Here is a 53,392-nt window from a genome sequence, read left to right on the forward strand (position 1 = left end):
GCCGTGGCTACCCCACGCGCGGCGAGCGGGGCACCCCCACGGCCGGGGGGGCGGGTGGGCGCCGGGCACTCAACCGATACCCACCACGGGGTGGGGGCGCGGCACCCGCCGCCCCCACCTCTTCGTAGAACTACAGGTGTAAGCAGAAGTCAGGTGCGCAGCAGGCGGGCGATCGCCTTCGTGGCCTCTTCGACCTTCTCGTCGATCTCTTCCCCGCCCTTGAGCGCGGCGTCGGCGACGCAGTGCCGCAGGTGCTCCTCCAGGAGCTGGAGCGCGAAGGACTGCAGCCCCTTCGTGGAGGCCGACACCTGCGTGAGTATGTCGATGCAGTAGACGTCCTCATCCACCATCCGCTGCAGGCCGCGGATCTGTCCCTCGATCCGGCGCAGCCGCTTGAGGTGCTCTTCCTTCTGGTGGTGGTACCCGTGAATGCCGCGGTCGTGGTCGGTCACGATCTCGGCCTTGTCCGGCACAGCCGGCTGTTCCGTCTGCGTCGCGTCAGTCGTCATCGTGTCCGTCCTCCCGTGAAATGCTATACCCCCTGCGGGTATATGATACCGGATTTTCCAAGGATCGTGCCGGTTCGTCCCGCCTCGGCCGGGCCCAGTGCTGATCACTGTGCCTGATGGGCGACACTGGGGAGACGCCGGTTAGCCGTGGCCGGATGATGCGCCTAGCATCAGCCTGACCGAATCCAAAGCACCCCGAGGACCCCACGTGCGCTTTCGTCTGACCCCCAGGGAGACGAGCTTCTACGACATGTTCGCCGCGTCCGCGGACAACATCGTCACGGGCTCGAAGCTCCTGATGGAACTGCTCGGGGCGGATTCCTCCGCCCGGGCCGAGATCGCGGAGCGGATGCGGGCAGCCGAACACGCCGGTGACGACGCCACCCACGCGATCTTCCACCAGCTCAACTCCTCGTTCATCACGCCGTTCGACCGCGAGGACATCTACAACCTCGCGTCGTCCCTGGACGACATCATGGACTTCATGGAGGAGGCCGTCGACCTGGTCGTCCTGTACCAGGTCGAGGAGCTTCCCAAGGGCGTGGAGCAGCAGATCGAGGTGCTGTCGCGCGCGGCCGAGCTGACCGCGGAGGCCATGCCCAACCTGCGCACGATGGACAACCTCACCGAGTACTGGATCGAGGTCAACCGCCTCGAGAACCAGGCCGACCAGATCCACCGCAAGCTGCTCGCCCAGCTCTTCAACGGCAAGTACGACGCCATGGAAGTCCTGAAGCTGAAGCAGATCGTCGATGTGCTGGAAGAGGCGGCCGACGCCTTCGAGCACGTGGCCAACACGGTGGAGACCATCGCCGTGAAGGAGTCCTGACCGGCTCATGGACACCTTCTCTTTGATCGTGACGATCGGCGTCGCGCTTGGATTCACGTATACGAACGGTTTCCACGACTCCGCCAACGCCATCGCCACTTCCGTCTCCACGCGTGCGCTGACGCCCCGTGCGGCGCTCGCGATGGCCGCGGTGATGAACCTGGCCGGTGCCTTCCTCGGCAGCGGCGTCGCCAAGACGGTGAGCGAGGGGATCATCGCGACCCCCGTCGGCGACAAGGGCATGGGCATTCTGTTCTCCGCCCTCGCCGGCGCGATCGTGTGGAACCTCATCACCTGGTACTTCGGGCTTCCCTCGTCCTCCTCGCACGCCCTGTTCGGTGGAATGGTGGGTGCCGCCCTCGCGGGCGGGACCACCGTCTACTGGTCCGGGGTGTGGGAGAAGATCGTCATCCCGATGTTCACGTCCCCGGTGATCGGCCTCGTCGTCGGTTACCTCGTGATGACGCTCATCATGTGGCTGTTCCGGCGGTCCAACCCGCACAAGGCCAAGCGCGGTTTCCGTATCGCGCAGACCGTCTCCGCCGCCGGTATGGCGCTCGGGCACGGCCTCCAGGACGCGCAGAAGACCATGGGCATCGTGGTCATGGCGCTCGTCATCGGCGGCCACGAGTCCTTCGAGGACCCGATTCCGGTGTGGGTCAAGATCGTGTGTGCGGTGATGCTGTCGCTCGGTACGTACGCCGGTGGGTGGCGGATCATGCGGACGCTCGGGCGCAAGATCATTGAGCTGGATCCGCCGCAGGGGTTCGCTGCCGAGACGACCGGTGCGTCGATCATGTTCGGGTCGGCGTTCCTGTTCCATGCGCCGATCTCCACGACGCATGTCATTACGTCGGCGATCATGGGTGTGGGCGCCACGAAGCGGGTCAATGCGGTGCGCTGGGGTGTTGCCAAGAACATCATCTTGGGGTGGTTCATCACGATGCCTGCGGCGGCGATTGTTGCTGCGGCGTCGTATGGGTGTGTGTATTTGGCGTTCGGTTAGGCGGTGTCGGGGGTGGGTGTTCTCGCCCCCGCCGCCCCTTCCCGTCCCGTCCCTGGGGGCTGCGCCCCCTAGCCCCCCGAAAAGATTGCGCAGTTCCCCGCGCCCCTAATAACAAAAGACACGTGAAAAGGCCCGCCCCTCTCGGGGCGGGCCTTTTCCTTGTCCCCGTGGTGGCACCGCCATGCAGCACCGCGGGGAGTCGGGGGTGGCTCAGCCGAAGCGGCCTGAGATGTAGTCCTCCGTCGCCTGGACGGACGGGTTGGAGAAGATGCGCTCGGTCTCGTCGATCTCGACCAGCTTGCCGGGCTGGCCGACCGCCGCGAGGTTGAAGAACGCGGTGCGGTCCGAGACGCGGGCCGCCTGCTGCATGTTGTGCGTCACGATGACGATCGTGAACTGCTCCTTGAGCTCGCCGATCAGGTCCTCGATCGCGAGCGTCGAGATCGGGTCGAGGGCCGAGCAGGGCTCGTCCATGAGGAGGACGTCGGGCTCGACCGCGATGGCGCGGGCGATGCACAGGCGCTGCTGCTGACCGCCGGAGAGGCCCGAGCCGGGCTTGTTCAGGCGGTCCTTGACCTCGTTCCAGAGGTTGGCGCCCTTGAGGGACTTCTCGACGACGTCGCTGAGCTCGGACTTCTTGTACTTGCCGTTGAGCTTCAGGCCCGCCGCCACGTTGTCGAAGATCGACATCGTGGGGAAGGGGTTGGGGCGCTGGAACACCATGCCGACCGTGCGGCGCACGGCCACCGGGTCGACGTGGGAGCCGTACAGGTCCTCGTCGTCCAGGAGCACCTTGCCCTCGACGCGGCCGCCGGGGGTGACCTCGTGCATCCGGTTGAGGGTGCGCAGGAAGGTCGACTTGCCGCAGCCGGACGGGCCGATGAAGGCCGTCACCGAACGGGGCTCGACGGTCATCGAGATGTCTTCGATCGCCTTGTGGGCGCTGTAGTAGGCGGTAAGTCCGCTTACGTCGATTCGCTTGGCCATAACTGCTTCCACTACTTCCGGTACGTCGCTGAGTTGGGGGTGCCGCGTCAGCGGCCGGCGCTCGGGGCCTTCCAGCGGGCTACGCCGCGGGCCGCGAGGTTGAGGATCATGATGAAGGCGATGAGGACGAGGGCCGCGGCCCAGGCGCGGTCGTACGCCGCCTGGCTGCCGCCGCTGCTCGCGTACTGCTGGTAGATGTACAGCGGCAGCGAGGCCTGCGGGCCTTCGAACGGGTTGCCGTTGATCAGCGGGTTGCCGAAGACCAGCAGCAGCACCGGGGCGGTCTCGCCGGCGATGCGGGCGACGGCCAGCATGACGCCGGTCGTGATGCCGCCGATCGACGTCGGCAGGACGACCTTGAGGATCGTGCGCCACTTCGGGACGCCGAGGGCGAGCGAGGCCTCGCGCAGCTCGTTCGGGACGAGCTTGAGCATCTCCTCGGTGGAGCGGACCACGACCGGGATCATCAGGATGGTCAGGGCCATCGCACCGGCGAAGCCGGAGAAGCCGAAGCCGAGGATCAGGATCCAGAAGGACAGGATGAACAGGCCCGCCACGATGGACGGGATGCCGGTCATCACGTCGACGAAGAACGTGACGGCCTTCGCGAGCTTTCCGCGCCCGTACTCGACCAGGTAGATCGCCGTGAGGATGCCGATGGGCACCGAGATCGCGGTGGCGATGCCGACCTGTTCCAGCGTGCCGAGGATGGCGTGGTAGATGCCGCCACCCTCCTGGTACGAGGTGACGAAGCCCATCGAGTGGGTCAGGAAGTACGGGTCGAGGACCTTGATGCCACGCGCGATCGTCTCGTAGACGAGGGACGCGAGAGGAACCACGGCGAGGATGAAGGCGACCCAGACGACGCTGGTCGCGAGGCGGTCCTTGGCCTGGCGGCCGCCCTCGACCTTGGCGGCGAGCGCGTACGAGACGAGGACGAACAGGAGGGCCGCGATCAGGCCCCACTGGATGCGGCTGGTGAGTCCGGCGCCGAGGCCGATGGCGCAGCCCGCGGCGACGGAGCCCAGGGCGACGGCCCAGGGGGCCCAGCGGGGCAGGCGCGCGGCGCTCAGCGTGCTCGGCGCCTTCTTGGGGGCCTGGGCGGGAACGGTTGCGTTGCTCATGCGTTGGCCCCCGAGTACTCCTTGCGGCGGGCGATGATCAGGCGGGCCGCGCCGTTCACCAGGAGGGTGATGACGAAGAGGACGAGGCCGGAGGCGATGAGGGCGTCGCGGCCCTGGTCGTTGGCCTCGGAGAACTTCGCGGCGATGTTCTGCGCGAAGGTGCCGCCGCCCGGGTCGAGCAGGCTGGTGTGGATCAGGAAGTCGGGGGAGAGGACCGTGGCGACGGCCATCGTCTCGCCGAGCGCGCGGCCGAGGCCCAGCATCGAGGCGGAGATGACGCCGGAGCGGCCGAAGGGGATCACCGACATCCGGATGACCTCCCAGCGGGTCGCGCCGAGGGCGAGGGCCGCCTCCTGGTGCATCAGGGGGGCCTGCCGGAAGACCTCGCGGGAGACGTTGGTGATGATCGGCAGGATCATGATCGCCAGCAGGATGCCCACGGTGAGCAGGGTGCGCGGGGCGCCGCCCTGGTAGTCGAGGACGCCGGTCCAGCCGAAGTAGTCGTCGAGCCAGTGGAACAGGCCGGTCATGTGCGGCACGAGGAAGAGCGCGCCCCACAGGCCGTAGACGATGGACGGCACGGCGGCCAGCAGGTCGATGACGTAGGCGATGATCCCGCTCAGCTTCTTCGGCGCGTAGTGCGTCAGGAAGAGCGCGATGCCGACGGCGATCGGGACCGCGATCACCATGGCGATGATCGAGGTGACGACCGTGCCGAAGGCGAGGACGGCGATGCCGAAGACGGGCGGGCTCGCGGTCGCGTTCCACTCGAAGGTCGTGAGGAAGTTGCCCTCGTTCTTCGAGAGGACCAGCGAGGCGCGGTAGGTCAGGAAGACCGCGATCGCGGCCATGATCACCAGGAGCAGGATGCCCGAGCCGCGCGAGAGGCCGAGGAAGATCCGGTCTCCGGGGCGGGTGGCGCCGCGGGCGGCGCGCTTCTGCTGGGCGGCCGAGGGGCGATCGGTGGGCGCCGGTGGTGGCGGTGGTGCTTGAGTGGTTATGTCCATGGGGTTCTCCGGTCTGCGAAGTCCCGTCCCTGGTAAGGGCGTTGAGAGCTACGGGGCTTCTGGCGGCGGTGCACCGGACGGTGCGGGCCGGCGGCCTCTCAGGACCGCCGGCCCGCACGCTGGGTCAGCTGATGCCCGCGACGGTCTCGCGGACCTTCTTGTTGATCTCGGTGGGGATCGGGGCGTAGCCCAGGTCGGCGAGGGCGGCCTGGCCCTCGTCGGAGGCCGTGTAGCCCAGGAAGGACTTGGTGGCGGCCAGGCTCTCCGCCTTGTTGCCCTTGTCGCAGACGATCTCGTACGTGACCAGGGTGATCGGGTAGGCGCCCGCGGCCTTGGTCGCGTAGTTCAGCTCCAGGGCGAGGTCCTTGCCGGTGCCCACGACCTTGGCGTCGGCGATCGCCTTCGTGGCGTTCTCCGTGGTGGCCTTGACGGGCTCGCCGGCGCCGGTGTCGATGTCGACGGTCTTCACGCCGTCCTTGGCGTAGGACAGCTCGACGTACGTGATGGCGCCGTCGGTCTGCTTCACCTGCTGGGCGAGGCCGGAGGAGCCCTGCGCGGACTGGCCGCCCTTGGCCTGCCAGGCCTTGCCGCCCTCGTACTTCCAGTCGCCGGGGGCGGCGGCCTTCAGGTACTTGGTGAAGTTGTCCGTGGTGCCGGACTCGTCGGAGCGGTGGAACGCCTGGATCTTGGTGGACGGCAGCTTGGCGTCCGGGTTCAGCTTCTTGATCGCCGGGTCGTTCCACTTGGTGATCTTCGAGTCGAAGATCTGCGCCAGCGTCTTGGCGTCCAGCGTCAGGTTGTCGACGCCCTGGACGTTGAACGCGACGGCGATCGGGCCGCCGACCATCGGCAGGTCGATGCCCTGGCCGCCCTTGCAGACCTTCTTCGAGGCGGCGACCTCTTCGGGCTTGAGCGCCGAGTCGGAACCGGCGAAGGCGACCTGGCCCTGGTTGAAGGCGGTGACGCCGGCGCCGGAACCGTCGGGCTTGTAGTTGAGCTGCACGTCGGAGCAGGCCTGCGCGTAGGCCTGGCGCCAGGCGTCTATGGCGTTGGCCTGGGCGGACGAGCCGATGCCGAGGAGCTGGCCCTTGGCGTCGTCGCACTTGATGTTGCCCGCCTTGGCGGCGGGGCTGGTGCCGCCGGAGCCGCCGCTCGTGTCGTCGGAGCCGCACGCCGTCAGCGCCAGGGCGCCGGAGACGGCGAGTGCACCGAGGGAGAGGGCACGGAGCCGGTTCTTGCGCTGAAGCTTCACCTTCGGATGTTCCTTCCAGGAGCCGCCGGCCTTCTCTGTCTCTGTGGCGGCGTGCGATCTGCGGAGGGTTCGTTCTCGGTCTCAGTTCTCAGTCGAGCGGTGGGCGGTTCCCGGGTGCCGGGGGCTCACCGCGTCGTAAGGCTGAAATTAGGCAGATCAGGTGAAGCGGCCGATGGGCGTGAGTGAACGCGGGGTGAACCTAAGCGGGCGGTGTGGTTAGGTCACGGTACGACTACGGAACGTGATCATCCGGTGGTGTGGAGGGCGTCCAGGGCGTCGAGCAGGGCGTCGACGAGGATGCGGTCCCTGGGCTGGGTGAGGCGGGCGCGGGCCTCGGAGGGTGTGAGCCAGGTGATGCGGTCGACTTCGCGGTTCGGCGTGAATGCGCCGGTTGTCGCCTCCGCGGCCCAGTAGCCGACCTGCTTGGGGCGGCCGTTCGCGAGGTAGCGGAGGGTGGGGAGCGCGGCGCCGGGTGCGCAGTCGTGGCCGGTCTCCTCGCGCACCTCGCGCAGGGCGCCGGCGAGCGCGTCCTCGCCGCGTTTCAGCTTTCCCTTCGGGTGCGACCAGTCGTCGTACTTGGGCCGGTGGACCAGGCAGATCTCAACTCCCTGGCCGCTGTGGTGCGTTGGCGTGCGGCGCCACAGGACGCAGCCTGCCGCGAGGATCGTCTGGGAGTCGTCCTGATGCACGGTCATGGGGTGCCCACCGTCTGTCGTTGCCATGCCTGTCCGAACGCGAGTCTGGCGGCCGCGACCTCGTGGCGCTGGTCGGCGTGGAGCACGCCGAGGGCATACGCGGTCGTGGGGGCGATGCGGGGGGTGCGGGCGGCGTGGGCCGCGGCGGCGGCGGCCTCCGCGGCGTCCCGGTGTGCGTTCAGGGCGTCGGCCGCTTCGAGGAGGCGGGCGTCGACGGGGGTGCTGGAGACGACCTCGCGCGCGTAGCGGTGCAGGCGCAGCAGGAGGCGTACGTGGTGCCAGGCGGCGTCGGCGTCCGGGCTGTAGGGGTGGCTGGTGTGGTGGAGGGTGGTGGCCGCTTCGGCGAGGCGGGAGCCGGCTTCCGCGGCGAGTTTCTCCAGGCCGGTGTCGGCGGTGGTGAGGGGGACGTCGCTGGCGAGTACGGCGACGTTGTCCGCGACCGCGTGGAAGCGGGCGGAGCCGAGGGCCTGGAGGGCGGTGCTGTGGGCCCTCGTGCGGGCGAGGGTGAGCTGGCGGTCCAGGAGGGCGGATGCCTTGGCGGCGCCGAGGGTGAGGGTTTCCCTTGCGGGGGGCGGGGTTTCGGTGTGCGGCGCCGGGGCGGGGGGCGTCGAATCGGCGCGCGGCGCCGGGGGCCGCCTTGCCCACCCTGCCGCCCCAGGCGGCAGATTGCCCAAGGCGGTGGGCGATTGGGCAGCGGGGAGGTCTGGGGGTGACGTCAGGGAGTGCAGGGCTGAGGCCAACCGGTCCAGGCGGGACGCATACGCGTGTTCGCGGGCCAATGTGCCGGACAGCCACGCCAGTTCGGGCCGCAGCGCGTCCGACCAGTCCGTGTCGAGGAGCGGGCGGAAGGTGTGCAGCGTCCCGCTGATGCGCCGCGCGGCACGCCGCAGCGCGCGGGCCGCGTCCGCCGTGTCGCCCGCCGCGCCGCTCTCGCGATGCTGCCGCAGCGAACGCAGGAACTCGGTGGCCTGGGAGCGGAGATAGCACCCCAGGACATCGACATCGTTCCCGCTCAGCCGCTCGCTGGACTCAAGGTGTCGCTGTGCCACGCCGGCGCCTCCGGGCGTCTATGAGCATCTCCTGTACGTTGCGCAGGGGGCGGCCGTCCGCGTCGGCGGAGTGCCGGGTCCAGTCGCCGTCCGGGCCCAGGTGCCAGGAGGCGGTGCCGTCGGACATCCCCGTTTCGAGCAGTCGGCTGAGCGCCGCGCGATGGGCCGGGTCCTCCACGCGGACCAGGGCCTCGATCCGGCGGTCGAGGTTGCGGTGCATCATGTCCGCGCTGCCGATCCAGACCTCCGGTTCGCCGCCGTTGCCGAAGGCGAAGACGCGGGAGTGCTCCAGGAAGCGGCCGAGGACCGAGCGGACCCGGATGTTCTCGGACAGGCCCGCGACGCCGGGGCGGACGGCGCAGATGCCGCGCACCCAGATGTCGACGGGCACGCCGGCCTGCGAGGCCCGGTAGAGCGCGTCGATGACGGCCTCGTCGACCATCGAGTTGACCTTGATGCGGACGTGCGCGGGGCGGCCCGCACGGTGGTGCTGGACCTCCTTCTCGATCCGCGTGATCAGGCCCGTACGAAGGGACTTGGGGGCGACGAGGAGGCGGCGGTAGGTCTCGCGGCGCGAGTAGCCGGACAGCCGGTTGAAGAGGTCGGAGAGGTCGGCCCCGACTTCCTGATTGGCCGTCAACAGGCCGAGGTCCTCGTACAGTCGGGCCGTCTTGGGGTGGTAGTTGCCCGTGCCGACGTGGCTGTACCTGACGAGCTGGTCGCCCTCCTGGCGTACGACGAGCGACAGCTTGCAGTGCGTCTTCAGGCCGACGAGACCGTAGACGACATGGCAGCCGGACTCCTCCAGCTTGCGGGCCCACTTGATGTTGGCCTGCTCGTCGAAGCGGGCCTTGATCTCGACCAGGACGAGCACCTGCTTGCCGGCCTCCGCGGCCTCTATCAGCGCGTCCACGATCGGCGAGTCGCCCGAGGTCCGGTACAGCGTCTGCTTGATGGCGAGCACGTCCGGGTCCGCGGCGGCCTGCTCCAGGAAGGCCTGTACGGAGGTGGAGAACGAGTCGTACGGGTGGTGGAGCAGCACGTCGTGGCTGCGCAGCGCGGCGAAGACGTCGGGGGCCGAGGCCGATTCCACCTCGGCGAGGTCGCGGTGGGTGCCCGCCACGAACTTGGGGTACTTCAGCTCGGGGCGGTCGATGCCCGAGAGGGAGAAGAGGCCGGTGAGGTCCAGCGGACCCGGCAGCGGGTAGACCTCGGCCTCGCTGATCTTCAGCTCCTTCACGAGGAGGCTGAGTATGTCCGAGTCGATGGTCTCCTCGACCTCGAGGCGCACCGGCGGCCCGAAGCGGCGCCGCATCAGCTCCTTCTCCAGGGCCTGGAGAAGGTTCTCGGTGTCGTCCTCCTCCACTTCGAGGTCCTCGTTCCGCGTCAGGCGGAACATGTGGTGCTCCTCGACCTTCATGCCGGGGAACAGCTCGCCCAGGTGCCGGGGCGCGGCGATGACGTCCTCGATGGGGACGTAGCGCTGGGGCGAGGCCTCCAGGAAGCGGGAGAGCAGCGGAGGAACCTTTACCCGGGCGAAGTGGCGGTGGCCGGAGACGGGGTTCGAGACGACGACGGCGAGGTTGAGGGAGAGCCCCGAGATGTACGGGAAGGGGTGCGCGGGGTCGACGGCCAGCGGGGTGAGCACCGGGAAGATCTGCTGCATGAACAGCGTGTAGAGCCGGGCCTGCTCCTTCTCCGTCAGCTCGTTCCAGCGCACGACGTGGATGCCCTCGTCGGCGAGGGCCGGGGCGACCTCGTCCTGGTAGCAGGCGGCGTGCCGGGCCATGAGCTCGCGGGAGCGGTTCCAGATCAGCTCCAGGACCTCGCGGGGCTGGAGGCCCGAGGCGGAGCGGGTGGCGACGCCGGTCGCGATACGGCGCTTCAGGCCCGCCACCCGGACCATGAAGAACTCGTCCAGGTTCGAGGCGAAGATCGCCAGGAAGTTCGCGCGTTCCAGGAGGGGGGTGCTGGGGTCCTCGGCGAGTTCCAGGACCCGCTCGTTGAACGCGAGCCAGCTGCGCTCGCGGTCCAGGAAGCGGCCCTGTGGGAGCTCCGCGCCCTCCTGGTTCGCGTAGTCCTCTTCGTAGTCGTCCGGGTCCGCGTCGATATCGGCGACGATGCCGGCGAGCTTCGCGGCGGCCAGGTCGTACTCGCCGCCGGCCACGGGATGTGGCCGGTGCGCGGCGAGCGACCCCACGGACGGCTGGGGCTGCGTGGCCGAGGGGGCCGGAGCAGTGTCGGTCGTCTGGTCCTGTGCGGCGTTCGGCTGGCTCATGGCCCCATTGTTCCGCCTGGACGCCGTCCGGGGCGCGCCGACGGCGTCGGAGTACGCGGGCGCGAGCGTGAGACCGCCTCGGTGGGCGGGCTCGGCGGGTTCGGGGGCGGGGGGCTGCATTCACCGAGCGTCGCAAGTCCGTCTGAATCGACGGTTACGGCGACATGACGTACGGGCTATGGCCGTGCGGCCCGCGGGGGCGGGGCCCGGGAATCCGGGGCCGGGGCCCCCGCTCGGGGTCAGCGGGTGCGGCGGCGCAGCAGCCAGAAGGCGGTGGCTGTGGCGGCGGCGGTGAGGGCGAGGACCAGGGTGGTCTCGACGAGCTGGAGGGGCCAGAAGTGGGACGGCGGATGGCCCTCGCGGTAGAAGCCCGTGACGTTGTGCGCCGTGAGGCACGCGCGGTCGTCCACGCACAGGGGATCGGAGATACGGGCCCCGGAGGCGGTCACCGCGCCTTCGGAGACCAGGGACCCGGCGAAGTACTGGTAGCCCTCGTTCACGTCCCCGGTCACCGTCACCGTGGGCCACAGCCGGTCGCGGACCGCGTCGAGCGCGCCGACCACCACGACCGTGGCGATCAGCGAGTACGTCGCCGCGGGCAGCGTGCGGCGCGTCAGGAGTGCCACCATCGCGCCGATGGCCAGGCCGAGCAGCGGCAGTGCCACGGCCGTCGGGCCGAGGACGTTGTAGAGCTGCGTCGACCCGTACCAGCGGTGGTCCGAGAGGCCCGGGGCCTCGGAGGCGACGAGGCGGCGCAGCAGCATCAGGATCGTGGTGCCGACGACGAGGAAGGCCGCGGGCAGCGCCAGCTTCGCGGCCAGCCAGCGCACCGGGGTCACGGACTGCGTCCACGCCAACTCCGCGGTGCCCCTGCTCAGTTCGCGTCCGATGAGCAGGCCGCCCGCGAACACGGCGACCGCCACGGGCACCACCGTGATCAGGTTGTCGGTGAGGGTGAGGACGTATTGATACGCGTCCGCGGTCGCGCCCTTCGCGGTGCAGCCGTTCGCGGTGGCCGGGTCGCAGTGTCCCGTGATGTCGAGCCCGGCCGTGCCGGGGCCCCACAGCCACAGGAGCAGCGCCGCCGTCACCGCGACGTAGGCGATCCACAGCCGGCCGGCGATGCGGTGCAGCCGCAGCACCGTCCAGGACAGGCCCGAGGGGAAGGTGGTGGTGGCGGCGCTCATGCGGCGACCTCCTTGGTGAGCGGCGTGACCGGCGGCTCGGGCTGGAATCGGCGCAGCACGAGGAACGCGGCGACGACGGCGAGCGCGGTGAGGCCGAGCAGGATGCCCGTCTCGGCGAGCTGGCGCGGCCAGTAGTCGGGGGAGGGGAGGTAGTGGCGGGTGAAGCCGGTGATGTCGTGCTGGTCGAGGCAGCGCTGGGTCATGCAGCTGGGGTCGCGGATCTCCGCCCCGGTGGAGGTGATCGCCTTGCTGTGCACGGGGATTTCCGGCTGCTGGTAACTGCCCTGGAGCGGCCAGGAGTTGGAGCGGAACGCGCCCACCAGGTACGTCACGATCCCGGCGAGGGCCGCGGCCGGCAGCGTCCGGCGCACCACAAGTGCGGCCAGCACGCCGATGGCCAGGCCGAACAGGGCGTTCGCCACCGTCGCGGGGCCCACGGAGAAGTTGAAGTCGCGCGGTCCGATGCCGGCGACGAGCAGATGGTTCCGGCCGTCCCAGACGAGGCGGTAGAGGATCACGACGAGCGTCGTGCCGACAGCGATGAGCAGCGCCGGTACGTAGAGCTTGGTGGCCAGCCAGCGGGCGGGGGAGACGGACTGGGTCCACGCCAACTGGGCGGTGCCCTGCTCCAGTTCGCGGGCGATCAGCGGGCCCGCCGCGAAGACGGCGATGGCGCACGCGGCGATCCGGGTCAGCGTCAGCGGATCGTAGAAGAGGGTGTCGAAGGTGGTGCCGACGAAGGGAAGGAAAGCGGAGAGCGCGCCCTGGAACGCGTTGTCCTGCGCGCCGCCGTAGCCGAGCTTGTCGAACGCCGCCTGGACGTCCGCGGAGCCGGGACCCCACAGCCACAGGAGCAGGCCGAGGCTGACCACCACGTAGCCGATCCACACCCACATCGCGCCGCGGTGCAGTCGCAGCACCGTCCACACCAGGCCGTCGGCTCCGGGCTTCGTGCGGCGCACGGTGGAGGGCTCGGCGGACTTGTTCATGGAAGGGGCGCTCATGCGGTCACCTCCGTCCGGCGCGGGCCCGCCGTGGTGCCCGGCGTGATCAGGGGCGGGGCGTCGGGCGAGCGGAGGTGGGCCAGGAGCAGCTCCTCCAGGGAGGGCTCCTGGACCTGCCAGCCCTCGCCGATCGGCCCGTCCCTGCGGATCAGGGCGGTGACGCCGCGGCCGGAGGCGCGGGACTCGACCACCGTGTGCGGGGCGAGGTCGCCGCGGCCCGTGACCAGGCTGTGCGCGCCGATCAGATCGTCGATGCCGCCGCCGAGCCGGATCCGGCCGCCGCCGAGCAGCAGCAGGTGGTCGCAGGCGTCGGCCAGTTCGGTCACGATGTGCGAGGACATCAGGACGGTCGTGCCGTGCTCGGCCGCGTCCGCCATCAGCGTGCCCATCATCTCGTGCCGCGCCAGCGGGTCGAGGTCGGCCATCGGCTCGTCGAGCAGCATCAGCTCGGGGCGCTTGCCGAGGGCGAGGGCGATCGCGACGCGGGTGCGCTGGCCGCCCGAGAGCGAGCGGATCTTCGCCTTCGGGTCGAGCTCGCCCTGCTCGACGATCTTCGACGCGTACGCCGCGTCCCAGCGCTCCGGGTTGAGCGCGGCGCCCACCTGAAGGGTGTCCGCGACGGACAGCTGGGGGTACAGGGGCTTGCCCTGGGCGAGGTAGGAGACCTTCGCGCGGTGCGTACCGGGGGCGGCGCCGAGCACCGAGATGCTCCCCGAGGTGGGACGCGACAGTCCGGCCGCGATGGTCAGCAGCGTCGACTTGCCCGCCCCGTTGGGCCCGACGAGCGCGCTGATCCGGCCCTCGGGCAGCCGGAACGAGCAGTCGTCCAGGGCCGCCGCAGCGCGCCTTCCGTAGCGCTTGACGAGGCCGTTCGCCTCGATGGCCGTGCTCATGAAGTCCCCTTGGTCATGGTGCCGAAATGCGCCTCCAGGGCGCTGCCGAACAGGGCCTCGACGTCCTCGCGGTCGAGGCCCGCCTCCTTCGCCCTGCCCGTCCAGTCCTCGAGCTCCGCCCTCAGTGGTGAGTCGCCGGAGCCGGAGCCGGAGCCGAGCGTCGCGCGGACGAACGTGCCGAGCCCGCGGCGGGCCTCGACGAGTCCGGAGCGCTCCAGCTCGCGGTATGCCTTCAGCACGGTGTTCGGATTGATCGCCGTCGCCTCGACGACCTCGCGGGCCGTGGGCAGCTTGTCCCCGGGCTCGAGCAGTCCGAGCCGCAGTGCGTGCTCGGTCTGGTGGACGATCTGGAGGTAGGTGGCCACGCCGGTGTGGCGGTCGATGCGGAATTCGATGACCGGTTCCTGAGCCACGGCGTACCCCCTTTCACTAATCAAGTAGTGAAAGGGTGATGCAAGAGAGGGGGCGGCGTCAAGCGACGCCGCCCCCTCATCTCCGTCCAGGTCTCCGTCCGGCCGGGAAAACCCCAGGTCAGGAGCTTGGAAGTGTCAGAAAATGTCGGAGAGTCAGGACTCCGTCCGGTACATCAGGTCCGTCTCGTACGTAGTGAAACCGAGCCGCTCGTACACGCTCACCGCCGCCTTGTTGTCGGCGTCGACGTAGAGCATCGCCGTCGGGAGACCGGCCGCCGCGAGGTGGCGCAGGCCCGTCGCCGTCAGCGCCTTGCCGAGGCCGCCGCCCTGGCCCGCGGGCGCCACCCCGACGACGTACACCTCGCCGAGCTGCTCCTGCGCGTGCACCTTCGTCCAGTGGAAACCGACCAGCTCGTCGCCGCGGAAGGCCAGGAAGAAGCCCGCCGGGTCGAACCAGGGCTCCGCCTTGCGGTCGTCCAGGTCGCGCTGCGTGAGGGAGCCCTGCTCGGGGTGGTGGGCGAACGCCGCCGCGTTCACCGCGAGCCACGCCGCGTCGTCCTGGCCGGGCACGAACGTACGGATCCGCACCCCGGCCGGCAGGACCGGCTCCGGGAGTTCGAGGTCCTTCAACGGCCGCCGCATCTGGCGCAGTTCGCGGAACAGGGTGAGGCCGAGCACCTGCGCGAGATGCCGCGCCGCGCTGTGCCCGCCGTGCGCCCACACCCGCAGCCGCTTCCCGGAGGCGGCGAGCAGCGCGGCGCCGAGCGCCCGCCCGTGTCCGTGCCCCCGGTGCGCCGGGTGCACGACCAGCTCGGCGGCCGGGGCCTCGACGGGGTCGGTGTCCTCCAGCTGCGCGTAACCGGCCAGCTCGTCGCCGACGCCGAGCAGCAGGTGCCGTACGCCCTCCCGCTCCCCTCCCCGCAGTTGCAGCCGGCCCTGCTCGGACACGGCCTGCTGGCCGTCCGTGCGGGCGGCCTCGGTGAGCAGGTCGAGCACCTTGGTGGACTGCTCGGGGGACAGGGTGGTCAGGGTGTCGATCCGGCGGCCCGAGGCGGTCGGATCACTGGTGGGGGCGGGGTCCGTGGTCATGGATACGAGGGTAGACCGGGGGTGTGGTCCCGCCCCGTTGCCCGTCGTGCCGCGGGTGGGCTCCGCCCGGGGCGGGGGTCTGGTGCGCGGCACCGGTCCTACGCCGCGGGGCTCTGCCCCGGACCCCGCGCCTCAAACGCCGGCGGGGCTGGATTGGCTCACCCGGGCTGGATTGGCCCACCACCCCAACCCCCTGTCGCGCTACGCGCGTTGACTCTAGGCTGCCTCCACATCAACGGTCGTCGCACCGCACCCCAGGGGGGACCCACATGCACATAACCACCAAGAGACCCCGGCGCCGCCTGCGTGCGGCCCTCGCGGGTGCTGCCACCCTCGTCACCGCGGGCGCGCTGATGGCCGCGCTGCCCGCCGGAGCGGTGCCGCAGAAGGGCGCGTCGGCTGGGCGGTACCAGGACGTACAGCTGCTGTCCTTCAATGATTTCCACGGGAACCTGGAGCCGCCCGCCGGGTCCTCCGGGCAGGTCACCGAGGAACAGGCCGACGGCACCACCAAGAAGATCGACGCGGGCGGCGTCGAGTATCTGGCGAGCTCTCTGCGCAAGGCCCGCCAAGGGCACCCGTACAGCGTCACGGCCGCCGCGGGCGACCTGATCGGTGCCAGCCCGCTGCTGTCGGGCCTGTTCCACGACGAGCCGACCGTCGAGGCCATGAACAAGCTGGACCTGGACGTGACCTCGGTCGGCAATCATGAATTCGACGAGGGCGCCGGGGAGTTGGCGCGGCTGCAGAAGGGCGGCTGTCATCCGAAGGACGGCTGTTACGAGGACGGCCGCACCTTCGAAGGCGCCGACTACCCCTACCTGGCCGCGAACGTCACCGACGAGAAGACCGGCAAGCCGGTCCTCGCCCCCTACTGGGTGTGGAAGCACAAGGGCGTGAAGGTCGGCTTCATCGGCGTCACCCTCGAAGGCACGCCGGACATCGTGTCGGCCGAGGGCGTCAAGGGGCTGAAGTTCCACGACGAGATCGAGACCGTCGACAAGTACGCGAAGATCCTCGACAAGCAGGGCGTGAAGTCGATCGTCGCGCTGGTCCACGAGGGCGGCGCCCCGGCCTCGGCCTCGTACAACTACGACTGCGACACGGGCGGCGCGGGCAGCGGCATCTCGGGCCCGATCGTCGACATCGCCAAGGGCGTCACGTCGAAGGTCGACGCCCTGGTCACCGGGCACACCCACAACGCGTACGCGTGCACGATCCCGGACCCGGCCGGCAAGCCGCGCATGGTCACTTCCGCGTCCTCGTACGGGAAGCTCTACACGGACACGACCCTGACGTACGACCGTGCCACCAAGGACGTCGTCCGTACGTCGGTGAAGTCGCCGACCTCCGAGAACCACGTCGTCACGCGGACGCAGCCGAAGGCCGCCGACATGACGGCGCTGATCGGACGGTGGAACAAGCTGGCCGCGCCGGTCGCGAACCAGCCCGTCGGCTACATCTCCGCCGATGTTCCCGGCCGGGGCACCACCAACCCCGAAGCACCGCTCGGCGATCTCATCGCGGACGCCCAGCTGGCGCACGCCAAGTCCCTTGACCCCAAAGCCTCTCTGGCCCTGATGAACCCGGGCGGGATCCGCTCCGACCTGGTGTTCAAGGCGAGCGGGAGCGAGGGCGACGGCGTGGTGACGTACGGCGAGGGCTTCGCGGTGCAGCCGTTCAGCAACACCGTCAATCTGGTCGATCTGACCGGAGAGCAGCTCGTCACCGCCCTCAAGCAGCAGGTCAGCGGGGCGAACGCGGCCTCGCCGAAGATCCTTCAGCCCTCGGCGGGACTCGCGTACACGCTCGACATGACCAAGGCGGGGGCCGACCGGGTCGTCACCGACTCGATCAGGCTGAACGGGGCGGCCATCGACCCGGCCGCCACCTACCGCGTCGCGATGAACTCCTTCCTCGCGGGCGGCGGCGACGGCTTCGCGGCGCTCGGGGCGGGGAAGAACCCGCTGGTCGGAAGCGATGACCTGAAGGCGTTCAACGACTATCTGACCGCCAACTCGACGGCCTCGAACCCGATCGCGCCGCCGAAGGCGGACCGCATCACGATCGTCAAGTAGCCGAAACAAAGCTTGCATTGGGGTGGCCTACGGTTGAACAGTGGGTCACCCCACCCTTGTGAAGGATGTTTGTGCGATTGGTGGGGGTGTGTGATGGAATCGGCCGATGCGTACCCCCCACCGCATGGCCGACGACCCCATAGCCGACGACTACATATATGACGAGCGCGCAGCGGACGAGCACGCAGCGTTCGACGACTGGTTTGATGGCGGGGCGGAGGATTCGGTTCCACCCGACCACAGGCGAGGCGGCCGGCGCAGGCGCCGCAGCCGTCTGGCCGGGCTCTCCTTCGCGCTCAAGGGCGTGATCGCGATTCTTGTCCTGTGCGGATTCCTCGCCCTGGCCGACCGCTGGGCGGTGCTCTACGCCGAGAACAAGGCGGCGCAACAGATCAAGAAGCAAATGAAGTTGACGGCCGCGCCCGAGGTGGAGATCGGCGGCTTCCCGTTCCTCACGCAGCTCGCCGACCGCCGCATCCACGAGCTGAAGGTGACCGTCCCCGACGTCGCCGCCGACCGCGTCACCCTCGCCAAGGTCTCCGCGACCGCGCACAACGTACGCATCAAGGGCTCGGGCCCCACCGACATCAGTGGCGCCTACGCCGACGCGATCCAGGGCGAGGTGCTGCTCAGCTTCGCCGACCTGAACAGGGAACTGGGCTCGTCCCAGGTCACGTTCAGCGGGCACGGGAAGAACAAGGTGCTCGCGCGCGGCACCCTGCCCGTCGCCGGGCACGACGTGAAGGTGCGGGCGGACGCGAACATCCAGCGGCTCGGCGCGTCCGGGATCTCCACCGACATCGACAACATGAGCCTCGCCATCGGCGACCTCGCCACCTACCGCCCCGGCACCCGCTCCTCCGAGGGCCTGCACCTCACGCGCTCCTCCGTGGACAAGCTCACCAAGCAGGCCGACAAGGCGCGGCAGTTGCTCGCCGTCCCCGCGGTGGTCAAGCGTCTCGGAGTGCCGGACAGCGCGGTGCAGCAGGCGCTGAACAGCGACGCGAAGCTGCGCGAGCTGACGGGGACGCCGCGCTTCGTGAAGCAGCTGATGGGCACGAACCTGATCGACATCGCGCTCGCCCACCCCGCGATCCTGAAGAAGCTCGGCCTCGACCCGGCGCTGCTCGACGGCCTCACCCGCCTCACCCGGCCCGAACTGGCCGACCGCCTCTCCCTCGCCTTCCGGCTGCCGAAGCTGCCGGGCGACGACGGATACGTGCGGTTGCAGGACGTGACCGTGGAGAAGGAAGGGATCCGGGTCGACCTGTCGGGCGGCGGGCTCTCCGTCGGCAAGTGACCGACAGGACTCGGGTCCGCTACGGAATCTCCGGCGGCGGCGTCGGCGCTCCCGGCAGGACCAGCGTGGCGATCGTGCCGCCGCCGTCCGCCGCCGAGAGCGCGACATGGCCGCCGCTGGCCTCGACCGTACGCGCCACGATCGACAGGCCGAGCCCCGAACCCGGCAGGGCGCGCGCGGTCGGCGAGCGCCAGAACCGGTCGAAGACGTACGGGAGTTCATCGTCCGGGATGCCGGGGCCGTGGTCCCGCACGGTGAGCGTGCCGCGCATCAGGCGGACCTCGACGCGGCCGTTTACCGGGCTGAACTTCACGGCGTTGTCCAGCAGGTTCACGACCGCCCGCTCCAGCGCCGCCGGCTCGGACCGTACGTACCAGGGGGCCAGCTCCGCGTCGAAGACCAGCTCGGGGCCGCGCAGCCGGGCGCGCTCGATGGCGCTGCGCACGGTGTCGTGCAGCGAGACCACCTTCAGCGGCCCCTCCGCCCCGGTCAGTCCCGTACGCGACAGCTCCTGAAGGTCGCCGATGAGCGCGGCCAGCTCCGTCATCTGCGCCTTCAGCGAGGCCATCAGCGCCTTGCGGTCCTCCGCCGGGATGGTGCGGCCCGTCTCCTCGATCCGGGTGAGCAGTTCGATGTTGGTACGCATCGAGGTCAGTGGCGTCCGCAGCTCGTGACCCGCGTCGGCGATGAGCTGCTGCTGGAGCTCGCGGGAGCTTGCCAGCGAGGCGTTCATCGCGTTGAACGAGGCCGCGAGCCGTGCGATCTCGTCGTCCCCCTCGACCGGGATCCGGACCGTGAGGTCCTCGGTCCTGGCCACGTGCTCGACGGTCTCGGTGAGCTGGTCGACGGGCCGCAGCCCGGTGCGGGCGATCCACAGCCCGGCGGCGGTGGAGCCGAGTACGCCGATGCCGCCGACGAGGAGGAGGACCCAGGCGAGGGTGGTGAGGGGCTTGGTGACCTCGTCGAGGGGGCTCGCGATGGAGACCGCGACGTCGCCGATCCGCTGGTTGTTGTCGGTGTCGACGACCGGGACGGTCAGGACGCGCATGGCCTGCCCTTCCGCGTCGTCCGTGGTGTGCAGCGCGTTGTCCTGGCTGCCGGACGCCACGGCCAGGTCGGAGGACTGCACGGGGATCTCGGTGTCGTCCGGCGAGGTGCAGACGCGGCCGTCGCTGTAGACGACCTGAACCGTCGGGCCCGGCAGGCCGCGCAGCCTGGCGTCGTTGTTGCAGGTGGTGGCGATCGCGGACACCTGGCCCTTGCTGACCGTGCTGATCTGGTGCCGCAGGTCCTTGTCCAGCTGCGAGTACAGCTGGCCGCGCGTGATGAACCAACACGTCACCGCCACCGCGGCCACCGCGGCAGCCACCGCCACCGCGACGAGCAGCGCGATCCGCGACCGCAGCGGCAGGGACGTCAGCCGCCGTACGACCTTGTTCACTCGCCGGTCCCGTCCGATCGCAGCACGTATCCCACACCCCGCACCGTGTGCACGAGGCGCGGTTCGCCGCCTGCCTCGGTCTTGCGCCGCAGGTACATCACGTACACGTCCAGGGAGTTGGAGGACGGCTCGAAGTCGAAGCCCCAGACTGCCTTGAGGATCTGCTCGCGGGTGAGGACCTGGCGCGGGTGGGCCAGGAACATCTCCAGGAGCGTGTACTCGGTGCGGGTCAGCTCGACCGCGCGCCCGCCGCGCGTGACCTCGCGGGTCGTCAGGTCCATGCGCAGGTCGGCGAAGGTGAGGGCGTCGGAGTCGTCGCCGCCGTCGTCGGACGCGGACGCGTACGAGCTGCGGCGCAGCAGGGCCCGTACCCGGGCGAACAGTTCGTCGAGCTCGAACGGCTTGACCAGGTAGTCGTCGGCGCCCGCGTCGAGGCCCGTGACGCGGTCGCCGACCGTGTCACGGGCGGTGAGCATGAGGATCGGGGTGGTGGATCCGGTGGCGCGCATCCGGCGGGCGGCGGTCAGGCCGTCCATGCGGGGCATCTGGATGTCGAGGACCACCAGGTCGGGGCGGTACGCGGCGACCTTCTCCAGGGCGTCGGCGCCGTCGACCGCGACCTCGGTGGCGTAGCCCTCGAAGGCGAGGGAGCGCTGGAGCGCCTCCAGTACCGCGGGCTCGTCGTCGACGATGAGGATGCGGTGCGGTTCGCCTTCGGCGGGGCTCATGGTCAGGGTTTCCTGTCGGTGGGTACGGGTGGGTGGTCGGCGCTTCTCAGCCTCGCACGGCCACCCGGGATGTGGCGTCAGCTGTCGGCGCCGCCGGCTCGCAGCGTGTCCAGGTCGGCCTTGACCGTGTTGATGGGGATGGCGAAGCCGAGGCCCACGCTGCCGTTGCTGGATGACGATGTGGAGGAGTCCGAAGAGGACGAGTACATCGCCGAGTTGATGCCGACGATGTTGCCGTTCATGTCGATGAGCGCGCCACCGGAGTTGCCGGGGTTGAGCGACGCGTCCGTCTGAATGGCCTTGTACGTCGTCTTGGACGAGCCGGTGTCGCCGTTGAACTCCTGGCCGCCGTACTCGAACGGCCACTGGCCGCTCCCGCCGCCCTGCTGTTGCTGCTGCTGTCCCTCGTCGGTGGAGACGGTGACGTCACGGGCGAGCGCGGAGACGATGCCGCTGGTCACGGTGCCGGTCAGGCCCTCGGGTGAGCCGATCGCGACGACGTCGTCGCCGACCTTGACGCCCTCGGAGTCGCCGAGCGTCGCGGCCTTGAGGCCCGAGGCGTTCTTCAGCTTGATGAGCGCGAGGTCCTTCTTCGCGTCGGTGCCGACGACCTCCGCCGTGTACGTCTTGCCTTCGCTCGTCGAGACCTTGACGGAGGAGGCGCCGGACACGACGTGGTTGTTGGTGACGATCTCGCCGTCGCTCGTGATGATCACGCCGGAGCCGGTCGAGGAGCCGGAGCCGAGCGTCGCGTTGATCTCGACGATCGACGGGCTGACCGCCTCCGCGACGCCGGACACGGTGCCCTTCTTGCTGCTGGGCACCACCGTGGTGCTGGTGGAGGACGAGGCCGTGTTGGAGCCGGTGAGTTCCTGGAAGCCGTACGCGGTGCCGCCGCCGACGGCCGCCGCCGCGATCGCCACCGCCGTGATGAGCCCGGCCGGTCCGCGCAGCCGCTTCTTCTTCGGGCTGCCGTGCTGCGGCTGTTCGTGCTGCGCCTGCTGCTCGTGCTCGTGGCGCGGCTGCTCGTGCGTCTGCTCGGAGAGCACCACGCCCGGCAGGTACGGGGGCTGCGGAGGATAGGCCTGGGAGTCATCGCCGCTTCGGCGGTAGGTCTCGGTCATGGCACCAAGCCTGTGGCGCGTACATGAGAGCCGGCTGAGTACGTCCTGAGAGTCCCAGCAGAACCCTGTTTGCCCGAAGTAAAGACGGGTCGGTGGAGCCTACGGGCAGCCGCAGGACTGCCGGACGACCAGCCGCGAGGGGAACAGCTTCAGCCGCTCGCGCCGCGACCCGGCCACCCGCAGCGAGTCGTCCAGGACTAGGTCCACGGCGGCGCGCGCCATCGCGGGCCGGTCCGAGGCGACGGTGGTCAGCGGCGGATCGGTGAGCCCCGCCTCCTTCACGTCGTCGAACCCGGCCACCGCCAGCTCGCCCGGCACGTCGAGGCGCAGCTCGCGCGCGGCCCGCAGCACACCGATGGCCTGGTCGTCCGTGGAGCAGAAGATCGCGGGCGGCCGGTCGGGCCCGGCCAGCAGGTCGAGCGCCACCTTGTAGGCGTCGTAGCGGTTGTACGGCGCCTCGAAGAGCCGGCCGTCGATGGACCGACCCGCCTCCTTCATGGCGCGGCGCCAGCCCTCGACGTGGTCGGAGACCGGGTCGCCGACGGAGGGGGTGTCCGCGGTGCCGCCCAGGCAGGCGACGTACTCGTGGCCGTGCTCCAGGAGGTGCCGGGTGGCGAGCTGGGCGCCGCCGACGTCGTCGGTGACGACCGCGACGTCGTCGATCGCCTCGGGCCGCTCGTGCAGCAGCACGACGCGGGCGTCCCAGGCCTCGATTTCGTTCGCCGCCAGGTCGTTGAAACCGTGCGAGACGAGGATCAGTCCTGAGACCCGCATGCCGAGGAACGCGCGCACATAGTGGACCTCACGGTCGGGCGTGTAGTCCGAGTTGCCGACCAGGACCATTTTTCCGCGCTCCGCCGCCGCCTGTTCGACGGCGTGCGTCATCTCCGCGAAGAACGGCTGGCGCGCGTCCGGCACGATCATGCCTATGAGGTCGGTCCGCCGCGAGGCCATGGCCTGGGCGACCCGGTCGGGCCGGTACCCCAGCTCCTTGATCGCGGCGAGCACCCGCTCGCGCGTGGCCGGGGCGACCGGCCGGGGTCCGTTGTTGATCACGTAGGACACGACGGCGGTCGAAGTACCCGCCAGTCGCGCCACATCGTCCCGAGTCACCTTGGCCACGCGCGGAGTCTACGCGGATGGACCACCCTCTGGGCAGGGCGTGAGCCCCTCCGCTAACGGCGCACGGGGGCCGGGCGGCCCACTCCGTCCACGGGGGACGGAACCTTGTCCGTGTTTTCTGCGGTATCCGCCTTGTTCGAGGCCGCGGCCCGCTGCTCGGCCTGCTGTTCCGCCTGCTTCTCGGCCCGCGCCTCGGCGTTCTTCTCCGCCTTCTTCTCCGGCTTCTCCGGAGTGACGAAGCGGTAGCCCACGTTGCGTACGGTGCCGATGAGCGACTCGTGCTCGGGCCCGAGCTTGGCCCGCAGCCTTCGCACGTGGACGTCCACGGTCCGGGTGCCGCCGAAGTAGTCGTAGCCCCAGACCTCTTGGAGCAGCTGGGCGCGCGTGAACACGCGGCCGGGGTGCTGCGCCAGGTACTTCAGGAGCTCGAACTCCTTGAAGGTCAGGTCGAGGACCCGGCCCTTGAGCTTCGCGCTGTAGGTCGCCTCGTCCACCGACAGATCACCGTTGCGGATCTCCATCGGGGAGTCGTCGGTGACGATCTGCTGCCGGCCCATCGCGAGCCGGAGCCTGGCCTCGACCTCCGCGGGTCCCGCGGTGTCCAGGAGTACGTCGTCGATGCCCCAGTCCGCGGTGACGGCCGCGAGGCCGCCCTCCGTCACGACGAGCACCAGCGGACAGCCGGGCCCCGTCGAGCGGAGCAGCTGACAGAGGCTGCGGACCTGCGGGAGGTCCCGGCGGCCGTCGATGAGGATGACATCGGCACCTGGGGTGTCGACGAGTGCGGGGCCCTCCGCCGGAGCCACTCGCACGTTGTGCAGGAGCAGGCCGAGAGCGGGGAGCACCTCCGTCGACGGCTGAAGGGCATTCGTAAGGAGCAGCAGAGAACTCATCGCCGCCCACCTGCCTGGGTCGTCATACGTTCGTGCACGGTTCGCTCGCCCATAACGTCTGGTTCCTCCTCGGGTCCCTACGAGGACGTTTGCGGCACTGCTTCGTACTGGCAGGAGACCCCGCGCCCTGGGGTCTGACCTGCTGTTTTGCCAGTGTTTTCGGGGCGTCGTATACAACGCCCCTGAAAGCACAAAAGGACCCGGGGGCTGCATTGCCCGAGTCCTCTTCCCAGCAGAATAGCCCACATGAGTTGGGGTCCGGCAGGTGACAAGCGTGGATCTTCTGTGTGGCCCATCACTGAACGGAGACAGCGCGTGATGCTCCGGACACGCGACGGAGTCGCCATCGACGCCTCCTACGAGCCCGGTCCGGGCGGCCCCGAGGCCCCGGCGATCGTGCTCGCGCACGGCTTCACCGGAGATCTGGAACGGCCCCATGTGCGCCGCGCGGCAGGGGTGTTCGCGCAGCGTGCGGCCGTGGTCACGTTCTCGTTCAGGGGGCACGGACGGTCCGGCGGGCTGTCCACGGTCGGCGACAAGGAAGTGCTCGATCTCGCGGCGGCGGTCGAATGGGCGCGCTCGCTCGGCCACGCGCGCGTGGTGACGGTCGGCTTCTCCATGGGCGGCTCCGTGGTGCTTCGGCAGGCCGCGCTGCACAGGGGGCGCACGGAAGCGCACGTTGACGGGGTCGTCGCGGTGAGCGCCCCCGCCCGGTGGTTCTACCGCGGCACGGCCCCGATGCGGCGGGTGCACTGGGCGGTGACCCGGCCCGCGGGGCGCCTGGTCAGCCGCTACGGGCTGCGCACACGGATCCACCCGTACGACTGGGACCCGGTCCCGCTCTCCCCGGTCGAGGCGGTCCCGCTGCTCGCGCCGACCCCGCTGCTCGTGGTGCACGGCGACCGCGACCCGTACTTTCCCGTCGACCACCCCCGGATGCTGATGGGTGCGGCGGCCGACGGTGGCGCGGAGCTGTGGCTCGAAGCGGGGATGGGCCACGCGGAGAACGCGGCGAGCGACGAGCTGATCGAGCGGATCGGGGCGTGGGTCGCGGCGAAGCTTGCCGCACAATAGGACGCCGCACACAGAGCAGTACCGAGAGAGCAGAGCGGGACCGGGAGGAGTCGGGATGGCGCAGGGCACGATCCGCTTCTGGGCGGCGGCCAAGGCCGCCGCCGGCGTCGCCGAGGAGCCGTACGAGGCCGAGACCCTGGCGGCGGCGCTGGACACGGTGCGCACGCGGCACCCCGGCGATCTCGTCCGGGTCCTCCAGCGCTCCTCGTTCCTGGTCGACGGGGATCCGGTCGGGACCCGCGGCCATGAGACGGTACGGCTTGCCGAGGGCGGCACGGTCGAGGTGCTCCCGCCGTTCGCAGGAGGATGACACCCCGATGAGCAACAACCAGCAGTACCCGTACCAGTACGACCCTCAGTACGGGACGCAGTACGACGCGTACGGGCAGCCGCAGCAGTACCAGGCCGAGGCCACGCAGCAGTGGGAGGGCAGTACGTGGGACACCCAGGTGCAGCCGCAGGGGTACGAGGGGCTGCCGCCTCAGCAGCAGTGGTCGTACGAGGCTGTGCCGCAGGGGCCTGAGACGGGGCCTGCCCCGCAGGTGCCGGAGGCGCCCACCGCGCGGGGCTCTGCCCCGGACCCCGCGGGCTCTCGTCCCAGTGCGGGGCTTGAAGCGGCCACCGCCGCCCAGCGCGCCCGCGCTGAGGGCCGGTCGCCCATCATCGAGCCCGGGCTGCAGCCCGCCGCGCTCACCGCCGTGCTTGCGCTGTTGCTCGCCGGTGGTGCCGCCATCGGGTCGTACGCGCTTCTCGTGCCGTTGGTGTTGCTGCAGGCGGTCACCGCCGCGGGGTGGTTCCGGCTCAACGGGATGTGGCCCGCCCGCCAGGGCATCGCGCTCGCCTTCATGGGCGGTGTCGTCGCGGACATCGCGCTGCTCGTGGCCGGCCGCGACAACGGCCCCGCCGCGATCCTCGGCACGCTCGGCGTCTGGGTGCTGCTCACCCTGGTCCTCCAACTCCGTTCGCACGCCGACCCCGACGAGCGGATGTACGGCCTGATGGCGACGGTCGCCTCGGCGGCGCTCGCGATCGTGGCGACCGGACATCTGGCGGCCGAGCCCGACGCGGTGACGGTCGGCGGTGTGGCCGTGGCGGTCGCGATCCTGGCCCGCGCGCTGCCGCTGCCGACTGTCGTGTCCGTCGTCGTCGCGCTGCTCGCGGCCACCGGTGCGGGGATCGCCGCCGGCGGTATGACGGACCTGGGGTCGGGCGGTGCCTTCCTCGGCCTCGGCGCGGGCGCCTGCGCCGTCATCGGCCATCGGGTCGCGTCGTACGACTACCCGTCGCGCTTCGTGCACATGACGGCGGGTGTGGCGCTTCCGCTGGCCGCTGCCGCACCGGCGGTGTGGTTGCTGGGCCGCGCCCTGGGCTAGCGGTCGTCCGGCGCGGTTCGCGTACCCTCCGGGCCATGCGCGCACTGCGAATACTGCTCATATTTGTCGTCGTCATCGGCGGCCTCTTCGTCGCGGCCGACCGCATCGCGGTCCACTTCGCCGAGAGCAAGGCCGCCGACAAGATCCGCACGAGCGAGGGGCTCGGGCAGACCCCCGACGTGTCGATCAACGGCTTCCCGTTCCTGACGCAGGTCGCGGGCGGCACCCTGGACGACGTCGAACTCGGCATCCAGGACTTCGAGGCGAAGAGCGGCAAGAGCGACGCCGGCATCCGTATCGCGGACCTCAAGGCCGAGATGCACGGCGTGAAGTTCAACAGCAGCTACAGCTCCGCCACCGCCGACTCGGCCACCGGCACCGCCCGTATCGACTACACCGAGCTCCTCAAGGCCGTGAAGAAGGAGGGCCCGGCGCAGGTCGCCCCCGGCGTCACCGCGTGGATCGACGGGCTCTCGTACGCCGGTGACCACAAGGCCAAGGTCACGGTCGCGATCAAGACCCCGCTCGGCACGGTGCGGCCCACGGTGCGCAGCACGATCGACGTCGACGGCGGCAAGGTCTCCGCGCACGCCGACAGCCTGCCGGACGTGAGCGCGTTCCGGCTGGCGGAGGGCCCGATCCGAGGCGTCATCGACTTCCAGCAGGCGCTCGACGACCTGCCGGCCGGCATCAAGCTCGACCGGGTGCAGGCCGTCGACAAGGGCATCGAGATCACCGTGAAGGGTTCGGACCTCGACCTGGTCGGGTAGGCCCGGGGAGATGCCGAAACGGGCCGGGGACAGCGCCGGTCCGAACTGCGAGACAACGGCGTCCGCAGAGTAGATGTCGCCGGGCGTCCGGCGGTGCGGCGGCGGGGCGAATGCCGTCCCGGATCGCGATCGTTCTCATATTCCGGACGATCTCGTCTCATCATCCGACACGCCGGTGACACGGCCGCCGGTACGTCCTTACGATCGGACCCATGAAGCGACAGGCGGATCTCACGAAGCGGCGGGCAGTAGACCTGTGCCGCGTCGCCGCCATGCTCTGTCGCGCCGTCTGAGCGGGACGGATCAACTCCCGCTTCCCCCGGACCCCTTGAGGCCTACGTCTCGGGGTCCCCGTGCAGCCACGCACACCCCTTTCGCATACCCCCGCAACTGCCCCGGAGGAATCAGCATGAGCCGCAGCGACGTCCTGGTAGACGCCGACTGGGTCGAGGCCAACCTCGACAACGACAGCGTGGCCATCGTCGAGGTCGACGAGGACACGTCCGCGTACGACAAGAACCACATCAAGAACGCGATCCGGATCGACTGGACCAAGGACCTCCAGGACCCGGTCCGCCGTGACTTCATCGACCAGGCCGGCTTCGAGGAGCTGCTGTCGAAGAAGGGCATCGGCAACGACACGACCGTCGTCCTCTACGGCGGCAACAACAACTGGTTCGCCTCCTACGCGTACTGGTACTTCAAGCTCTACGGCCACCAGGACGTGAAGCTCCTCGACGGCGGCCGCAAGAAGTGGGAGCTCGACTCCCGCGACCTGGTCGACGGCGCGCAGGTCCCGAACCGTCCGGCCACGCAGTACAAGGCCAAGCCGCAGGACACGTCGATCCGCGCCTTCCGCGACGACGTCGTCAACGCGATCGGCAACCAGAACCTCGTCGACGTGCGTTCGCCCGACGAGTTCTCCGGCAAGCTGCTCGCCCCGGCCCACCTCCCGCAGGAGCAGTCGCAGCGTCCGGGCCACGTCCCGTCCGCGCGCAACATCCCGTGGTCGAAGAACGCCAACGACGACGGCACGTTCAAGTCGGACGACGAGCTCAAGGCGCTCTACGCCGACGAGCAGGTCGACCTGTCGAAGGACTCCATCGCCTACTGCCGCATCGGTGAGCGCTCCGCGCTCACCTGGTTCGTGCTGCACGAGCTGCTCGGCCAGGAGAACGTCAAGAACTACGACGGCTCGTGGACCGAGTACGGCTCCCTCGTCGGCGTGCCGATCGAGCTCGGCGCCAACAAGTAACCCAAGCGACCTTTACTTCCTAGGAGAGCAACATGTGCGGAGCGAAGGCCGGCGGCCCCGACGCCTCGACGATCAAGCCCGGTGAGACCACCATCCAGGGCCAGGTGACCAAGGACGGCGAGCCCGTCACCGGTTACGTGCGCCTGCTGGACTCGACCGGCGAGTTCACCGCCGAGGTCCCCACCTCGGCCACGGGCCAGTTCCGCTTCTACGCGGCCGAGGGCACGTGGACGCTGCGCGCCCTGGTCCCCGGCGGCCAGGCCGACCGTACGGTCGTCGCCCAGACCGGCGGCCTCGCCGAGGTCGCGATCGCCGTCTGAGCGATCACTCGCAACGGCTGAAGGGCCGCACCCCGCCTGGGTTGGACGCCACTGGTACGGGTGCGGTCCTTCGGCATGTGTCCGGGGCTCGCAGGGGCTTACGCTGAGGGTATGTACGCGCGGCGCAAGCACGCCTACTTCGCCATGATGGGCGTATGCATCGCCCTGTTCGTCCTGGCCTGGGGCGTCGTACGGATCTGGTCGGTGCCCGCGGCCGTCGCCATGTGCGTCGTCGCCATGGTCATCCCGCCCTTCGCGGCCATCGTCGCCAACCGGCGGGGGCCCGACGACCGCTGGTGGGACGATCCCTCCGGCGATCCGAAGTCCGACGAGTGGTGGGACGAACTGGACGGCAAGAAGCGTCACCAGTGACACCCGAGGACACCCGGGCGGCACCCGCTGTGACCGACCTCGCCGAGAGCGCCGGTGCCCGGACGACTACAGTGGGGACCGGCTCTGTTATCCGCATACGTTCCGCTCACCGAGGAGCAATCCCGTGCTTGAGGCCTTCTTCTCCACCCTTCTCGTCCTGGTCTGCGTCGGCGTCGTCGCCTTCGCGGGTCTGACCGTGAAGAAGCTGTACCAGGGCCAGCGCTGACCCCCCACTGAGAGACGTCTGAACCGCTCATGATCCAGATCCCGTCCGACCTGCACCCCGACCTCGTCCCCCTCGCCTTCCTCCTGGGCGACTGGGCGGGCGCCGGCGTCACCGACTTCCCGGGCGCCGAGAAGGCCAACTTCGGTCAGGAGGTCTCCTTCACCCACGACGGGCGGGACTTCCTGGAGTACCACTCGCACTCCTGGATCCTGGACGCCGAGGGCAACAAGGTGAAGCCCTTGGAGTCCGAGTCCGGCTTCTGGCGGATCTCCGCCGCCGAGGGTGACAAGGGCCGCCCCAGTCAGGTCGAGGTCGTCATGGTCCGCGACGACGGCGTCGTCGAGGTCTGGTACGGCGAGCTCGCCGACAAGAAGCCGCAGATCGACATCGCCACGGACGCGGTGGCCCGCACGGCGGCCTCCGGCCCGTACAGCGGCGGCAAGCGCCTCTACGGCTACGTGAAGAGCGACCTCATGTGGGTCGGCGAGAAGCAGACCCCCGAGGTTCCGCTGCGCCCCTACATGTCGGCCCAGCTCAAGAAGGTCGTCTCCCCGGAGGAGGTCGCCGACATGGCGCGCAACCTCCCGGACATGCCGGACGACGGCATCGCGTTCTTCAAGTAGTTCTAGACTCGTCGGTGTGGTGAGCACCGAAGGCATCGACTGGAAGAGCGATCTGCGGCAGCGCGGCTACCGGCTGACGCCGCAGCGCCAGCTTGTCCTGGAAGCCGTGGACACCCTGGAGCACGCGACCCCCGACGACATCTTGTGCGAAGTGCGCAAGACGGCGTCGGGGGTCAACATTTCCACGGTCTACCGGACCCTCGAGCTCCTGGAGGAGCTCGGGCTCGTCTCGCACGCCCATCTCGGGCACGGCGCGCCCACCTACCACCTCGCCGACCGGCACCACCACATCCACATGGTCTGCCGGGACTGTACGAACGTGATCGAGGCGGATGTGGACGTCGCGGCGGAGTTCACCGCCAAGCTGCGCGAGGAGTTCGGTTTCGACACCGACCTCAAGCACTTCGCGATCTTCGGGCGCTGCGAGAACTGCGCCAAGAACGCCAAGGACGCCAAGGACAAGGCGCGGACGCAGGAATAGACAATGGGCGGGCGCAGGAATAAGCGCGTCCGCCCACTCGTCGTAGTGTGTGTGAACATGCAGCGACATTCAACGAGCAGCCCCCTGCTGGCCCTGCCCGGCGCCGTCCCTGCCGAGGGCGTGGACGAAGGCGTCGCCGCGCACTATGGCGACCTGTTCCGCGAGCAGCGCGCCCTCGCCGACGGGACGGGCGTCGTCGACCTGTCGCACCGCGGCGTGATCACGGTCACCGGCGCGGACCGGCTGAGCTGGCTGCACCTGCTGCTCACCCAGCATGTGGAGCAGCTGGAGCCGGGCCTGGCCACCGAGGCGCTGATCCTCTCCGCCAACGGACACATCGAGCACGCCCTGTACCTCGTCGACGACGGCACGACGACGTGGGCGCACGTGGAACCGGGCACGCAGGAGTCCCTCCTCGCGTACCTGGAGTCCATGAAGTTCTTCTACCGGGTCGAGACCGCCGACCGGACCGACGAGTTCGCCGTCGTGCACCTCCCGGCCGGGTCGATCGCGCCGGTGCCGGACGGGGTGGTCGTGCGCGAGACGCCGCACGGCCGCGATCTGTTCCTGCCGCGCGCCGACCTGGAGTCGTACGCGAGCGAGAACGGCCCGGCGGTCGGGCTGCTCGCCTACGAGGCGCTGCGCGTCGAGCAGCACCGTCCGCGCTTCGGCTTCGAGACGGACCACCGCACCATTCCGCACGAGCTGGGCTGGATCGGCTCGGCCGTGCATCTGCAGAAGGGCTGCTACCGGGGGCAGGAGACCGTCGCCCGCGTGCACAACCTGGGCAAGCCGCCGCGGCGGCTCGTCTTCCTGCACCTGGACGGCAGCGAGGTGCACCTGCCGCCGCACGGCGCCGAGGTGCGGCTCGCCGCGGACGGCCCCGAGGGCCGCAAGATCGGTGTCGTGACGACGTCCGTACGCCACCACGAGCTCGGCCCCATCGCGCTCGCGGTCATCAAGCGGAACGTGCCGGCCGACGCGGAGCTCCTCGCGGAGGCCACGGCGGCGGCGCAGGAGATCGTCGTAGAACCCTGATCTGCTGAGGAATCACATCTCCAGCAGCACCGTGAACGGGCCGTCGTTCGTCAGGGACACCCGCATCTGTGCCCCGAACCGGCCCGTCGCCACGGTCGCGCCGAGCGCCCGCAACTGCGCCACGACCTCGTCGACCAGCGGCTCGGCGACGGGGCCCGGCGCGGCGGCGTTCCAGGTGGGGCGGCGGCCCTTGCGGGCGTCTCCGTACAGCGTGAACTGGCTGATCACGAGGAGCGGCGCGTCGATGTCGCTGCACGACTTCTCGTCCGCCAGCATCCGCACCGACCAGAGTTTGCGGGCCAGTTGGGCCGCCTTCTCCTTGGTGTCCTCGTGCGTGACCCCGACGAGGACGCACAGGCCCTCGCCCTTGATCTCGCCGACCGTCTCGTCGTCCACGACGACGCTCGCGCCGTCCACCCTCTGCACCACTGCTCGCATACGGCCATCATGCCGTGCGCCGTTTTTTCCTTCTCCCCAAGGGGTTTGGCATACTCCCCAACCCCCCATCCGGGGCGGATCTGGGGCACTCGGGCCCGAAGTGGGCACTGGGAGTGGCACCATGCTGACACGCGGTGCGTCGGTGGCGTGCGGCGCGGTCCGGTCGAGGGGACGGTAAGCAGACCATGGATACCCATGCCATGAGCCACACAACGAGTACGGGGCTGCCCGGGCAGCCCGTATCGCTGACGCACAGGGAACGGATGGCCCCGCTGACCCGCCCGCCGGCCCAGCGGACCGACAGCCCGGAACTGCCCGCCGCGCCCGCCGTGGACCTGGCGGCCCTGCGCCTGCCGGAGCTGCGTACGCTGCGCCGCGACTCCCAGCAGAACGAGGCGGACCTGAGCTACGTACGACGCCTGCTCCAGGGCCGGATCGACATCCTGCGGGCCGAGTTGGGCCGGCGGAAGGACCCCGAGTCGCCGGTCGTGGACCGGCTCTCGGAGATCCTGCGGGACCAGCCGACGCGGCAGCGCTCGTCGGCCCGGCACGTCACGCTCGGCACGCCGCACAGCGAGGAGTCCCGGCGCCTCGCCCAGGAGATGCTGGCCGAGGTCGAGCTCTCCGACCTGGCGGCCCGCACGGACGACGAGCTGCTCGCCGCGATGGGCCGCCTCGTCCGCTACGAGCAGCTGGTCTCGCGCCGCCGCCACCAACTCCAGCGCACGGCGGACGACTGCAGCGCGGAAATCGCCCGCCGCTACCGGGCAGGCGAGGCCCAGGTGGACGACCTCCTGACCGGTTCGACGGGCTTCACCGGCGACTGAGGGGCACATCAAGCCCGCTCTTTGGACGAGAGCCCGCGGGGGCCGGGGCGGAGCCCCGTGACGTGGGAAGAATCCGGGCGACACGCACGCCGGGCCCCGCCTAGCGTGAGCTCATGAGTAACCGTGCCGCCACCCCTGATGACCGCGAAGCGATAGACGTCCGGGCCGTCACCGAGGACGAGCTGCCCGAATGGTGCCGCACCCTCAACACCGGCTTCCTCCGCCCCCCGACCGCCTCACCCCAGACGGTCGCCAAGCGCCGCGCCCACTTCGACCTCCCCCGCACCCGCGCCGCCTTCGCCCCCGCCGGAGGCGGCGGCACCCGCCAGGTCGCCACCTTCCGCTCCTTCGCGCAGGAGCTCACCGTCCCGGGCGGCGCCACCGTCCCCACGGACGCGATCACCAACGTCACCGTCAGCCCCACGCACCGCCGCCGCGGCCTGCTCAGCCGCATGATGGCGGCCGACCTCGCCGAGGCGAAGGAGCGCGGCGACGTCGCGGCCACGCTGATCGCCGCCGAGTACCCGATCTACGGCCGCTTCGGCTTCGGCCCCGCGACCACCACCACGACCTGGGAGATCGACGTGGTGCGGTCCGGCGTCGACGCCCGCTGGTCGGGCCCCGGCGACGGCGGCCGGGTGGACCTGTCCGACGCCGAGGAGATCCGCAAGGTGGGCCCGGAGCTGCACACGAAGCTGCGCGGCCGGGTCGCCGGTCTCGTCTCGCGCGGCGAGCAGTGGTGGCAGTACAACACCGGCCTGTGGCCGACCCCGGAGGACCCGTGGACGGAGCCGTTCTACGCGGTGTACCGCAACGCGCGCGGCGAGGTGGAGGGCCTGGTCGCGTACCGCACGGAGGCCCGGTTCAACGACCACGTACAGCCGACGTGCACGGCGAAGGTGCAGGACCTGCTCGCTCTCACCCCGGCCGCCGAGCGGGCCCTGTGGCACTTCGTCTGCTCGGTCGACTGGGTCACCGTCGTGGAGAGCGGGCACCGCGCCCCGGACGACCTGCTGCCCGACCTTCTCCCGGACCCGCGCGCGGCCCGCGTGACGCAGCAGGCCGACTTCCTGTGGGTGCGGATCCTGGACGTCGTACGGGCCATGGAGGCGCGCTCGTACGACACCAGCGGGGAGATCGCGTTCGAGGTGCTCGACCCCGCGGGGCTCGCGGGCGGGCGGTTCACGTTGACGGCGGCGTCCGGCGGAGCGGTCTGTTCGCCGGACGCCGCCTCCCCCCAACTCACGGTCGAAGTACGCGAGTTGGGAGCCATGTGGTTGGGCGGCGAGTCCGCGGTGCGGCTCGCCGCCCTGGGGCGGATCGTGGAGCACGAGGAGGGCGCGGCCGCCGGGTTCGGCGCCCTGCTGCGGACCTCGCGGCGGCCGTGGTGCCCCGACGTGTTCTGAGTCGCGGCCCCACTCACGTACGACGTACTGACCGACCGGGCTCCCGGCTCCCCTCCGGAAGGGAGCCCGGTCAGCCGCTCTGGGCGAGCAGCATCACGAGGATGGCGGCCCCGATGCCGCTGATCACGGTGTTCTTGGCCTTGAGGCCGATGGACAGAACGATGAAGGCGATGATGCCCATCGGCCCGTACTTCCACTGGATGAGTTGCTCGAATCCGATGGCGAGTGCGGCGATGACGATGGCGAAGAGCGGCATTGTCCTACCTCCTTCAGGACCTGAGGTCCTCGTGGTGACCAACTTCAGGTCCCCCGACCATGTCCGGGAAGTTGGTCACCAACTCAAAGGTAGTTATCTCCGTTGAAGGGCGTCTCATAACCACCTTCACCTCAACTCCCCAAAGATGGCGGGAAGTTGTAGGGTTTGGTTGTGAGCGGGGAACATGCCGCCGTCAATGGACGGCCCAGGTCACAGCGGGCGCGCTATACGTACCGCGAAGTGGCCGACGCGCTGCGCGACCGGATCACGTCCGGTCGCCTGAGCCCCGGCCAACGGATGCCTACACAGGCACAGTTGGCGGGCGAATTCGGTGTGGAGCGCTCCGCCGTACGTCAGGCGCTGCGCATTCTGCATTCCGAGAACCTGTTGGTGAACGCCACGAAGGGCAGCCCGGCCACGGTCGCGCAGCATCCGAGGCCCGCGCTGCTCGGCCCCGAGGCGCAGCCGCAGTCGACCATGGTGACGCTCGCTCCACGCATCGCCGAGGCCTTCCAGAAGTCCGACGTGGAGATCGACGCCTTGTGCATGACGGCGGTCTCGCTGACGCTCGCGATGGGCGAACCGCTGCGCCTCATCCACGAGGGGCGTACGAAACCGGCCAGAATCCGGGTGCGGGTGCTGCTGCCCAGCCGGGACATCGATCTCGCGTTTCCCGCGCCCGCGCCACCGGTCGTCGAGCCCGCGTCGCGGGCGGCGGAGGCCTCGCGGACGGAGGCGGCGGTGGGCGGCAGGCTGCGGCGCGACTGGCTGGCGCAGCGCAACGCGCAGGGGCAGGTGCTGCGCCACAATCTGCTGGCCCTGCGGACCACGCACGACATGGACGTCACGGTGGAGTTCCGCGCGCTGCCGTTCACGCCCCCGGTCAAGCTCTACCTGCTCAACAGCAACGAGGCGCTGTTCGCGTACTACACGCTGTCCAGACGCGACGCGCAGATCGACCATGAGCGGGTGGATGTGTACGACGCGCAGGGCGTGCGGCAGAAGCTCTTCGCGTTCGAGAACGGGGCGGGGCTGCGCGACACGACCTTCGTGGAGCAGTCCCATCTGTGGTTCAACGGCCTGTGGAACACGATCAGCCAGGACCTGTGGCTCAGCTCATGACGCCGGTCCCGGCCAGTAGGGGCGTGCCCGGTCAGTGCAGCGCGGGTCCGGCCACCGTGAGGGCGAGCAGCACGCCGCCCATCGAACTGCACGTGGCGTTCCTGGCCTTGGCGCCGATGGCGAGCAGGAGCAGGCCGGCGAGGCCGGCCGGACCGTAGTGCCACTGGGCGAGCTGCTCGAAGGTGAGCACGACCACCGCGGAGAGGAGGCTGAGAACGGACATGGAGGTTCCTCCTGCTTCGGCGTTGCGTTGCTTCGCTGATGGGCCTTACTTGGTCTCCTTCGCTGCCACCATTGGCCACCTTCTTCCAAGTTGGCGACCAACTGCACTGGAGTTGTCCCCACTTGGTCGTGGTATATAAACGGGAGGACGACAACTCTCGCCAAATCACGGCGAGTTGTGCCGTTTGGTCGGACCCAGGGGAGCAGGGCGTGGCGGACATGGCAGACGCGACACTGAACGGCAGGAGAAGGCTCACGGCCCAGGAGATCGCCGACCAACTCCGCGAGCGCATCAGGGAGGGCGCGCTGCGGCCGGGCGACCAACTGCCCACGCAGGCCACGCTCGCCGATGAGTTCGGCGTCGAGCGCGGCACGGTCCGTCAGGCGCTCCAGCTCCTGGAGACGGACGGCCTGCTGAGCAAGCGCAGCAAGGGCAGCCCGCCGCGGATCGCCCCGGGGAGCGCCGCGCGCGACGAGCCGCAGCCGTCGATGGTCGCGCTCGCCCCCCGCCTGGTGGAGGCCTTCCACGCCACCCACGTCCGTATCGACGCGGTCTGCATGACCTCCGAAACCCTGATGCTGGCCCTCGGCGAGCCGCTGCGCCACATCCACGAGGGCCGCATCCGCCCCGAATCCCTCGACGTACGCATCCTGCTGCCCAGCCGCGACATCAACCTTGCCTTCCCGGTACCGGTGCCGGACGGCAGCGACGGGATCGACCACGACGAGGGCGTCGCGGTGCACAACCGCTGGCTGGCGCAGCGCAACGCGCAGGGCCAGGTGCTGCGCCACAACCTGCGCTCCCTGCGCTCCTCGCACGACATCGACGTGCGGGTGACCTTCCGCGCGCTCCCCTTCACCCCGCCGGTCAAGCTCTATCTGCTGAACCAGTCCGAGGCCCTGCTCTCGTACTACATGGTCACGCGGCGCGAGGAGGAGATCGACAACGACACCAAGCTGGAGATGTTCTCGGCCACCGGCACGCAGGCCCTGCTCTTCTCCTTCGAGGAGCGGGCGGGCCACCGCGACCGGACCTTCGTGGAGGAGTCGCAGAAGTGGTTCGACGCCCTCTGGGAAACCATCACCTCCGACCTGACACTCTCCTAGTGACTTCAGAGATGACGAAGCAGACTGTTCCGGTGGCAGAAGAGACCGACCCCCAGTGGGAAATGACCGGAGTCAGCGACGCACGCGAGGAAGGCTCGCTCAGAGAGCTGATCGAGGGCGCGTGCCATGTGCTGCTCGATTTCGACGGCCCGATTTGCCGACTGTTCGCGGGGCGGCCAGCGGCGGTGATCGCACGAGAACAGGTGGATTGGCTGGATGCGCAGGGGCTCGGCGACGTACTGACGGCGGGTGAGCGCGAGGACCACGACCCGCACACCGCGTTGCGTCGCCTCGGTCGGGAGCGGCCGGGTACTGACTTGGTCCTGGAGATGGAGAGCCGGCTCACAGGGCAGGAGTTGCGCGCTGTCGCCTCGGCCTGGCCCACACAGCACGTGGACCCGCTGATCCGCACCTGGACGGCGGTCGGCATCCGCCTCGCCATCACCACCAACAACTCGGCCGAAGCGGCCCGCCGCTACCTCGCGAGCCGAGGCCTGTCGGACTGCTTCGAGCCCCACATCTACGGCCGCACCCGGGACCTGGCACTCCTCAAGCCGGACCCGCACTGCCTCAACCGCGCCATGTCGGCGATGGGCGCGGCGCCTGGGACCACGCTGATGATCGGCGACGCCGCGACGGACCTGGTGGCGGCGCGGCAGGCAGGCGTGGCATTTCTGGGCTACGCGCGTAATGCCCGCAAAGAGGCCGCGCTGCGGGATGCGGGGGCCCAGCAGGTGACCGCAACCCTGGAGCCGATCATCGACATTCTGCGAGGCCGCAGCTGACCTGCGATTCCCTCGTCCTTTGGGGCAAGCCAGGGGTAGTTGGCAGCCAACTGCCTTAGTCTTGTGAAGACTTGGTCGGGGGTGAGGGGAGGCCGTCGTGGTGAACGCGAATACGGAGAACACCCCCAGACCCGCCGCCGAAGAGATCGCCGACATCCTGCGCAAGCGGATCCTCGGCGGAGAACTCAAGTCCGGCGAGCGCCTCCCGACACAGGCCATGCTCGCTCGAGAGTTCGGAGTGGAGCGCGGCACGGTTCGCAACGCGTTGCAACTGCTGCGTACCGACGGCCTGTTGACGAATGTGCGCAAGGGCAGCCCGCCCACGGTGTCCCGACCGGAACAGCATTCCGTGCCGGGTGCGCAGTCGGCGCGGAGCATCCTGGGCCCACGCCTGGTTGCCGCCTTCGAGGCGCCGCACGTCTACGTGGATGTGGCGAGCCTGACCGGGGAGACGCTGGTGACGGCTCTTGGGGAACCGCTGGGGAAGGTGTACGAAGGGAAGCTGCGGCCGAAGTCGGTGCAGGTGCGAATGGTGGTGCCGAGGCCGGGCGGAAACGTCGACTACCCGGCTCCCGCCGTCGGTTGGGGCTTCGACGAGAAGCTCGACAGGGCGGTCAAGCAGCGCAGCCGGATCCAGTGGACCTCGCAGCAGATGGTGCTGGACAACACCTTCAAGCGCCTGCGTGACAACGGCATCGACGTGAGCTTCGAGTGCCGCTTCGTCTCCGGAGTGCCGACGCGCAAGGTGTACCTCCTGAACAGGCAGGAAGCACTGGTGGGGCACTACGTTCCGGATCGGTTCGAGCGGGAGATCGACGACTACGAGGGCGCGGACACGGTGGAACTCGTGGACGTGGAGGGCTTCGAAACCGAGATGCTCTCCTTCGAGCGTTCCAACGGCCTGGACCATGCCGCCTTCGTGGACGGGGAACAGGCGATGTTCGACGGCCTCTGGGAGCACGTCGCGCGGCATCAGGACTGAATGTCCCCGTCGCGGACCACGGCCTCGATCACCGGCAGCAGCGAGGTGAACACCAGGCTCGCCCCCTGCCCGGACATGCGGCTGAGCTCTTCGCGGTCATCCGTGCACCCGATGAAAGCCATGCGTGCAGCTGAGGCCGCCTGCAGGTCGGACGCCCTGTCGCCCACGAGCAGGCATCGTTCAGCGGGTAGTTCCAGTGCCGCCATCGCGCCCAAAAGCGTGTCGGGCGCGGGTTTCATCCGGCTGAGATCGAGTGGGTCCCGGCCGTAGACACGCGTGCCGAAGGCGGCGTCCATGCCGTGCGCCCGGAGGAACGAGCGGATCGGCTCGGCCGCGTTGTTGCTGGCGATGGCCAACCCCTTTCCCGCTGCACCGAGACGGGCCACCAGGGCGGCGATGTGGGGCGTCGCCGACGCGGAGTAGACCGCCTCCTGTTCGTAGGCGGTGATCAACTCGGTGACCCGCGCAATAACTTCGGGCGGCGCGGTACGCAGCTCGTTCAGGAGGTCGTGCGTGTCGGTGACCTTTGTGAGGGACGGCGGAACCTGCTCGTGGTTCCCCCAGACGGCACCCTTGATGGCGGCCGTTTGTTGGGCGGTGCCGTGCGGGAACAGCCGACATACGGGCCCGTCGAAGTCGAACACCACGCCGTCGGCCCTTCGAAGCGCCTTGCTCAGTGCGTTTCGCGGTGAATCGCCCCGTGTTTCGCTCATCTGGTCAGTGTGGACCAGCGAGGGAGCGTCGGTCGGCATGCTGCGCGTGACCGGAGTGGCTGCGGCACGTTGACGATGCGGGGTAATTTTCTGGTTTCCCGAATGGCTGGACCACTTCCCTGCAAAGAGAGTGCTAACCATGGTACAAACGGCGCCCACCCGGGGCCTGCGGAAGGCCCTGGCGCTGAGCGCCGACGAGCGGGCGATCGAAGGCCCGCTCAAGGGATTTCACCATGAGACCTATGTGCTGCCGTTGAACAGACCTCCAGCCGGCGGAACCGGCCAGGGCAGGTGGAAGTGCAGGGAACCGCGAGAGGGACTCTTCTGGTTCGACCGGCGCTGTTTTGCGTCGGAGGAGGAGCTCATCGAGGCGCTGGGTTCACGTGTCACGCGCGTTCCGGGTCTCATCAAGGTCGGCGACGTGCGGCTGCAGCGCTTCGTTGAGGGGAGCACCCTGGGCAGCCTGCATGCAGCAGGGACCCGCGTACCCCAGCGCCTGGTGGAGGCCGTCATGGGCCTCTTTGAGGAGTTGGTCACCATCCGGCCGGGGGACCTGTCCCTCAAGCGCCGGTATGAGGATGAGCACGGAGTCGAGGACGGGGACACGGAGGTCTTTCTGCAGCATCTGGTCCGCTTTGTGCAGCAGGACGTGTACGCGGCCCACCGGGACACGTTCGGTGGGCTCTTCAATGCGCTCGGTGTGGACGAGGGGTCGTTCGACTCGCTGTACAAGTTGATCCAGGGTGTTAAGGCTCGCCCCTTCGGTCTGCTGCACGCGGATCTGCATCGCGAGAACCTCGTCGTCGACAGCCTAGGTGAACTGTGGGTGATCGACTGGGAGTTGGCCATGTTCGGTGACCCTCTGCACGACCTGGCCACTCACCTGCATCTGATGCGCTACCCGTGTGAGCAGGAACGTGAGGTCGTTGGGCGATGGCGGTCGAGTGTGGAGCGGGCCAGGCCTGGCAGCTCCCGGGGGCTCGAGGAGGATTTGCCCAAGCTGCTCGGGTATAAGCGGGCCCAGTCGGTGTTCACCGACGTGATCCGTACGGGCCTGCGGCTTCGTGCGGTGTCGGAGCGGGGGGCGCGGCGGACGCAGGTGCTGACCAGATCTGCGCGGAAGGTATACGGCGTCCTCAAAGCCGCTGCGGAGCCGCTGGGGCTCGCTGATGTGCCCTCGGCCGAAGCGGTCGGGGATGTGTTCCTCGACTGGGTCTCGGATACGCCGGACATGCCCAACTCTTCTTGTCCGACGCGGGGTTGATGGCATTGGTGCCTGGCATGACCATGTCTGTATGACTCGAGGTGGGAGCGGTCCCAGCGGACGTGTCGGCGCGCGGGGTCCGAGAGAGTTCGCGGCAAGGTTTCGTCCGGTGCTGGTGCGTGGACTCATGGCGGGCATTTTTCTCGCCGGTTTGGTGGCGAGTTTCGTCAAGCCGTTCGGTGACTTCTTGGAGGGGCGGGCCCTTCTGGGTGGATCGCTGCTCAGTCTGGTCGCCTTCCTGCTGTACGACGCGATCGTGGACCTTAGGAACACCGTTGACCAACGGCCCGTTCCGAGTCGTGTCGTGACTTCCGACGACCTCAAAGGGCGGGTGGAGGCCGCCTTCTCCGGGCGAAAGGTGGAGATCCGGTTTCTCGGTTACACAGGGGAGACCCTTGTGCGCGGAGTCGACGAGTGTCTGCGCCGCCTCTTGAGCGACCGCAGGGATGTGGAAAGCATCGACATCCGGATCCTGATACCAGACTTCAGACAAAGGATGGCGGTTCCCTCGCTGGTCGGCGAGGATCGCAGGCCCATCGACGACGGGACCTACCGTCGGCGCCTGGAGGACAAGGCGCGCGACAACGAGGGGATGCTCAAGGGTGCCGTGGAAGGGCTGCGCTCGCAGGGATGGCCATCGGAGCGCGTCCTGTCTTGCCAGTACCGGGTGTTCCACGGGTTCCCACGCGACAAGCTGGTGATTCTCAACGCGGAGAGCGTGCTGCATGGCCTCTATGACGTGCGGACGACTCGGACCATGAGCGGCGGGACCTACTACGACCCGCAGGGTGCCAACACCTCGATGGTGGAGGTGGCCCGTGGGAAGGAAGGCCTGCAAGTGGGGCACGGGGTCGACGCCTGGATCAAGCACTTCGACGGCTTGTGGGAGCTCGCGTCGCTGCCTCGGTGGAGCGAGTCCGACCCGTCCTGATCGGCTCGTCGGGTGAGGCAGGTGCGTACCCTCCTCCTCATGACGCCCCCCGCCCCCGGCCTCCGCGAGCTCAAGAAGCGGCGGACCCGGCAGACCCTTTCCGAGGCCGCCGTTCGGCTGTTCATGGAGAAGGGGTACGACAACGTGTCCGTGGCCGAGGTCGCGGCTGCCGCGGAGGTGTCGAAGCCGACCCTGTTCCGGTACTTCGCGGCCAAGGAGGACCTCGTCCTCCACCGGTTCGCGGATCACGAGGACGAGGCGGCGCGGGTCGTCGCGGGCCGGGAGGACGGGGAGGCGCCGCTCGGGGCGTTGCGGCGGCACTTTCTGGAGGGGCTGCGGCGGCGGGATCCGGTGACCGGGCTGTGCGACCACCCGGCGGTGCTCGCGTATCAGCGGATGCTGTACGGGACGCCGCAGTTGGTGGCGCGGCTGTACGGGTATCAGGAGCGGTCCGAGCGGGCACTCGCGGAGGCGCTCGGCGGACCCGCGGTGCGGGCGCGGATCGCGGCCGGGCAGATCGTGGCCACGCAGCGGATCCTCGCCGAGGAGAACGTGCGGCGGATCGTGGCCGGCGAGTCCGCCGATGAGTTGGAGGCGGTGGCCGTGAGCACCGCCGAGGAGGGGTTTCGGCAGTTGGGGGAGGGGATCGGGCGGGATTTCGGGTGAGCGCCCCCTGCCGCCCCGGTGTCGCGCGGAACACTTTTGCAAGCAGGCGCTTGCAATAGTTAGCGAGGATGCGGCACCATCGACGTATGGCATCGCTCAACGTCGGAAGTCTCGGCGAATATCTGCGCGAGCAGCGTCGCAACGCGCAGTTGTCGCTCCGTCAGCTTGCCGACGCCGCCGGAGTGTCCAACCCGTACCTGAGTCAGATCGAGCGCGGGCTGCGCAAGCCGAGCGCGGAAGTTCTGCAGCAGGTCGCCAAGGCGCTGCGGATCTCCGCGGAGACGTTGTACGTGCACGCCGGCATTCTCGACGCCGAGCGCGAGCGGACCGAGGTGGAGACGCGCGCCGTCATCCTCGCCGACCCGCTGCTCAACGAGCGTCAGAAGCAGGTGCTGTTGCAGATCTACGACGCCTTCAGGCACGAGAACGGCGACAGCGACGGCGAGCCGAACAGCGGTGAGCCGGATAGCGGTAAGCGCGACAGCGGCGAGCCCGACGGCGGCGATGCCGAGCCCTCAAGCAGCAGTTGATGTGATCCGGGAGGACCACGCCATGGCCATCAAGGACGACCTGCGCAAGACCCTCACCGACCCGACCCCGCTCTACTTCGCCGCCGGCACCGCCGAGCTGGCGTACCAGCAGGCCAAGAAGGTGCCGGGGATCGTCGAGCAGCTGCGGAGCGAGGCGCCCGCCCGCCTCGAGTCCGTGCGGCAGACCGACCCCAAGGACGTGCAGGACAAGGCGACCACCCGCGCCAAGGAGGCGCAGGCCGCCCTCACGGCGAGGGTGAACGAGATCGTCGGCACCCTCGACGCCGACCTGAAGAAGTTCGGCGAGAGCGCCCAGGAGTTCGCGCTGCGCGGCGTCGGTTACGCCGCCGAGGCCGCCGTCAAGGCGCGCGAGACGTACGAGAAGGTCGCCGAGCACGGCGAGGAGGCCGTGAAGGCGTGGCGCGGCGAGGCCGCCGAGGAGATCAACGAGCTGGCCGTGGCCGTCGAGCCCGAGCCGGCCGACGAGTCGAAGGCGGAGGCCAAGGAGACGTCGGCCGCCGACACGGACAAGTCCGGCGCCGCCAAGAAGACCGCGGCCAAGAAGACCACCGCGAAGAAGACGGCCCCCGCGGCCAAGAAGACCGGCTCCGGCTCCACGCCGCCCGCCAAGTAGGACCTACGCCGACGGGCCGGGCACTTGTGGAGTGTCCGGCCCGTTGTCCGGGTACCGTGGCCGTGGTCGGAAGGTCCCTTGAGCAGACTTGAGCAGATTCGGGTGGTGGCGTTGTGCTGATGCAGGGGTTCGCCAATGTGATGTGGCTGCTGAGCATGGCGCTGATCATCTTCAGCGGCTTCGCGCTCGTCGACGCCGCCATCCGGCGTGAGGACGCCTACCGCGCGGCCGACAAGAAGACCAAGCCGTTCTGGCTGATCATTCTCGGGATCGCGTTCGTCGTGAACCTGCTGTTCCCGATCCTGTCGTTCCTGCCGATCATCGGGCTCATCGCGACCATCGTGTACATGGTGGACGTGCGGCCCGCCGTCAAGCAGATCAGCGGTGGCGGCGGGGGCCGCAAGGGCGGCTCCAGCAGCGACGGGCCGTACGGTCCGTACAACGGCGGCCGCTGACCGAATCGTTCGGGCCCGGCCGCCAGACCAATGGTCCGGCCGCCGTCCCACCCGCCCGGCCGCCGACCAGCCGCCCGGCCGGGCTCACCGGTCGAGCAGCAGTACCGCCACGTCGTCCGTCAGATCGCCCCCGTTGAGATCGCGCACCTCGTTCATCGCGGCCTCGAGCAGCCCCTCGCCGGTGAGGCCCTGCGCACGCTGGCGGCGGATCATCTCCACCATCCCCTCCTGGCCGAGCCGCTGCCTGCCCTGGCCGATCCGGCCCTCGATCAGGCCGTCCGTGTAGAGCATCAGGCTCCACGAGGACCCCAACTCGACCTGCATGCGCGGCCACCGGGCCTTCGGCAGCAGTCCGAGGGCCGGGCCGTTGTTCTCGTAGGGGAGCAGGACCGCGGGGCGGCCGGGGCTCGCGATCAGCGGTGACGGGTGGCCCGCCAGGCACAGGCCCGCGCGCCGGCCGTCCGGCGAGATGTCGACCGTGCACAGCGTCGCGAAGATCTCGTCGTCCGGGCGCTCGTGCTCCAGGACCTGCTGGAGCGTGGACAGCAGCTCGTCCCCGCACAGTCCCGCGAACGTCAACGCCCGCCAGGCGATCCGCAGTTCGACGCCGAGCGCCGCCTCGTCGGGGCCGTGCCCGCAGACGTCGCCGATCATCGCGTGGACCGTGCCGTCGGGCGTGCGCACCACGTCGTAGAAGTCGCCGCCGAGCAGCGCGCGCGAGCGGCCCGGACGGTAGCGGGAGGCGAAGCGCAGCGTCGAACCGTCGAGCAGCGGGGTCGGCAGCAGGCCGCGCTCCAGGCGGGCGTTCTCCTGCGCGCGGATCCGGGACTCGGTGAGCCCCTGCTGCGCGATGTCGGCGCGCTTGCGCTCGACCGCGTAACGGATGGCCCGGCCGAGCAGCCGGGAGTCCAGCTCGTCGCGGAACAGGTAGTCCTGCGCGCCCACGCGGACCGCCTCCGCGCCGCGCTCGGCGTCGCCCGAGGTGGTCAGGGCGAGCACCGCCCGGCGCGGGGCCAGCCGCAGCAGGTGCCGCAGCGTCCCCAGCTCGTCGTGGTGCTCCGGCTCCGACCTGTCCGGCTTCGCGCCGGGCAGCGCGAGGTCCAGCAGGATGCAGCTGACGTCGTCGGTGAGCAGCCGCTCGGCCTCGGTGAGGTTGCGGGCGGTGCGCACGCGGATCGGCTTGCCCGCGGCGTCGGGCACCTCGGGGATGCTGAGGGAGCCCGCCGGGTCGTCCTCTATGACCAGGATCGTCAGACCGGTCGCGTCACGCTCGGCGGGTGCCGGCTCGTGCGCGGTGTCGTCGGTCGGCGTCTCCTGGCGGCGCTCGGTGCTCTGTATGTCGTTGGCGTCCGGGCGGTCGGTGGTCTGCCGCTCGTCCTGACGGTCGTACGTGTCGGTCGTGGTGTGCGCGTCCGGAGCCTGACCACTTTCCACGGCCGGGATGGCTCTCTGCCGCGGTACGGGTACGGGCATCGTTCGGTTTCCTTCCCTCCCCCCGAGGGCACGGTGGGGCGAAGGTCCTCGCACCACCGACGGGGACCTTAGCGGTAGCCGATGCCCGAACGGAATGGTGAGTGGCAAGGGGCCGACGTCATATGCCGTCCCTGGCACCGGAATTGAGTGGGTTCCGTCCCTGGTCGGGCGGGCCGAAGATGACGAACGTCACGCCGGGGCGCCGGAACCGCGGCCCCTCACGTGCCATAGGTCACGTGGGGCACGTCACCCATCTCGGGCCATATCCGACACCCGGTCGGCCGGGTCTCGGGCGTCGGGTCTCAGGCGTCGGGCCTGACCACCCCGAGCATCGCCATGGAACCCGCGCCCGCGACCGTCACGTTCCGCCCCGGACGGGGCGCGTGGATGATCGCCCCCTTGCCTATGTACATCCCGACATGGCTGGCGTCGTCGTGGTAAATGATCAGGTCGCCGGGGCGCATGTCCTTGATGTCGATGTGCTTGAGCTGCTTCCACTGCTCCTGCGACGTGCGCGGTATCGGCTGCTTCGCCGACGCCCAAGCCTGCGAGGTCAGGCCCGAGCAGTCGAACGACTTCGGACCCTCGGCGCCCCACACGTACGGCTTGCCCAGCTGCTCGGACGCGTAGCGCACGGCCTTCTTGCCGGCCGCCGACGCCTTGCCGTCGATCTCCTTCAGGACGCCCGAGGAGAGCCATTCCGTCTGCGCCTTCTGCTCGGCCGCCTCCTCCAGCTGCCGCAGCTGCTCGCGCTCCTTCTTGGCGAGCTTGTCCTCGATCTTCTGCGCCGCCTTGATCTGCTTCTCGATCCGCTCCTTCGCGGCGGCCTTCTTCTTGCGCCCCTCGTCCAGCGCCTTCCACTTGTCGGCGGCGGCGTCCGCGTACGCCTCCAACTCGTCCTGGGTCCTGACGAGGCGGGACATCAGGTTCCGCGTGGCCTGCTGCCCCTGGTAGGCGCGGCCCGCGTTGTCGAGGAAGCGGCTCGGGTCGCCGGCGAGCATGAACTGGGTCTCCTGGGAGATCCCGCCGTTGCGGTACTGCTCGCGGGCCGCCGCGCCCGCCCGGCCCTTGAGCGCGTCGAGCTCCTGCTGGCCGGCGGCGATCTTCCGGGCCAGCTTCACGATCTGGTCGGACTGGTCGGCGGCCTTCTCCTCCGCGGCGTTGTACTCGTCGGTGGCGACCGCCGCCTGGTGGTACAGCTTGTCGATCTTCTTGCGGACCGACTCAAGGTCCTTGACCCCGGGGGAACTTGACGGGGATGGAGAGGGGGACGGGTCCGCGTACGCCAGTCCCGTCGGCGTCAGTACGGTCACGGCGCACACGAGCGCCAGGGCCGCCACCGTCGTCGTGCTCCGCTTGCTCATCTGCTCCGCCCCCACAGCAAAGACAAACCTGATGGACCGTCAGTAAGTCGAGCGCTCCGGGGATGGTGCCATGCGCGCCCCGAATCCGACAGACCCTGGCGCGGCGCGGCAACTGCCCCGCACCGTTCGACGAACGAGGCCCCGAGATCGTTCCCTCGGATTCTGCCGCGCCTCAGCCGCCCGCCGAAACCCCCCGCGGCGCCAACGCCTCCCACGTCACGGTGACTTCACCCTGCCGCCAGCGCCCCGGCCTGTCCACCACCGGCCAGTCCACCGACAGCTCCCGCACCGCCCGGATCCAGCGCTGCCGCGCGCCGTACGAGGCGTAGGGCGCGGCCGAGGCCCACGCCCGGTCGAAGTCGCGCAGGAAGGCGTGCACCGGCTCGCCGGGGACGTTGCGGTGGATCAGCGCCTTGGGGAGGCGCTCGGCCAGGTCGGACGGGGTGACCAGGGAGCCGAGCCGGGTCGCGAGGGTCACGGTGCGCGGGCCTTCGGGGCCGAGCGCCACCCATACGTGCCGGCGCCCGATCTCGTCGCAGGTGCCCTCCACGAGGAGGCCGTCCGGTGCGAGCCGCGCGCACAGCCGCTCCCACACCGCGGCGACCTGCTCCTCGTCGTACTGACGCAGCACGTTCGCGGCGCGGATCAGGAGCGGGGGAGCGGCGAGCGGCACCTCGAAGCCGCCGTGCCGGAAGGTGAGCCCCTCGCGCTCGTACGGCTTCGCGGCGGCGACCCGGGCCGGTTCGATCTCGATGCCCACCACGCGCGCGTGCGGCGCCGCCCCGCGCAGCCGGGTCAGCAGTTCCACCGCGGTCCAGGGCGCCGCGCCATAGCCGAGGTCGACCGCCACCGGGTCGTCGGCGCGGCGCAGCGCCGCGCCGTGTACGGCCGCGATCCAGCGGTCCATGCGGCGCAGTCGGTTCGGGTTGGTGGTGCCTCGCGTCACGGTTCCCACGGGGCGCGTTCCCGTAGGGCGAGAAGGGGGACGCGGGCTCATGGTGAAGAGGGTATGCGCTGGTATCGGCCACGTGGATCACGGCTTTGGTTGAGACCCGAACGGTAATGATTCGGCAAAGTGGAAATGGAGCAGCCGAATCCGGCGTTGCCACCTTGGAAGAGGGCCTGTGCCCTCCGGTCGTCGTGCCCGCAGTAAGCCCACCAAGGAGGGCCCGCCACGTGAGCCAGTACGTGACCAGGTTCCGCCGCTCCGGGGCTGCTCCGGCCCTGCTGCGGTTCCCCGGTGCGCATCGCCGCCCCCGCCGCGTCGCGATGCTCAGCGTGCACACCTCGCCCCTCCACCAGCCCGGCACGGGCGACGCGGGCGGCATGAACGTCTACATAGTCGAGCTCGCCAAGCGTCTCGCGGCGATCAACATCGAGGTCGAGATCTTCACGCGCGCCACCGCCGGTGGCCTGCCGCCCGAGGTCGAGCTGACACCGGGCGTCCTCGTACGACATGTGGACGCGGGCCCCTACGAAGGCCTCGCCAAGGAGGACCTGCCCGCCCAGCTCTGTGCCTTCACGCACGGCGTCATGCAGGCGTGGGCGGGCCACCGCCCCGGCTATTACGACCTCGTCCACTCGCACTACTGGCTGTCCGGCCAGGTCGGCTGGCTGGCCGCCGAGCGCTGGGGCGCGCCCCTCGTGCACGCCATGCACACCATGGCCAAGGTCAAGAACGCGGCGCTCGCCGAGGGCGACACCCCCGAGCCGGCCGCCCGCGTCATCGGCGAGACCCAGATCGTGCGCGCCGCCGACCGCCTCATCGCGAACACGGCGGAGGAGGCCGACGAGCTGGTCCGCCACTACGAGGCCGACCACGGCAGCGTCGCCGTCGTGCACCCCGGCGTGAACCTGGACCGCTTCCGCCCCGCCGACGGCAGGGCCGCGGCCCGCGCCCGCCTGGGCCTGCCGCAGGACGCGCTGGTCCCCCTCTTCGCGGGCCGCATCCAGCCCCTCAAGGCCCCGGACATCCTCCTCAAGGCCGTCGCCGTCCTCCTCGACGAGCGCCCGGAGCTCCGCTCCCGCATCGTCGTCCCGGTGGTCGGCGGCCCCAGCGGCAGCGGCCTCGCCAAGCCGGCGGCCCTCCAGAAGCTCGCCGCGCGGCTCGGCATCGCGGACGTGGTCCGCTTCCAGCCGCCGGTCGGCCAGGAGGCGCTCGCGGACTGGTTCCGCGCGGCCTCCGTCCTGGTCATGCCGTCCTACAACGAGTCCTTCGGGCTCGTCGCCATAGAGGCCCAGGCCGCCGGTACGCCGGTGATCGCCGCGTCCGTGGGCGGCCTCCCCGTAGCCGTACGGAACGAACAGACCGGCTTCCTGGTCGACGGGCACGAACCTGCCCGCTACGCGCGCGTGCTCCGCGACTTCGCCGACCACCCCCACCTGGTCGACACCATGGGCGACGCGGCAGCCCGCCACGCCCTCTCCTTCGGCTGGGACACGGCGGCCTCCGCCACGGCGGACGTCTACACGGCGGCGATGCAGGCCCGACGCCGTGTCGTACCCTCGCACCATGGCTGACCAGCGACAGGCACACGACGTCATCGAGTCCACGCTGAAGGACGCCGAGCTGGAGTGGGAGAGCCCGGAGGCGGGCTCGTACGTCGTGAAGCTCCCCGGCACCCGCAAGCTCTCGACGACCCTCTCGCTGCGCGTGGGCCGACACAGCCTCTCGCTCAACGCCTTCGTGATCCGCCACCCGGACGAGAACGAGGCCGGGGTGCACCGCTGGCTCCTGGAGCGCAATCTCCGCCTGTACGGCGTGAGTTACGCGGTCGACCAGCTCGGCGACATCTACCTCACCGGGAAGCTCCCGCTCTCCGCCGTCACCCCCGACGAACTGGACCGCCTCCTCGGCTCGGTCCTCGAGGCGGCGGACGGCTCCTTCAACACGCTCCTCGAACTCGGCTTCGCGAGCGCGATCCGCAAGGAGTACGAGTGGCGGGTGGCGCGCGGCGAGTCGACGCGCAACTTGGACGCGTTCACGCATCTGACGCAGCGGCCTACGAAGTAGCGTTTTTCGCGGGCTTGTTGAGTGCTAGCCGAGCGACACCATCCGTACCACCGTCACGGTCAGCACGGACCCGGAGACGTAGTAGAGGACTATCGCCCCGCCGACCGTCGCCTCGCGGCGGTCGCGTTCTCCGGAGACCGTGGTGGAACCGTGGCCGTAGGGGTCGTGGGAGAGCGTGCGGGCCATTTCGGCGCGGAAGGCGTCCGGGTTGGCCATCTTGGCGAGGGTGTCGTCGGCGGGCGGTGCGAAGGCGACGCGGCAGGCGCCGCGCCTGCGTCTGCGGCTCAAGCCGGGCCCCGCCTCTCCGCCTCGTCGCGGGCGAGCCGGGCCAGGATCGCGTCGGCCTCCGGGTCGGGGACCGCCTCCAGCATCCAGTGCCGCATGACGGCGTGGATCTCGCCGACCCCCGCCGCGTTGATCGCCTTGTCGAACTCGACGCGGCGCTTCGGGTCGAGCGCGGCGCGGATCGACGGGATGCTGTTGGGGACGTCGACCTCGACGCCGCCCACCAGCGTTCTGGGCGGTTCGTCAGTTCTGGAGGAGGTCCTTGGGGGTTCGGCCATGTACGGTCACGTACCCGCCGAACTGCCCGGTCAAGCGGGGCTGTTCTCGGCCGCCACGGGCGCCGGGGTGGCGGGCTTCGAGGGCTCGGTGTCCGACAGTCCGCGCATCAGCGCCCAGTAGCCGATCGCCGTCACCGTGCCGAGGATCGCGCACCCCGCCCACAGCCATCCGGCGCCCGCCGTGTCGATCACCCAGCCGCCCGCGAGCGGGGCGACGAGGGCTGCCGCGGACCACGACATGGTGTAGACGCCCTGGTAGCGGCCGCGTCCTTCGGCGGGGGAGAGCCGGGCCACGAGCCCCGACTGCGTAGGCGCGTTGATCATCTCGCCGAGCGTCCACACCACGACCGTGAGCGCGTACGCGGCGAGCGATCCGGCGAGGGCGGTGAGCGCGAAGCCGTACCCGATGAGCAGCGAGGAGACGGTCAACAACCGCCCGGGGTCCCGGCGTTCGATGTACCGGGTGAGCGGGATCTGCAGCGCGACGATCACGACACCGTTCACGGCGGCGACGAGCCCGACGTCCGAACTGCTCAGCCCGTTCTCGCCCATGACGATCGGCAGCCCGACCGAACTCTGGGTGAACACGACGGCGACCAGGAAGGACAGTCCCACCATCAGCATGAAACGGCCGTCGCGCAGCACGGTCCCCATGGTGACGGCGGGCGGCGGCACGGAGCCGACCACCACGGTGCGCTCCGGCCGCGACTCCTTCACCTTCACGAAGACGACGCAGGCGCAGGCGAACGTCATCCCGGCCTCGACGAGGAAACCGAGCGTGTAGCTCTGCGCGACGAGGAACCCCGCATACACGGACGAGACCGCGAACCCCAGGTTGATTGCCCAGTAGTTGAGCGAGAACGCCCTGACGCGGTCCTCGGGGCGCACGATGTCGGCCATCATCGCCTGGATCGCGGGCCGCGAGGCGTTCGACGCGAGGCCGAGGGCGAAGCCGGTGACCGCGATCCACGCCGGGTCGCGCACGAAGGCGAGCGCGGCGACCGTCGCCGAGGTTGCGAGCTGTGCGCCGAGCAGGGTGGGCCGCCGCCCGAGCCGGTCGGCGAGGACCCCGCCGAGCACGGACGCGATGACGCCGCCGAGCCCGATCAGCGAGGCGACGAGACCGGCGTACGAGGCCGAGAACCCACGCGAGGCGGTCAGATACAGCGCGAGGAAGGTGAGTACAAAGTTTCCCAGCCGGTTGACGAGGGTGCTGGTCCACAGCCACCAGAATTCACGCGGCAGCCCGGAGACGGACTCCGTGGCGGCACGTCTGAGCGAGGCGACTGACATGGGTGCATCCCCCGGGGCCGATGTAAGCAGTGCAGAAGGTTTACGTAACTTACTCGCCGGGTATCTGTGGGGGCCACTCAATTGACGGGGACCGTCAATCGGCGGCCGCCGGACCGGTCGATTAGGCTCGGCCCCATGGCCGACGCACCGTACAAGCTGATCCTCCTCCGCCACGGCGAGAGCGAGTGGAACGCGAAGAACCTGTTCACCGGATGGGTGGACGTCAACCTGAACGAGAAGGGCGAGAAGGAGGCGGTCCGCGGCGGTGAGCTGCTCAAGGACGCCGGCCTGCTCCCCGACGTGGTCCACACGTCGCTCCAGAAGCGCGCGATCCGCACCGCGCAGCTGTCCCTGGAGGCGGCCGACCGCCACTGGATCCCGGTCCACCGCAGCTGGCGCCTGAACGAGCGCCACTACGGCGCCCTCCAGGGCAAGGACAAGGCGCAGACGCTCGCCGAGTTCGGCGAGGAGCAGTTCATGCTGTGGCGCCGCTCGTACGACACCCCGCCGCCGGCCCTGGACCGTGACGCGGAGTACTCGCAGTTCTCCGACCCCCGCTACGCGACGCTCCCGCCGGAGCTGCGCCCGCAGACGGAGTGCCTCAAGGACGTCGTCGTCCGCATGCTCCCGTACTGGTTCGACGGCATCGTCCCGGACCTGCTCACGGGCAAGACGGTCCTGGTCGCGGCCCACGGCAACTCGCTGCGCGCCCTGGTCAAGCACCTCGACGGCATCTCCGACGCCGACATCGCGGGCCTGAACATCCCGACGGGCATCCCGCTCTCCTACGAGCTCGACGCCGACTTCAAGCCGGTCAAGCCGGGCGGCACGTACCTGGACCCCGACGCGGCGAAGGCGGCCATCGAGGCGGTCAAGAACCAGGGCAAGAAGAAGTAGCTTCCGTGATCATGCCTCCCACCTGCGCGAATGGCGCGGGTGGGAGGCTTTTTCATGCCCGGAGGTGCCGTCGGTTGCCGCTCGGGGGCCCCTAAGCTCGTGGTCCCGATGCCGTGGAGGACTCATGAAACGCATACCCGTTCTCGCCCTGGCGGTCTTGGCTGCCGCTCTGCTCTCGGCGTGTGCGCAGGAGAAGCCCGAACTGCGACCCACCAGGTCGGCCGGGGAGGGCGCTTGGTACGAGAGCACCAAGGCCGATCGCCACGAGTACTGCGAGGCCTACCGCGCGCACGACCCGCAGCACCCCGTCATGATCCCGACGTACGCGTCGGAGGAGTCGAGGGACGAGTTCGCCGACGACTTCTACAACGTGCTGAAGAAGAAGTGTTGAGGGCGTAGTTGGAGGCATGGCGTCGGCCGGAGCGATAGCCTCCGCCGCATGGCCCGTGACCTCTACAACGTGCGTGTGCTCCCCGGTGACGACGCTCCCGTCCCGCTCAGCGAGGAAGAGGAGCGGCGCTACCGGAACATCCTGTTCAGCGAGTTGGGCAATCAGATTGCCGACCGCGGGACCGCGACGTACCCCGCGTACACCCCCGAGGAGCGCAGGCGTCTCGTCGAGGTGGGGCGGCGGCTGAGTGAGCACTGGGGGATGCCGGTGCGGGTGACGGCCGACGACGAGTGCAGGATGCGGTTGAGTGTCGGGTCCGGCGGCGCCGTCATTGCGGGCTGACCCAACCCGCGATCTCCCCCGCACACGCCCCCGCCCCCGCCCCCGCCCCCGTCGTGTCCACCACCAGGTCGTAGGTCACGCCCTCGTGCACCGCGGTCGCCTGGGAGGAGGCCATGCCGGGGATGCGGTCGGGCCGGGTGGCTTCCCGGGCGGACGCGACCTGTGCGTCGCAGTGGAT

Annotated in this window: 61 protein-coding genes (1 of these 61 cut by a window edge); 32 read left to right on the plus strand and 29 right to left on the minus strand. The window is 69.9% G+C overall.

Annotated elements, in window-relative coordinates:
* Window positions 1–149: 149 nt before the first annotated feature.
* Window positions 150–509 (minus strand): metal-sensitive transcriptional regulator, encoded by a 360-nt coding sequence (locus ACYSUO_RS33530; protein WP_266712454.1) that lies wholly within the window; start codon window positions 507–509, stop codon window positions 150–152.
* A 208-nt stretch (window positions 510–717) separates the two neighbouring features.
* Between ACYSUO_RS33530 and ACYSUO_RS33535 the strand changes: the two genes are divergently transcribed.
* Both ACYSUO_RS33535 and ACYSUO_RS33540 read left to right on the plus strand, forming a co-directional pair.
* Window positions 718–1,338: a DUF47 domain-containing protein gene (locus ACYSUO_RS33535; protein WP_266712456.1), complete on the plus strand. Its 621-nt coding sequence runs from the start codon at window positions 718–720 to the stop codon at window positions 1,336–1,338.
* A 7-nt stretch (window positions 1,339–1,345) separates the two neighbouring features.
* Window positions 1,346–2,344: an inorganic phosphate transporter gene (locus ACYSUO_RS33540; RefSeq protein ID WP_461779993.1), complete on the plus strand. Its 999-nt coding sequence runs from the start codon at window positions 1,346–1,348 to the stop codon at window positions 2,342–2,344.
* Between the two features lie 210 nt (window positions 2,345–2,554).
* Here the strand turns inward: ACYSUO_RS33540 and pstB are convergent, their stop codons facing one another.
* The 12 genes from pstB to mshD form a co-directional block, all read right to left on the minus strand.
* Window positions 2,555–3,331 carry a phosphate ABC transporter ATP-binding protein PstB gene (gene pstB, locus ACYSUO_RS33545; protein WP_461779994.1) on the minus strand — a complete coding sequence of 259 codons (777 nt, stop codon included), beginning with the start codon at window positions 3,329–3,331 and terminating at the stop codon, window positions 2,555–2,557.
* A 47-nt stretch (window positions 3,332–3,378) separates the two neighbouring features.
* The gene (gene pstA / locus ACYSUO_RS33550) at window positions 3,379–4,455 is read right to left on the minus strand and encodes a phosphate ABC transporter permease PstA (RefSeq protein WP_461779995.1); all 1,077 of its coding nucleotides are present in this window, start codon (window positions 4,453–4,455) and stop codon (window positions 3,379–3,381) included.
* The gene (pstC, locus tag ACYSUO_RS33555) at window positions 4,452–5,462 is read right to left on the minus strand and encodes a phosphate ABC transporter permease subunit PstC (protein ID WP_461779996.1); all 1,011 of its coding nucleotides are present in this window, start codon (window positions 5,460–5,462) and stop codon (window positions 4,452–4,454) included. Before pstC ends, pstA begins: the two co-directional genes overlap by 4 nt.
* A gap of 124 nt (window positions 5,463–5,586) precedes the next feature.
* The gene (pstS, locus tag ACYSUO_RS33560; protein ID WP_461779997.1) at window positions 5,587–6,714 is read right to left on the minus strand and encodes a phosphate ABC transporter substrate-binding protein PstS; all 1,128 of its coding nucleotides are present in this window, start codon (window positions 6,712–6,714) and stop codon (window positions 5,587–5,589) included.
* 245 nt (window positions 6,715–6,959) lie between these two features.
* Window positions 6,960–7,409 carry an NUDIX hydrolase gene (locus ACYSUO_RS33565; protein WP_461779998.1) on the minus strand — a complete coding sequence of 150 codons (450 nt, stop codon included), beginning with the start codon at window positions 7,407–7,409 and terminating at the stop codon, window positions 6,960–6,962.
* Window positions 7,406–8,458, minus strand: a complete 1,053-nt coding sequence (locus ACYSUO_RS33570) for a CHAD domain-containing protein (protein WP_461779999.1) — start codon at window positions 8,456–8,458, stop codon at window positions 7,406–7,408. Before ACYSUO_RS33570 ends, ACYSUO_RS33565 begins: the two co-directional genes overlap by 4 nt.
* A complete protein-coding gene (locus tag ACYSUO_RS33575; RefSeq protein WP_461780000.1) occupies window positions 8,439–10,856 on the minus strand; it encodes an RNA degradosome polyphosphate kinase in 2,418 nt (805 codons plus the stop codon). The genes ACYSUO_RS33570 and ACYSUO_RS33575 overlap by 20 nt, the downstream gene beginning before the upstream one ends.
* Before the next feature lie 119 nt (window positions 10,857–10,975).
* Window positions 10,976–11,923 (minus strand): ABC transporter permease, encoded by a 948-nt coding sequence (locus ACYSUO_RS33580; protein WP_461780001.1) that lies wholly within the window; start codon window positions 11,921–11,923, stop codon window positions 10,976–10,978.
* Entirely contained in the window at window positions 11,920–12,927 is a 1,008-nt protein-coding gene (locus ACYSUO_RS33585) for a hypothetical protein (protein WP_461780002.1), read from the minus strand. The genes ACYSUO_RS33580 and ACYSUO_RS33585 overlap by 4 nt, the downstream gene beginning before the upstream one ends.
* Complete coding sequence (locus tag ACYSUO_RS33590; protein ID WP_461780003.1) at window positions 12,924–13,820, minus strand: ABC transporter ATP-binding protein; 897 nt, start codon at window positions 13,818–13,820, stop codon at window positions 12,924–12,926. Before ACYSUO_RS33590 ends, ACYSUO_RS33585 begins: the two co-directional genes overlap by 4 nt.
* Complete coding sequence (locus tag ACYSUO_RS33595) at window positions 13,817–14,233, minus strand: GntR family transcriptional regulator (RefSeq protein WP_461780004.1); 417 nt, start codon at window positions 14,231–14,233, stop codon at window positions 13,817–13,819. Before ACYSUO_RS33595 ends, ACYSUO_RS33590 begins: the two co-directional genes overlap by 4 nt.
* Before the next feature lie 153 nt (window positions 14,234–14,386).
* Entirely contained in the window at window positions 14,387–15,322 is a 936-nt protein-coding gene (mshD, locus tag ACYSUO_RS33600; RefSeq protein ID WP_461780005.1) for a mycothiol synthase, read from the minus strand.
* 269 nt (window positions 15,323–15,591) lie between these two features.
* On the opposite strand from mshD, the gene ACYSUO_RS33605 reads away from it, so the two are divergent.
* Both ACYSUO_RS33605 and ACYSUO_RS33610 read left to right on the plus strand, forming a co-directional pair.
* Window positions 15,592–17,400 carry a bifunctional metallophosphatase/5'-nucleotidase gene (locus tag ACYSUO_RS33605; RefSeq protein ID WP_461780006.1) on the plus strand — a complete coding sequence of 603 codons (1,809 nt, stop codon included), beginning with the start codon at window positions 15,592–15,594 and terminating at the stop codon, window positions 17,398–17,400.
* Between the two features lie 106 nt (window positions 17,401–17,506).
* Window positions 17,507–18,700 carry an LmeA family phospholipid-binding protein gene (locus ACYSUO_RS33610; protein WP_461780007.1) on the plus strand — a complete coding sequence of 398 codons (1,194 nt, stop codon included), beginning with the start codon at window positions 17,507–17,509 and terminating at the stop codon, window positions 18,698–18,700.
* 19 nt (window positions 18,701–18,719) lie between these two features.
* Here ACYSUO_RS33610 and ACYSUO_RS33615 read toward each other — a convergent pair whose 3' ends face one another.
* From ACYSUO_RS33615 to ACYSUO_RS33635, 5 genes are all read right to left on the minus strand, one after another.
* Complete coding sequence (locus ACYSUO_RS33615) at window positions 18,720–20,141, minus strand: HAMP domain-containing sensor histidine kinase (protein ID WP_461780008.1); 1,422 nt, start codon at window positions 20,139–20,141, stop codon at window positions 18,720–18,722.
* Complete coding sequence (locus ACYSUO_RS33620) at window positions 20,138–20,869, minus strand: response regulator transcription factor (protein ID WP_461780009.1); 732 nt, start codon at window positions 20,867–20,869, stop codon at window positions 20,138–20,140. The genes ACYSUO_RS33615 and ACYSUO_RS33620 overlap by 4 nt, the downstream gene beginning before the upstream one ends.
* A gap of 77 nt (window positions 20,870–20,946) precedes the next feature.
* Window positions 20,947–21,993 carry a S1C family serine protease gene (locus ACYSUO_RS33625; RefSeq protein ID WP_461780010.1) on the minus strand — a complete coding sequence of 349 codons (1,047 nt, stop codon included), beginning with the start codon at window positions 21,991–21,993 and terminating at the stop codon, window positions 20,947–20,949.
* 99 nt (window positions 21,994–22,092) lie between these two features.
* Complete coding sequence (locus tag ACYSUO_RS33630) at window positions 22,093–23,115, minus strand: LacI family DNA-binding transcriptional regulator (protein WP_461780011.1); 1,023 nt, start codon at window positions 23,113–23,115, stop codon at window positions 22,093–22,095.
* Window positions 23,116–23,168: 53 nt separating this feature from the next.
* Entirely contained in the window at window positions 23,169–24,008 is an 840-nt protein-coding gene (locus tag ACYSUO_RS33635; RefSeq protein ID WP_461780012.1) for a winged helix-turn-helix domain-containing protein, read from the minus strand.
* Window positions 24,009–24,254: 246 nt separating this feature from the next.
* On the opposite strand from ACYSUO_RS33635, the gene ACYSUO_RS33640 reads away from it, so the two are divergent.
* The 11 genes from ACYSUO_RS33640 to ygfZ all read left to right on the plus strand — a co-directional run bounded on the left by ACYSUO_RS33640 (window position 24,255) and on the right by ygfZ (window position 31,540).
* Window positions 24,255–25,082 carry an alpha/beta hydrolase gene (locus ACYSUO_RS33640; protein WP_461780013.1) on the plus strand — a complete coding sequence of 276 codons (828 nt, stop codon included), beginning with the start codon at window positions 24,255–24,257 and terminating at the stop codon, window positions 25,080–25,082.
* 55 nt (window positions 25,083–25,137) lie between these two features.
* Window positions 25,138–25,392 (plus strand): MoaD/ThiS family protein, encoded by a 255-nt coding sequence (locus ACYSUO_RS33645; RefSeq protein ID WP_266712497.1) that lies wholly within the window; start codon window positions 25,138–25,140, stop codon window positions 25,390–25,392.
* Window positions 25,393–25,399: 7 nt separating this feature from the next.
* A complete protein-coding gene (locus ACYSUO_RS33650) occupies window positions 25,400–26,455 on the plus strand; it encodes a hypothetical protein (RefSeq protein WP_461780014.1) in 1,056 nt (351 codons plus the stop codon).
* A gap of 35 nt (window positions 26,456–26,490) precedes the next feature.
* The gene (locus tag ACYSUO_RS33655) at window positions 26,491–27,225 is read left to right on the plus strand and encodes an LmeA family phospholipid-binding protein (protein WP_461780015.1); all 735 of its coding nucleotides are present in this window, start codon (window positions 26,491–26,493) and stop codon (window positions 27,223–27,225) included.
* Between the two features lie 212 nt (window positions 27,226–27,437).
* Entirely contained in the window at window positions 27,438–27,518 is an 81-nt protein-coding gene (locus ACYSUO_RS33660) for a putative leader peptide (protein WP_350962106.1), read from the plus strand.
* Window positions 27,519–27,634: 116 nt separating this feature from the next.
* Window positions 27,635–28,480: a sulfurtransferase gene (locus ACYSUO_RS33665; RefSeq protein ID WP_461780016.1), complete on the plus strand. Its 846-nt coding sequence runs from the start codon at window positions 27,635–27,637 to the stop codon at window positions 28,478–28,480.
* 32 nt (window positions 28,481–28,512) lie between these two features.
* On the plus strand, window positions 28,513–28,800 hold the full coding sequence (locus tag ACYSUO_RS33670) for a DUF1416 domain-containing protein (RefSeq protein ID WP_266712503.1): 288 nt from the start codon (window positions 28,513–28,515) through the stop codon (window positions 28,798–28,800).
* A gap of 111 nt (window positions 28,801–28,911) precedes the next feature.
* Window positions 28,912–29,172 (plus strand): DUF3099 domain-containing protein, encoded by a 261-nt coding sequence (locus ACYSUO_RS33675; RefSeq protein WP_461780017.1) that lies wholly within the window; start codon window positions 28,912–28,914, stop codon window positions 29,170–29,172.
* A gap of 255 nt (window positions 29,173–29,427) precedes the next feature.
* Window positions 29,428–30,021: a heme-binding beta-barrel domain-containing protein gene (locus ACYSUO_RS33680; protein WP_461780018.1), complete on the plus strand. Its 594-nt coding sequence runs from the start codon at window positions 29,428–29,430 to the stop codon at window positions 30,019–30,021.
* A gap of 16 nt (window positions 30,022–30,037) precedes the next feature.
* On the plus strand, window positions 30,038–30,502 hold the full coding sequence (locus tag ACYSUO_RS33685; protein WP_461780019.1) for a Fur family transcriptional regulator: 465 nt from the start codon (window positions 30,038–30,040) through the stop codon (window positions 30,500–30,502).
* A 57-nt stretch (window positions 30,503–30,559) separates the two neighbouring features.
* On the plus strand, window positions 30,560–31,540 hold the full coding sequence (gene ygfZ, locus ACYSUO_RS33690; RefSeq protein WP_461780020.1) for a CAF17-like 4Fe-4S cluster assembly/insertion protein YgfZ: 981 nt from the start codon (window positions 30,560–30,562) through the stop codon (window positions 31,538–31,540).
* A gap of 12 nt (window positions 31,541–31,552) precedes the next feature.
* Here the strand turns inward: ygfZ and dtd are convergent, their stop codons facing one another.
* On the minus strand, window positions 31,553–31,978 hold the full coding sequence (gene dtd / locus ACYSUO_RS33695; protein ID WP_266712508.1) for a D-aminoacyl-tRNA deacylase: 426 nt from the start codon (window positions 31,976–31,978) through the stop codon (window positions 31,553–31,555).
* A 263-nt stretch (window positions 31,979–32,241) separates the two neighbouring features.
* On the opposite strand from dtd, the gene ACYSUO_RS33700 reads away from it, so the two are divergent.
* Window positions 32,242–32,805, plus strand: a complete 564-nt coding sequence (locus ACYSUO_RS33700) for an RsiG family protein (protein WP_461780070.1) — start codon at window positions 32,242–32,244, stop codon at window positions 32,803–32,805.
* 113 nt (window positions 32,806–32,918) lie between these two features.
* Entirely contained in the window at window positions 32,919–34,211 is a 1,293-nt protein-coding gene (locus ACYSUO_RS33705) for a GNAT family N-acetyltransferase (RefSeq protein ID WP_461780021.1), read from the plus strand.
* A 70-nt stretch (window positions 34,212–34,281) separates the two neighbouring features.
* Here the strand turns inward: ACYSUO_RS33705 and ACYSUO_RS33710 are convergent, their stop codons facing one another.
* Entirely contained in the window at window positions 34,282–34,467 is a 186-nt protein-coding gene (locus ACYSUO_RS33710; RefSeq protein ID WP_461780022.1) for a hypothetical protein, read from the minus strand.
* A gap of 165 nt (window positions 34,468–34,632) precedes the next feature.
* On the opposite strand from ACYSUO_RS33710, the gene ACYSUO_RS33715 reads away from it, so the two are divergent.
* The gene (locus tag ACYSUO_RS33715; protein WP_461780023.1) at window positions 34,633–35,589 is read left to right on the plus strand and encodes a winged helix-turn-helix domain-containing protein; all 957 of its coding nucleotides are present in this window, start codon (window positions 34,633–34,635) and stop codon (window positions 35,587–35,589) included.
* A gap of 31 nt (window positions 35,590–35,620) precedes the next feature.
* Here ACYSUO_RS33715 and ACYSUO_RS33720 read toward each other — a convergent pair whose 3' ends face one another.
* Window positions 35,621–35,812: a hypothetical protein gene (locus tag ACYSUO_RS33720; protein WP_461780024.1), complete on the minus strand. Its 192-nt coding sequence runs from the start codon at window positions 35,810–35,812 to the stop codon at window positions 35,621–35,623.
* Window positions 35,813–36,030: 218 nt separating this feature from the next.
* On the opposite strand from ACYSUO_RS33720, the gene ACYSUO_RS33725 reads away from it, so the two are divergent.
* The 3 genes from ACYSUO_RS33725 (at window position 36,031) to ACYSUO_RS33735 (ending at window position 38,685) form a co-directional block, all read left to right on the plus strand.
* Complete coding sequence (locus ACYSUO_RS33725) at window positions 36,031–36,918, plus strand: GntR family transcriptional regulator (protein WP_461780071.1); 888 nt, start codon at window positions 36,031–36,033, stop codon at window positions 36,916–36,918.
* Entirely contained in the window at window positions 36,867–37,703 is an 837-nt protein-coding gene (locus ACYSUO_RS33730) for an HAD family hydrolase (protein WP_461780025.1), read from the plus strand. Before ACYSUO_RS33725 ends, ACYSUO_RS33730 begins: the two co-directional genes overlap by 52 nt.
* Before the next feature lie 97 nt (window positions 37,704–37,800).
* The gene (locus ACYSUO_RS33735) at window positions 37,801–38,685 is read left to right on the plus strand and encodes a winged helix-turn-helix domain-containing protein (protein ID WP_461780026.1); all 885 of its coding nucleotides are present in this window, start codon (window positions 37,801–37,803) and stop codon (window positions 38,683–38,685) included.
* Here the strand turns inward: ACYSUO_RS33735 and ACYSUO_RS33740 are convergent.
* Window positions 38,676–39,398, minus strand: coding sequence for an HAD family hydrolase (locus ACYSUO_RS33740; RefSeq protein WP_461780027.1), 723 nt, complete (start codon window positions 39,396–39,398; stop codon window positions 38,676–38,678). The two genes, ACYSUO_RS33735 and ACYSUO_RS33740, sit on opposite strands and share 10 nt — an antisense overlap.
* A gap of 139 nt (window positions 39,399–39,537) precedes the next feature.
* On the opposite strand from ACYSUO_RS33740, the gene ACYSUO_RS33745 reads away from it, so the two are divergent.
* From ACYSUO_RS33745 to ACYSUO_RS33770, 6 genes are all read left to right on the plus strand, one after another.
* A complete protein-coding gene (locus tag ACYSUO_RS33745; protein ID WP_461780028.1) occupies window positions 39,538–40,662 on the plus strand; it encodes a phosphotransferase family protein in 1,125 nt (374 codons plus the stop codon).
* A gap of 109 nt (window positions 40,663–40,771) precedes the next feature.
* The gene (locus tag ACYSUO_RS33750; RefSeq protein ID WP_461780029.1) at window positions 40,772–41,593 is read left to right on the plus strand and encodes a hypothetical protein; all 822 of its coding nucleotides are present in this window, start codon (window positions 40,772–40,774) and stop codon (window positions 41,591–41,593) included.
* A 39-nt stretch (window positions 41,594–41,632) separates the two neighbouring features.
* Window positions 41,633–42,259 (plus strand): TetR/AcrR family transcriptional regulator, encoded by a 627-nt coding sequence (locus ACYSUO_RS33755; RefSeq protein WP_461780030.1) that lies wholly within the window; start codon window positions 41,633–41,635, stop codon window positions 42,257–42,259.
* Window positions 42,260–42,345: 86 nt separating this feature from the next.
* Complete coding sequence (locus ACYSUO_RS33760) at window positions 42,346–42,789, plus strand: helix-turn-helix domain-containing protein (RefSeq protein ID WP_461780031.1); 444 nt, start codon at window positions 42,346–42,348, stop codon at window positions 42,787–42,789.
* A gap of 22 nt (window positions 42,790–42,811) precedes the next feature.
* Complete coding sequence (locus ACYSUO_RS33765) at window positions 42,812–43,423, plus strand: hypothetical protein (protein WP_461780032.1); 612 nt, start codon at window positions 42,812–42,814, stop codon at window positions 43,421–43,423.
* Between the two features lie 119 nt (window positions 43,424–43,542).
* Window positions 43,543–43,878, plus strand: coding sequence for a DUF2516 family protein (locus ACYSUO_RS33770; RefSeq protein ID WP_461780072.1), 336 nt, complete (start codon window positions 43,543–43,545; stop codon window positions 43,876–43,878).
* Between the two features lie 84 nt (window positions 43,879–43,962).
* On the opposite strand, the gene ACYSUO_RS33775 is transcribed toward ACYSUO_RS33770, so the two are convergent.
* From ACYSUO_RS33775 to ACYSUO_RS33785, 3 genes are all read right to left on the minus strand, one after another.
* Window positions 43,963–45,351 carry a PP2C family protein-serine/threonine phosphatase gene (locus ACYSUO_RS33775; RefSeq protein WP_461780033.1) on the minus strand — a complete coding sequence of 463 codons (1,389 nt, stop codon included), beginning with the start codon at window positions 45,349–45,351 and terminating at the stop codon, window positions 43,963–43,965.
* Between the two features lie 302 nt (window positions 45,352–45,653).
* Window positions 45,654–46,715, minus strand: a complete 1,062-nt coding sequence (locus ACYSUO_RS33780; RefSeq protein ID WP_461780034.1) for a C40 family peptidase — start codon at window positions 46,713–46,715, stop codon at window positions 45,654–45,656.
* A gap of 172 nt (window positions 46,716–46,887) precedes the next feature.
* On the minus strand, window positions 46,888–47,712 hold the full coding sequence (locus tag ACYSUO_RS33785) for a class I SAM-dependent methyltransferase (protein WP_461780035.1): 825 nt from the start codon (window positions 47,710–47,712) through the stop codon (window positions 46,888–46,890).
* A 179-nt stretch (window positions 47,713–47,891) separates the two neighbouring features.
* Here ACYSUO_RS33785 and mshA point away from each other — a divergent pair, with 179 nt between their 5' ends.
* The gene (mshA, locus tag ACYSUO_RS33790) at window positions 47,892–49,235 is read left to right on the plus strand and encodes a D-inositol-3-phosphate glycosyltransferase (protein WP_461780036.1); all 1,344 of its coding nucleotides are present in this window, start codon (window positions 47,892–47,894) and stop codon (window positions 49,233–49,235) included.
* Window positions 49,228–49,728 (plus strand): type III secretion system chaperone family protein, encoded by a 501-nt coding sequence (locus ACYSUO_RS33795; protein WP_461780037.1) that lies wholly within the window; start codon window positions 49,228–49,230, stop codon window positions 49,726–49,728. The genes mshA and ACYSUO_RS33795 overlap by 8 nt, the downstream gene beginning before the upstream one ends.
* Window positions 49,729–49,752: 24 nt before the next feature.
* Here ACYSUO_RS33795 and ACYSUO_RS33800 read toward each other — a convergent pair whose 3' ends face one another.
* From ACYSUO_RS33800 to ACYSUO_RS33810, 3 genes are all read right to left on the minus strand, one after another.
* Window positions 49,753–49,944 (minus strand): hypothetical protein, encoded by a 192-nt coding sequence (locus ACYSUO_RS33800; RefSeq protein WP_266718751.1) that lies wholly within the window; start codon window positions 49,942–49,944, stop codon window positions 49,753–49,755.
* A 68-nt stretch (window positions 49,945–50,012) separates the two neighbouring features.
* A complete protein-coding gene (locus ACYSUO_RS33805; protein ID WP_426902408.1) occupies window positions 50,013–50,291 on the minus strand; it encodes a hypothetical protein in 279 nt (92 codons plus the stop codon).
* Between the two features lie 30 nt (window positions 50,292–50,321).
* Window positions 50,322–51,584 carry an MDR family MFS transporter gene (locus ACYSUO_RS33810; RefSeq protein WP_461780038.1) on the minus strand — a complete coding sequence of 421 codons (1,263 nt, stop codon included), beginning with the start codon at window positions 51,582–51,584 and terminating at the stop codon, window positions 50,322–50,324.
* A 135-nt stretch (window positions 51,585–51,719) separates the two neighbouring features.
* On the opposite strand from ACYSUO_RS33810, the gene ACYSUO_RS33815 reads away from it, so the two are divergent.
* From ACYSUO_RS33815 to ACYSUO_RS33825, 3 genes are all read left to right on the plus strand, one after another.
* A complete protein-coding gene (locus tag ACYSUO_RS33815; RefSeq protein ID WP_426902404.1) occupies window positions 51,720–52,481 on the plus strand; it encodes a phosphoglyceromutase in 762 nt (253 codons plus the stop codon).
* Window positions 52,482–52,605: 124 nt separating this feature from the next.
* Entirely contained in the window at window positions 52,606–52,872 is a 267-nt protein-coding gene (locus ACYSUO_RS33820) for a hypothetical protein (protein WP_461780039.1), read from the plus strand.
* 48 nt (window positions 52,873–52,920) lie between these two features.
* Complete coding sequence (locus ACYSUO_RS33825; protein ID WP_461780040.1) at window positions 52,921–53,214, plus strand: hypothetical protein; 294 nt, start codon at window positions 52,921–52,923, stop codon at window positions 53,212–53,214.
* Here ACYSUO_RS33825 and ACYSUO_RS33830 read toward each other — a convergent pair.
* Window positions 53,201–53,392, minus strand: partial view of a chloramphenicol phosphotransferase CPT family protein gene (locus ACYSUO_RS33830; protein WP_461780041.1) — the end only. 342 nt of this gene lie beyond the right edge of the window; only the last 192 of its 534 coding nucleotides appear in the window; its start codon lies off the right edge, out of view; its stop codon occupies window positions 53,201–53,203. The genes ACYSUO_RS33825 and ACYSUO_RS33830 overlap by 14 nt on opposite strands.

The organism is Streptomyces sp. UC4497, from assembly GCF_054871485.1.

Excerpts from the sequence above, each read along its gene's own strand:
- ACYSUO_RS33740 (WP_461780027.1), bottom strand. The coding sequence starts at position 39,398 with ATGAGCGAAACACGGGGCGATTCACCGCGAAACGCACTGAGCAAGGCG.
- pstA (WP_461779995.1), bottom strand. The coding sequence starts at position 4,455 with ATGAGCAACGCAACCGTTCCCGCCCAGGCCCCCAAGAAGGCGCCGAGC.
- ACYSUO_RS33605 (WP_461780006.1), top strand. The coding sequence starts at position 15,592 with ATGCACATAACCACCAAGAGACCCCGGCGCCGCCTGCGTGCGGCCCTC.
- ACYSUO_RS33775 (WP_461780033.1), bottom strand. The coding sequence starts at position 45,351 with ATGCCCGTACCCGTACCGCGGCAGAGAGCCATCCCGGCCGTGGAAAGT.
- ACYSUO_RS33675 (WP_461780017.1), top strand. The coding sequence starts at position 28,912 with ATGTACGCGCGGCGCAAGCACGCCTACTTCGCCATGATGGGCGTATGC.
- ACYSUO_RS33585 (WP_461780002.1), bottom strand. The coding sequence starts at position 12,927 with ATGAGCGCCCCTTCCATGAACAAGTCCGCCGAGCCCTCCACCGTGCGC.
- dtd (WP_266712508.1), bottom strand. The coding sequence starts at position 31,978 with ATGCGAGCAGTGGTGCAGAGGGTGGACGGCGCGAGCGTCGTCGTGGAC.
- ACYSUO_RS33785 (WP_461780035.1), bottom strand. The coding sequence starts at position 47,712 with ATGAGCCCGCGTCCCCCTTCTCGCCCTACGGGAACGCGCCCCGTGGGA.
- ACYSUO_RS33540 (WP_461779993.1), top strand. The coding sequence starts at position 1,346 with ATGGACACCTTCTCTTTGATCGTGACGATCGGCGTCGCGCTTGGATTC.
- ACYSUO_RS33565 (WP_461779998.1), bottom strand. The coding sequence starts at position 7,409 with ATGACCGTGCATCAGGACGACTCCCAGACGATCCTCGCGGCAGGCTGC.
- ACYSUO_RS33580 (WP_461780001.1), bottom strand. The coding sequence starts at position 11,923 with ATGAGCGCCGCCACCACCACCTTCCCCTCGGGCCTGTCCTGGACGGTG.
- ACYSUO_RS33635 (WP_461780012.1), bottom strand. The coding sequence starts at position 24,008 with ATGAGTTCTCTGCTGCTCCTTACGAATGCCCTTCAGCCGTCGACGGAG.
- ACYSUO_RS33720 (WP_461780024.1), bottom strand. The coding sequence starts at position 35,812 with ATGTCCGTTCTCAGCCTCCTCTCCGCGGTGGTCGTGCTCACCTTCGAG.
- ACYSUO_RS33655 (WP_461780015.1), top strand. The coding sequence starts at position 26,491 with ATGCGCGCACTGCGAATACTGCTCATATTTGTCGTCGTCATCGGCGGC.
- pstC (WP_461779996.1), bottom strand. The coding sequence starts at position 5,462 with ATGGACATAACCACTCAAGCACCACCGCCACCACCGGCGCCCACCGAT.
- mshD (WP_461780005.1), bottom strand. The coding sequence starts at position 15,322 with ATGACCACGGACCCCGCCCCCACCAGTGATCCGACCGCCTCGGGCCGC.
- ygfZ (WP_461780020.1), top strand. The coding sequence starts at position 30,560 with ATGCAGCGACATTCAACGAGCAGCCCCCTGCTGGCCCTGCCCGGCGCC.
- ACYSUO_RS33755 (WP_461780030.1), top strand. The coding sequence starts at position 41,633 with ATGACGCCCCCCGCCCCCGGCCTCCGCGAGCTCAAGAAGCGGCGGACC.
- ACYSUO_RS33665 (WP_461780016.1), top strand. The coding sequence starts at position 27,635 with ATGAGCCGCAGCGACGTCCTGGTAGACGCCGACTGGGTCGAGGCCAAC.
- ACYSUO_RS33700 (WP_461780070.1), top strand. The coding sequence starts at position 32,242 with ATGGCCCCGCTGACCCGCCCGCCGGCCCAGCGGACCGACAGCCCGGAA.
- ACYSUO_RS33575 (WP_461780000.1), bottom strand. The coding sequence starts at position 10,856 with ATGCAGCCCCCCGCCCCCGAACCCGCCGAGCCCGCCCACCGAGGCGGT.
- ACYSUO_RS33820 (WP_461780039.1), top strand. The coding sequence starts at position 52,606 with ATGAAACGCATACCCGTTCTCGCCCTGGCGGTCTTGGCTGCCGCTCTG.
- ACYSUO_RS33640 (WP_461780013.1), top strand. The coding sequence starts at position 24,255 with ATGAGTTGGGGTCCGGCAGGTGACAAGCGTGGATCTTCTGTGTGGCCC.
- ACYSUO_RS33650 (WP_461780014.1), top strand. The coding sequence starts at position 25,400 with ATGAGCAACAACCAGCAGTACCCGTACCAGTACGACCCTCAGTACGGG.
- ACYSUO_RS33770 (WP_461780072.1), top strand. The coding sequence starts at position 43,543 with ATGCAGGGGTTCGCCAATGTGATGTGGCTGCTGAGCATGGCGCTGATC.
- ACYSUO_RS33745 (WP_461780028.1), top strand. The coding sequence starts at position 39,538 with ATGGTACAAACGGCGCCCACCCGGGGCCTGCGGAAGGCCCTGGCGCTG.
- ACYSUO_RS33815 (WP_426902404.1), top strand. The coding sequence starts at position 51,720 with ATGGCCGACGCACCGTACAAGCTGATCCTCCTCCGCCACGGCGAGAGC.
- ACYSUO_RS33780 (WP_461780034.1), bottom strand. The coding sequence starts at position 46,715 with ATGAGCAAGCGGAGCACGACGACGGTGGCGGCCCTGGCGCTCGTGTGC.
- ACYSUO_RS33530 (WP_266712454.1), bottom strand. The coding sequence starts at position 509 with ATGACGACTGACGCGACGCAGACGGAACAGCCGGCTGTGCCGGACAAG.
- ACYSUO_RS33710 (WP_461780022.1), bottom strand. The coding sequence starts at position 34,467 with ATGCCGCTCTTCGCCATCGTCATCGCCGCACTCGCCATCGGATTCGAG.
- ACYSUO_RS33625 (WP_461780010.1), bottom strand. The coding sequence starts at position 21,993 with ATGACCGAGACCTACCGCCGAAGCGGCGATGACTCCCAGGCCTATCCT.
- ACYSUO_RS33660 (WP_350962106.1), top strand. The coding sequence starts at position 27,438 with ATGAAGCGACAGGCGGATCTCACGAAGCGGCGGGCAGTAGACCTGTGC.
- ACYSUO_RS33795 (WP_461780037.1), top strand. The coding sequence starts at position 49,228 with ATGGCTGACCAGCGACAGGCACACGACGTCATCGAGTCCACGCTGAAG.
- pstB (WP_461779994.1), bottom strand. The coding sequence starts at position 3,331 with ATGGCCAAGCGAATCGACGTAAGCGGACTTACCGCCTACTACAGCGCC.
- ACYSUO_RS33725 (WP_461780071.1), top strand. The coding sequence starts at position 36,031 with ATGGCAGACGCGACACTGAACGGCAGGAGAAGGCTCACGGCCCAGGAG.
- ACYSUO_RS33805 (WP_426902408.1), bottom strand. The coding sequence starts at position 50,291 with ATGGCCGAACCCCCAAGGACCTCCTCCAGAACTGACGAACCGCCCAGA.
- ACYSUO_RS33620 (WP_461780009.1), bottom strand. The coding sequence starts at position 20,869 with ATGAGCCCCGCCGAAGGCGAACCGCACCGCATCCTCATCGTCGACGAC.
- ACYSUO_RS33670 (WP_266712503.1), top strand. The coding sequence starts at position 28,513 with ATGTGCGGAGCGAAGGCCGGCGGCCCCGACGCCTCGACGATCAAGCCC.
- ACYSUO_RS33680 (WP_461780018.1), top strand. The coding sequence starts at position 29,428 with ATGATCCAGATCCCGTCCGACCTGCACCCCGACCTCGTCCCCCTCGCC.
- ACYSUO_RS33760 (WP_461780031.1), top strand. The coding sequence starts at position 42,346 with ATGGCATCGCTCAACGTCGGAAGTCTCGGCGAATATCTGCGCGAGCAG.
- ACYSUO_RS33705 (WP_461780021.1), top strand. The coding sequence starts at position 32,919 with ATGAGTAACCGTGCCGCCACCCCTGATGACCGCGAAGCGATAGACGTC.
- ACYSUO_RS33645 (WP_266712497.1), top strand. The coding sequence starts at position 25,138 with ATGGCGCAGGGCACGATCCGCTTCTGGGCGGCGGCCAAGGCCGCCGCC.
- ACYSUO_RS33610 (WP_461780007.1), top strand. The coding sequence starts at position 17,507 with ATGCGTACCCCCCACCGCATGGCCGACGACCCCATAGCCGACGACTAC.
- ACYSUO_RS33810 (WP_461780038.1), bottom strand. The coding sequence starts at position 51,584 with ATGTCAGTCGCCTCGCTCAGACGTGCCGCCACGGAGTCCGTCTCCGGG.
- ACYSUO_RS33590 (WP_461780003.1), bottom strand. The coding sequence starts at position 13,820 with ATGAGCACGGCCATCGAGGCGAACGGCCTCGTCAAGCGCTACGGAAGG.
- ACYSUO_RS33765 (WP_461780032.1), top strand. The coding sequence starts at position 42,812 with ATGGCCATCAAGGACGACCTGCGCAAGACCCTCACCGACCCGACCCCG.
- ACYSUO_RS33825 (WP_461780040.1), top strand. The coding sequence starts at position 52,921 with ATGGCCCGTGACCTCTACAACGTGCGTGTGCTCCCCGGTGACGACGCT.
- ACYSUO_RS33800 (WP_266718751.1), bottom strand. The coding sequence starts at position 49,944 with ATGGCCAACCCGGACGCCTTCCGCGCCGAAATGGCCCGCACGCTCTCC.